Annotated in this window: 54 protein-coding genes and 2 pseudogenes (1 of these 56 running past the window's edge); 14 read left to right on the forward strand and 42 right to left on the reverse strand. The window is 45.8% G+C overall.

Features of this window, described 5'->3' with window-relative positions:
* The first annotated feature begins 165 nt into the window (after positions 1-165).
* Together C400_RS0124830 and C400_RS0124835 are read left to right on the forward strand one after the other, a co-directional pair.
* Positions 166-885 carry a 3-ketoacyl-ACP reductase gene (locus C400_RS0124830; RefSeq protein WP_016822765.1) on the forward strand — a complete coding sequence of 240 codons (720 nt, stop codon included), beginning with the start codon at positions 166-168 and terminating at the stop codon, positions 883-885.
* A 185-nt stretch (positions 886-1070) separates the two neighbouring features.
* Positions 1071-1508 (forward strand): AbrB/MazE/SpoVT family DNA-binding domain-containing protein, encoded by a 438-nt coding sequence (locus tag C400_RS0124835; protein ID WP_013373561.1) that lies wholly within the window; start codon positions 1071-1073, stop codon positions 1506-1508.
* A gap of 70 nt (positions 1509-1578) precedes the next feature.
* Here C400_RS0124835 and C400_RS0124840 read toward each other — a convergent pair whose 3' ends face one another.
* Positions 1579-2037 (reverse strand): hypothetical protein, encoded by a 459-nt coding sequence (locus C400_RS0124840; RefSeq protein WP_017428611.1) that lies wholly within the window; start codon positions 2035-2037, stop codon positions 1579-1581.
* 121 nt (positions 2038-2158) lie between these two features.
* On the opposite strand from C400_RS0124840, the gene C400_RS28320 reads away from it, so the two are divergent.
* Positions 2159-2320, forward strand: a complete 162-nt coding sequence (locus tag C400_RS28320) for a hypothetical protein (protein ID WP_017428612.1) — start codon at positions 2159-2161, stop codon at positions 2318-2320.
* A 24-nt stretch (positions 2321-2344) separates the two neighbouring features.
* Here the strand turns inward: C400_RS28320 and C400_RS0124850 are convergent, their stop codons facing one another.
* From C400_RS0124850 to C400_RS28790, 11 genes and pseudogenes are all read right to left on the reverse strand, one after another.
* Positions 2345-3454 (reverse strand): nitric oxide synthase oxygenase, encoded by a 1110-nt coding sequence (locus C400_RS0124850; RefSeq protein WP_017428613.1) that lies wholly within the window; start codon positions 3452-3454, stop codon positions 2345-2347.
* A gap of 150 nt (positions 3455-3604) precedes the next feature.
* On the reverse strand, positions 3605-4081 hold the full coding sequence (locus C400_RS0124855; protein WP_017428614.1) for a Dps family protein: 477 nt from the start codon (positions 4079-4081) through the stop codon (positions 3605-3607).
* Between the two features lie 354 nt (positions 4082-4435).
* Entirely contained in the window at positions 4436-6157 is a 1722-nt protein-coding gene (locus C400_RS0124860; RefSeq protein ID WP_017428615.1) for an adenine deaminase C-terminal domain-containing protein, read from the reverse strand.
* 28 nt (positions 6158-6185) lie between these two features.
* The gene (locus tag C400_RS0124865) at positions 6186-7244 is read right to left on the reverse strand and encodes an ABC transporter ATP-binding protein (RefSeq protein ID WP_017428616.1); all 1059 of its coding nucleotides are present in this window, start codon (positions 7242-7244) and stop codon (positions 6186-6188) included.
* Positions 7245-7260: 16 nt separating this feature from the next.
* Positions 7261-8049: an ABC transporter permease gene (locus C400_RS0124870; protein WP_017428617.1), complete on the reverse strand. Its 789-nt coding sequence runs from the start codon at positions 8047-8049 to the stop codon at positions 7261-7263.
* A 6-nt stretch (positions 8050-8055) separates the two neighbouring features.
* A complete protein-coding gene (locus C400_RS0124875; RefSeq protein ID WP_013373568.1) occupies positions 8056-8877 on the reverse strand; it encodes an ABC transporter permease in 822 nt (273 codons plus the stop codon).
* A gap of 27 nt (positions 8878-8904) precedes the next feature.
* On the reverse strand, positions 8905-9834 hold the full coding sequence (locus tag C400_RS0124880) for a nucleoside hydrolase (RefSeq protein WP_017428618.1): 930 nt from the start codon (positions 9832-9834) through the stop codon (positions 8905-8907).
* Complete coding sequence (locus tag C400_RS0124885) at positions 9834-10907, reverse strand: ABC transporter substrate-binding protein (protein ID WP_017428619.1); 1074 nt, start codon at positions 10905-10907, stop codon at positions 9834-9836. The genes C400_RS0124880 and C400_RS0124885 overlap by 1 nt, the downstream gene beginning before the upstream one ends.
* Positions 10908-11081: 174 nt before the next feature.
* Positions 11082-11426, reverse strand: a complete 345-nt coding sequence (locus C400_RS0124890; RefSeq protein WP_013373571.1) for a hypothetical protein — start codon at positions 11424-11426, stop codon at positions 11082-11084.
* 492 nt (positions 11427-11918) lie between these two features.
* A complete protein-coding gene (locus C400_RS0124895) occupies positions 11919-12215 on the reverse strand; it encodes a WXG100 family type VII secretion target (RefSeq protein ID WP_017428620.1) in 297 nt (98 codons plus the stop codon).
* A 39-nt stretch (positions 12216-12254) separates the two neighbouring features.
* Positions 12255-13716, reverse strand: a pseudogene (locus C400_RS28790) (lipase family protein).
* Between the two features lie 80 nt (positions 13717-13796).
* Here C400_RS28790 and C400_RS0124905 point away from each other — a divergent pair.
* Positions 13797-14144, forward strand: coding sequence for a hypothetical protein (locus C400_RS0124905; RefSeq protein WP_017428623.1), 348 nt, complete (start codon positions 13797-13799; stop codon positions 14142-14144).
* A gap of 251 nt (positions 14145-14395) precedes the next feature.
* Here C400_RS0124905 and C400_RS28335 read toward each other — a convergent pair whose 3' ends face one another.
* Genes C400_RS28335 through C400_RS0124955 form a run of 11 tightly spaced genes read right to left on the reverse strand, consistent with a single transcriptional unit; the run spans position 14396 to position 26393 of the window.
* The gene (locus tag C400_RS28335) at positions 14396-14542 is read right to left on the reverse strand and encodes a hypothetical protein (RefSeq protein ID WP_016822753.1); all 147 of its coding nucleotides are present in this window, start codon (positions 14540-14542) and stop codon (positions 14396-14398) included.
* Positions 14543-14570: 28 nt separating this feature from the next.
* Positions 14571-15965 (reverse strand): hypothetical protein, encoded by a 1395-nt coding sequence (locus tag C400_RS0124915; protein WP_017428624.1) that lies wholly within the window; start codon positions 15963-15965, stop codon positions 14571-14573.
* 21 nt (positions 15966-15986) lie between these two features.
* Positions 15987-18014: a hypothetical protein gene (locus C400_RS0124920; RefSeq protein ID WP_017428625.1), complete on the reverse strand. Its 2028-nt coding sequence runs from the start codon at positions 18012-18014 to the stop codon at positions 15987-15989.
* 17 nt (positions 18015-18031) lie between these two features.
* Positions 18032-18850, reverse strand: a complete 819-nt coding sequence (locus C400_RS0124925; RefSeq protein WP_017428626.1) for a hypothetical protein — start codon at positions 18848-18850, stop codon at positions 18032-18034.
* 28 nt (positions 18851-18878) lie between these two features.
* Complete coding sequence (locus C400_RS28340) at positions 18879-19115, reverse strand: hypothetical protein (protein ID WP_017428627.1); 237 nt, start codon at positions 19113-19115, stop codon at positions 18879-18881.
* Between the two features lie 41 nt (positions 19116-19156).
* The gene (locus C400_RS0124930) at positions 19157-20530 is read right to left on the reverse strand and encodes an N-acetylglucosaminidase (protein ID WP_017428628.1); all 1374 of its coding nucleotides are present in this window, start codon (positions 20528-20530) and stop codon (positions 19157-19159) included.
* A 25-nt stretch (positions 20531-20555) separates the two neighbouring features.
* Positions 20556-21965 (reverse strand): discoidin domain-containing protein, encoded by a 1410-nt coding sequence (locus C400_RS0124935; RefSeq protein WP_232795433.1) that lies wholly within the window; start codon positions 21963-21965, stop codon positions 20556-20558.
* Positions 21966-22004: 39 nt separating this feature from the next.
* Positions 22005-24851 carry a contractile injection system protein, VgrG/Pvc8 family gene (locus tag C400_RS0124940; RefSeq protein ID WP_017428630.1) on the reverse strand — a complete coding sequence of 949 codons (2847 nt, stop codon included), beginning with the start codon at positions 24849-24851 and terminating at the stop codon, positions 22005-22007.
* A gap of 48 nt (positions 24852-24899) precedes the next feature.
* Positions 24900-25277 carry a DUF4280 domain-containing protein gene (locus tag C400_RS0124945; RefSeq protein WP_017428631.1) on the reverse strand — a complete coding sequence of 126 codons (378 nt, stop codon included), beginning with the start codon at positions 25275-25277 and terminating at the stop codon, positions 24900-24902.
* Positions 25278-25291: 14 nt separating this feature from the next.
* Positions 25292-25804 (reverse strand): hypothetical protein, encoded by a 513-nt coding sequence (locus C400_RS0124950; protein ID WP_017428632.1) that lies wholly within the window; start codon positions 25802-25804, stop codon positions 25292-25294.
* Positions 25788-26393, reverse strand: a complete 606-nt coding sequence (locus C400_RS0124955; protein WP_017428633.1) for a hypothetical protein — start codon at positions 26391-26393, stop codon at positions 25788-25790. The genes C400_RS0124950 and C400_RS0124955 overlap by 17 nt, the downstream gene beginning before the upstream one ends.
* A 368-nt stretch (positions 26394-26761) precedes the next feature.
* On the opposite strand from C400_RS0124955, the gene C400_RS0124960 reads away from it, so the two are divergent.
* Positions 26762-27946: a GAF domain-containing sensor histidine kinase gene (locus tag C400_RS0124960; protein WP_017428634.1), complete on the forward strand. Its 1185-nt coding sequence runs from the start codon at positions 26762-26764 to the stop codon at positions 27944-27946.
* Between the two features lie 135 nt (positions 27947-28081).
* On the opposite strand, the gene C400_RS0124965 is transcribed toward C400_RS0124960, so the two are convergent.
* Positions 28082-29038, reverse strand: coding sequence for a nucleoside hydrolase (locus C400_RS0124965; protein ID WP_013373589.1), 957 nt, complete (start codon positions 29036-29038; stop codon positions 28082-28084).
* Between the two features lie 215 nt (positions 29039-29253).
* On the opposite strand from C400_RS0124965, the gene C400_RS0124970 reads away from it, so the two are divergent.
* Complete coding sequence (locus tag C400_RS0124970) at positions 29254-29847, forward strand: hypothetical protein (RefSeq protein WP_017428635.1); 594 nt, start codon at positions 29254-29256, stop codon at positions 29845-29847.
* A gap of 76 nt (positions 29848-29923) precedes the next feature.
* Here the strand turns inward: C400_RS0124970 and C400_RS0124975 are convergent, their stop codons facing one another.
* Genes C400_RS0124975 through C400_RS0124985 form a run of 3 tightly spaced genes read right to left on the reverse strand, consistent with a single transcriptional unit; the run spans position 29924 to position 33442 of the window.
* Positions 29924-30532: a pentapeptide repeat-containing protein gene (locus tag C400_RS0124975; RefSeq protein WP_017428636.1), complete on the reverse strand. Its 609-nt coding sequence runs from the start codon at positions 30530-30532 to the stop codon at positions 29924-29926.
* Positions 30533-30570: 38 nt separating this feature from the next.
* Complete coding sequence (locus C400_RS0124980; RefSeq protein ID WP_016822737.1) at positions 30571-31080, reverse strand: MarR family winged helix-turn-helix transcriptional regulator; 510 nt, start codon at positions 31078-31080, stop codon at positions 30571-30573.
* Positions 31070-33442 (reverse strand): ATP-dependent DNA helicase, encoded by a 2373-nt coding sequence (locus C400_RS0124985; RefSeq protein WP_017428637.1) that lies wholly within the window; start codon positions 33440-33442, stop codon positions 31070-31072. The genes C400_RS0124980 and C400_RS0124985 overlap by 11 nt, the downstream gene beginning before the upstream one ends.
* 168 nt (positions 33443-33610) lie before the next feature.
* On the opposite strand from C400_RS0124985, the gene C400_RS0124990 reads away from it, so the two are divergent.
* The gene (locus C400_RS0124990; protein WP_017428638.1) at positions 33611-34687 is read left to right on the forward strand and encodes a diguanylate cyclase; all 1077 of its coding nucleotides are present in this window, start codon (positions 33611-33613) and stop codon (positions 34685-34687) included.
* A 134-nt stretch (positions 34688-34821) separates the two neighbouring features.
* Positions 34822-34995: an aspartyl-phosphate phosphatase Spo0E family protein gene (locus C400_RS26480; protein WP_013373596.1), complete on the forward strand. Its 174-nt coding sequence runs from the start codon at positions 34822-34824 to the stop codon at positions 34993-34995.
* 63 nt (positions 34996-35058) lie between these two features.
* Here the strand turns inward: C400_RS26480 and cidR are convergent, their stop codons facing one another.
* Positions 35059-35964, reverse strand: coding sequence for a cidABC operon transcriptional activator CidR (gene cidR / locus C400_RS0125000; RefSeq protein ID WP_025366094.1), 906 nt, complete (start codon positions 35962-35964; stop codon positions 35059-35061).
* 131 nt (positions 35965-36095) lie between these two features.
* Between cidR and C400_RS0125005 the strand changes: the two genes are divergently transcribed.
* Together C400_RS0125005 and C400_RS0125010 are read left to right on the forward strand one after the other, a co-directional pair.
* Complete coding sequence (locus C400_RS0125005; RefSeq protein ID WP_016822733.1) at positions 36096-36467, forward strand: CidA/LrgA family protein; 372 nt, start codon at positions 36096-36098, stop codon at positions 36465-36467.
* A complete protein-coding gene (locus tag C400_RS0125010; RefSeq protein ID WP_016822732.1) occupies positions 36464-37141 on the forward strand; it encodes a CidB/LrgB family autolysis modulator in 678 nt (225 codons plus the stop codon). The genes C400_RS0125005 and C400_RS0125010 overlap by 4 nt, the downstream gene beginning before the upstream one ends.
* Before the next feature lie 152 nt (positions 37142-37293).
* Here the strand turns inward: C400_RS0125010 and C400_RS0125015 are convergent.
* From C400_RS0125015 to C400_RS0125025, 3 genes and pseudogenes are all read right to left on the reverse strand, one after another.
* Positions 37294-38996: pseudogene (locus C400_RS0125015) on the reverse strand (glycerol-3-phosphate dehydrogenase/oxidase).
* 227 nt (positions 38997-39223) lie between these two features.
* The gene (glpK, locus tag C400_RS0125020; protein ID WP_026065518.1) at positions 39224-40714 is read right to left on the reverse strand and encodes a glycerol kinase GlpK; all 1491 of its coding nucleotides are present in this window, start codon (positions 40712-40714) and stop codon (positions 39224-39226) included.
* 53 nt (positions 40715-40767) lie between these two features.
* On the reverse strand, positions 40768-41325 hold the full coding sequence (locus C400_RS0125025) for a glycerol-3-phosphate responsive antiterminator (RefSeq protein ID WP_017428640.1): 558 nt from the start codon (positions 41323-41325) through the stop codon (positions 40768-40770).
* Positions 41326-41572: 247 nt separating this feature from the next.
* Between C400_RS0125025 and C400_RS0125030 the strand changes: the two genes are divergently transcribed.
* Positions 41573-42070 carry a DUF1036 domain-containing protein gene (locus C400_RS0125030; protein WP_016822728.1) on the forward strand — a complete coding sequence of 166 codons (498 nt, stop codon included), beginning with the start codon at positions 41573-41575 and terminating at the stop codon, positions 42068-42070.
* A gap of 96 nt (positions 42071-42166) precedes the next feature.
* On the opposite strand, the gene C400_RS0125035 is transcribed toward C400_RS0125030, so the two are convergent.
* The gene (locus C400_RS0125035) at positions 42167-43120 is read right to left on the reverse strand and encodes an alpha/beta hydrolase (protein WP_017428641.1); all 954 of its coding nucleotides are present in this window, start codon (positions 43118-43120) and stop codon (positions 42167-42169) included.
* Positions 43121-43379: 259 nt separating this feature from the next.
* Between C400_RS0125035 and C400_RS0125040 the strand changes: the two genes are divergently transcribed.
* Positions 43380-44015: an NAD(P)-dependent oxidoreductase gene (locus tag C400_RS0125040; RefSeq protein ID WP_016822726.1), complete on the forward strand. Its 636-nt coding sequence runs from the start codon at positions 43380-43382 to the stop codon at positions 44013-44015.
* Positions 44016-44126: 111 nt separating this feature from the next.
* Here the strand turns inward: C400_RS0125040 and C400_RS0125045 are convergent, their stop codons facing one another.
* From C400_RS0125045 to kduI, 8 genes are all read right to left on the reverse strand, one after another.
* Entirely contained in the window at positions 44127-45287 is a 1161-nt protein-coding gene (locus tag C400_RS0125045; protein ID WP_017428642.1) for a cation:proton antiporter, read from the reverse strand.
* A gap of 317 nt (positions 45288-45604) precedes the next feature.
* Entirely contained in the window at positions 45605-46192 is a 588-nt protein-coding gene (locus tag C400_RS0125050) for a GNAT family N-acetyltransferase (RefSeq protein ID WP_017428643.1), read from the reverse strand.
* Between the two features lie 70 nt (positions 46193-46262).
* Positions 46263-47624 carry an MFS transporter gene (locus C400_RS0125055; protein WP_017428644.1) on the reverse strand — a complete coding sequence of 454 codons (1362 nt, stop codon included), beginning with the start codon at positions 47622-47624 and terminating at the stop codon, positions 46263-46265.
* Positions 47625-47721: 97 nt separating this feature from the next.
* Positions 47722-48867 (reverse strand): winged helix-turn-helix domain-containing protein, encoded by a 1146-nt coding sequence (locus C400_RS0125060; protein WP_017428645.1) that lies wholly within the window; start codon positions 48865-48867, stop codon positions 47722-47724.
* The gene (locus C400_RS0125065) at positions 48848-50086 is read right to left on the reverse strand and encodes a CynX/NimT family MFS transporter (RefSeq protein WP_017428646.1); all 1239 of its coding nucleotides are present in this window, start codon (positions 50084-50086) and stop codon (positions 48848-48850) included. Before C400_RS0125065 ends, C400_RS0125060 begins: the two co-directional genes overlap by 20 nt.
* A gap of 249 nt (positions 50087-50335) precedes the next feature.
* The gene (gene kduD / locus C400_RS0125070) at positions 50336-51112 is read right to left on the reverse strand and encodes a 2-dehydro-3-deoxy-D-gluconate 5-dehydrogenase KduD (protein ID WP_017428647.1); all 777 of its coding nucleotides are present in this window, start codon (positions 51110-51112) and stop codon (positions 50336-50338) included.
* A gap of 49 nt (positions 51113-51161) precedes the next feature.
* Positions 51162-51806: a bifunctional 2-keto-4-hydroxyglutarate aldolase/2-keto-3-deoxy-6-phosphogluconate aldolase gene (locus C400_RS0125075; protein ID WP_013373614.1), complete on the reverse strand. Its 645-nt coding sequence runs from the start codon at positions 51804-51806 to the stop codon at positions 51162-51164.
* 74 nt (positions 51807-51880) lie between these two features.
* Positions 51881-52711: a 5-dehydro-4-deoxy-D-glucuronate isomerase gene (gene kduI / locus C400_RS0125080; protein ID WP_017428648.1), complete on the reverse strand. Its 831-nt coding sequence runs from the start codon at positions 52709-52711 to the stop codon at positions 51881-51883.
* 340 nt (positions 52712-53051) lie between these two features.
* Between kduI and C400_RS0125085 the strand changes: the two genes are divergently transcribed.
* On the forward strand, positions 53052-54008 hold the full coding sequence (locus C400_RS0125085; RefSeq protein WP_013373616.1) for a sugar kinase: 957 nt from the start codon (positions 53052-53054) through the stop codon (positions 54006-54008).
* A 181-nt stretch (positions 54009-54189) separates the two neighbouring features.
* On the opposite strand, the gene C400_RS0125090 is transcribed toward C400_RS0125085, so the two are convergent.
* Together C400_RS0125090 and C400_RS0125095 are read right to left on the reverse strand one after the other, a co-directional pair.
* On the reverse strand, positions 54190-55203 hold the full coding sequence (locus tag C400_RS0125090) for a LacI family DNA-binding transcriptional regulator (protein ID WP_016822717.1): 1014 nt from the start codon (positions 55201-55203) through the stop codon (positions 54190-54192).
* Positions 55204-55487: 284 nt separating this feature from the next.
* Positions 55488-56897 carry an MATE family efflux transporter gene (locus tag C400_RS0125095; protein ID WP_016822716.1) on the reverse strand — a complete coding sequence of 470 codons (1410 nt, stop codon included), beginning with the start codon at positions 56895-56897 and terminating at the stop codon, positions 55488-55490.
* 356 nt (positions 56898-57253) lie between these two features.
* Between C400_RS0125095 and C400_RS0125100 the strand changes: the two genes are divergently transcribed.
* Positions 57254-57671: the 5' end (the start) of an acrylyl-CoA reductase family protein gene (locus tag C400_RS0125100; RefSeq protein ID WP_017428649.1), read on the forward strand. The gene runs 590 nt beyond the window's last position; the window shows 418 of its 1008 coding nt (coding positions 1-418); it begins with the start codon at positions 57254-57256; its stop codon lies off the right edge, out of view.

The following is a 57671-nucleotide window of genomic DNA, read 5'->3' on the forward strand; positions in this document are numbered from 1 at the left end:
GTGATCAAGGTCGAAACCACTTCAGGGGATATTGATATTTCCAAATAGGAGGCTACTACATAATGTCTCATCAGGCGAAGTTTGGTTCAAGGGGTTTAACCTAGTATAATGTAACCATGTGCTCAGATGCACAACCACGTTATATAGTGATAAGGAGGAGACTGGATGGAACTTAAAAACAAAACAGCCATTATTACAGGAGCCAGCAAAGGAATTGGTAAGGCAATTGCCGAGACCTTGGCCAAGGAAGGCGTTAATCTGGGGTTAATCTCACGCACATTGACCGACCTACAAAAGCTGCAGGATTCACTGGGGAGTACATACGGTGTGAAAGTGGTGAGTGCTGTTGCAGATATATCGGATCGTACACAGGCCGCTGCTGCTGTAGCTTCACTGGAGCATGAGCTGGGTGCCGTCGATATTTTGATCAACAATGCAGGCATCGCCACCTTCGGCACAGTCGCAGATATGGACCCCGAAGAGTGGGAACGTATTATTCGCGTAAACCTGATGGGAACCTATTATGTTACACACGCCGCTCTTCCAAGCATGCTGGCGCAACAGAGCGGAAATATTATTAACATTTCCTCCACAGCAGGGGAACGAGGTTTTGCAACAGGCTCGGCATATTGCGCATCCAAATTTGCTTTGATGGGCTTCACGGAAGCACTGATGCAGGAAGTTCGCAAATCCAATATTCGGGTAACCGCGCTGACTCCAAGCACGGTCAATACAGAATTGGCGGTAAATGCGGGATTGAATATTGGTGACGAGGACCGCATGCTTCAGCCGCAGGATTTGGCCGATCTGACATTAGCTGCATTGAAGCTGCCGCCACGGGTTCAATTAAAAGTAGCTGGCATTTGGACAACCAACCCACAGTAATTCGACATGACATCTTAGATTCATTGGCTGCACCAAGCTCCGGCAGACGTAATTGTTCGTCATGCCGGAGCTTTTTTTAGGATAGCTATACCAAAACAAACTGTAATATAAGCGCTTTGTACTTCCAGCATACATAACATACAATTCCAGCAACCATAAGCGCATTCCAAGAAAGGGGAAAAATGATGAAGAATACAGGAATGACACGACCACTAGACCATTTGGGACGCATTGTGCTACCCAAAGAACTGCGCACTTCTATGAATATTAATATTGGAGATGCTCTCGATTTTTTTATTACACCAGAGGGACTGATGATTCGCAAGTATACGGGGGTTTCTTGTTATTTTTGTGGTGCCGTTGATCATTTAAGCTATTTCAGAGATCATCTGATATGCAAGAGTTGTATTGAGAACCTGAAGAGCGATAATCCCTCCAGTCATTTGAGTGAAGCACGTCCTGTCCAGCCGAAGAAAAGAAGGAGCTACAGAAATCAGAATGAGCTCCTGAATAAACTTAAGCAGCTCATGGAGGAATACCCTAATGTCTCTCAAAAAGAATTAGCCGAAATGCTGGAATTGTCTCAAGGTCGCGTCTCACAGCTTAAAAAGCTGCTCCTTTGAATCTATCCGTTCACCTCGTTTGTTAAAAATAATAAAAAAAAGAGCCTGTCGGCTCTGGAATCATTCATTATTACGCAATGTCAGACCGCTCCATAATCGGGACTCGATAGGCAAGCAGGGACTCGTCTATTACGGCAGAAATAAACGATGCTTCTATTTCAGGCACCAGTCTAAGCGCATAGTTCCATGCGTTTTCCTCAATTTGCAGCGCAAGCCGTTGCCGGGTCCCGATCATGTTCTCTTGCTCCATCGCATCGGAGAGACCCTCTAATTCAGTATCGGCGGCGTGCCCGATCTCATGCGCAAGCACAACCGTAAAATACTCCTCAACTCGATCCGCGCTGCCGAACATCTGTAAACATTGTGTTTCAATAACATCCGTATACATGGTAATGGCGTGAGCATGCATAGCATATTTGCCCCCAATCAGCCGTCCACCAGGAAAACGTTTCTCCAGCTTCACTGTTACGCCTATAGCAGCCCGTTCCAAAAGCTCAGCGACAATGCGCTCTGCCTGATTTCTCTCCAACTTAGCTTCGCTCCTCAAACCAAGATATATAAAGTTATATTTACGATATAACTTATGAAATTATAAATGTACTCATACAATACACAGTACGATATTATACCTTTTTACAAAGGAGAATACCATGCCAGAAGATTATTATTTAGGCTGGGGAACACTTGCCCTTATTAATGCCGGCTTGGCACAGTCCAAAAATCGGAGCAGACTTAACTGGTTTGCGCTCTCACTACTTATAGGGCCGATCGCGACCCTATTGATCGTTGTCGGGGATAAACCGGATTCCTGATCCAGCAATTAGTCTCCCGTTAGGTTAACCAGAATGAAAAGGACAACCTTGCGGCTTTTCCTGAACTCCAAAATTCGGCTTCACAAGCCGATTATCGTAAGAACTATGAAAAATATGTGTGGTTGCTGGGGATAATGGTGGGATCAACCACGTCCAATTACCTGTCAGTGCGCGGCCAGCCTTGGCTTCCCGTTCCTCAAACAACTTAAATTGGACCGCTGCGGTATGATGGTCAACAATGCTGACCCCTGCTTTTTTAAAAGAATGCAACACAGCAATGTTCAACTCCACTAGCGCCCGATCACGCCAAAGCGTTGTTTCACTCGTCGTATCCAGCCCCATCAGTTTGGCCACCTGTGGCAACATATTATAACGGAAGGTATCCGCAAAATTACGGGCACCGATTTCTGTCCCCATATACCAGCCGTTAAACGGAGCTGCTGTATAGATGATACCGCCAATCTCCAGTGTCATATCCGAAATCATAGGCACAGCATACCAGCGCAATCCAAGAGTGGCTATACAAGAGAGTTCTGGATGCTCAATAGGCACCTCCATCACCAAATGTTCAGGAATATCAAAGAGCTCGGGAGGCTGACCCCCCGCTTCCACAACCAGCGGCAATACATCAAAAGCAGTCATCGCTCCTTGCCACCCCATATCCCTACAAGCATTGGTGAAATCCACCGAGATTGGATCCCCGATGACCCCTTGAGCCGTTTCATATCCAGCGTAACGAATGAGTTGATGGTTCCAAATACGAATATTCGGCTGTCCCGGCTGGGAGGCGCGAAATACAGTAAGCGTTGGCTTAATTTTACCGCCGTTCGTTCCTATACGGATATGCTCCAGTAGCTCGTGAACTACTTGCGTCGCATCTGACGCTCCACGTGCATCCCTGACCAATAGCTTGTCCCAAAACAATCGACCGATACAACGATTGCTATTCCGCCAAGCCATAAGTGCCCCGTGTTCCAGCTCTTCGTAAGTATGATCGTATGTTCCAGTAGTCTCTATGTCGTGACGAATATGAAGAAGCCGGGCTTCCGCATCATCGCGGCTTCGACCCAGCTCCTCATAACATGTATATATAAACTGCTCCGCTTCATGCAAAAGCTGTTGTTTCACTTCCATAACCTACACCCCATCCCGGCAGCTCACTTCCTTATGAGCCTGTGGTCTTCCATGCTTCTTTGTCATTATACTCCAGTAGCAGGCCGGAACCAACGGGATGTATATCTTGTTCACCTGATCTCCATATCCGTGGAAAACACTCCCAGAAACTTATCCCAGATATGCGCTAAGCATCCAGATATGTTTATCCATTTCTTCTCTCAAGCCATTCAGAAGATCCTCTGTCGCTTTGTCCTGTGCCGCTTCTGCTGCTTCCATACCATTAGCCAGTTCAACAGTAATCGTTTTAAAATCGGCTACAACGGACTTCACCATATCTTCAGCTGTCTGCTCGCCTGCGGACTCCTGAATAGCTGACAGTTGCAAATGCTCCTTCAAGGTCGCAGCAGGACGGCCGCCAATAGCCAACAAACGTTCAGCAATCGTATCTAGATTAGCTGTTGCTTCATTGTAAAGCTCCTCGAATTTAGCATGCAGTGTGAAGAATTTAGGTCCTTTTACATACCAGTGGAAATAATGCAGTTTTGTGTACAATACAGACCAGGTAGCCACGTGACGGTTTAAAGCCTTGTGCAGTTCTTGAATAGCCTCTTGTGTAGGTGCGTTCGTATGATTTAATGTACTCATGTGTAAAATCCCCTCTCGTTATGATTCATAGTATAGTTGAGTGATGCTTGATACTCGCTAGCAGTAGTATCTGATTTTCTTCTAAATCCCATGCTTAAAGCTAAAAAATATTTAGCGATTAATTTAGACTTAATCTAAATCCTGTTTTAATTATAACACTATGTTAGTGTTTTTCAAGCACTTTATTAGAGTTTAATCATGAAGATTATGTGAAGTTGCCAATTGATTAATATTCATCAAGTACTCCCAACGCATCATAAATAGGTTACAACAATTAGCCTCTACAAGATGTTAATTTTGTCTGCTACATAATAAAAAGAGCCGACCCACAATGGATCAGCTCTACTTTTATTCTTATATTTCAGAAGGTTCCACGATTAAGGATACAACTTTGCCTGCATTTACATCAATCAAGCCGTGATCGGTAATTTTCAAAGCCGGGCTAACTGGCAAAGAATGAGTACTGAGCGACATGATTGGATTGTAATGGCGATAGCCCAGCGACAGTAAGGCTGAACGCAGTTCCTTCACATGGGCAGCAACCATTTCTAGTGGTCCTTCTGTTAAAATTCCGCCCACCGTTAACGGTAAATGGGACAGCACCTTGCCATTTTCAACTACGCAAAAGCCCCCTTGGCTGGATAAAACCGTATTCGCGGCCAATATCATATCTTGCTTGTTATGCCCCACGACCAACAAGTTATGGTTATCGTGCGAATAGGTGGTTGCCACTGCCCCGCGTTTAATCGTATCTCCCCCGATCAAACCGTAAGCACGGTTGCCGTTCTTGCCATACCGCTCAAACGTAGCAATGAGTCCATGTTCACCATGTTCCCATACCAGTTCACCCTGCTCTACTTGTGCAGGTGCGATCCGTTCGCTTGTAAAAGTAGATCCATCCTTGACCATCATAATACGGCATGGATGTGCGCCATCAGCTACATCCAACTTTACAGTAAAGTCCTGCTCCGTAAGCGGATTGAGCTTCACACTTTGATAAAAGTGGGCGGGAAAGCAACTTTTTACCGGTGCCTGATGGTATTCCTCGAATTTATCGAATACCTTGAGTCCGTCCTTATAGACTTGCTCTACATCAAATTGCTCCAGATCCGATAGCAGCACGAAGTCGGCTATTTTCCCTGGCGCAATGGTCCCGCGGTCATGCATACGCATCCGGGCAGCAGGAGTATACGTCGCTGCATAAATCGCATCCTCAGGCTTCATTCCCATCCCGATCGCTTTACTTACGATGTGGTTCAGATGCCCTCGCTCTACGAAAGAGTCCGGCATCACATCATCCGTTACGAAGCAAAAATGTTGTGCCACGTCTTCCTGAATGAGATAGTCCATCACCTCAGGGGTCATGGATTTTTCCTGGATCTCAATAAACATCCCGGCGGCCATTCTGGCCTTCATACCCTCAATGCTTTGATGGGTATGGTCTGAGCCTATTCCTGCATAGATCAACTGATGCAGATCCAGATCAAGCAACTGCGGCGTATGGCCTTCAATGATCAGCTCTGGGTAGTGCTCACGAACGTGGCGTAAGATGCGGTTCGTCTTGCTTTCCGGATCACGAATGACATCCACATAATTCATAATTTCACCCAGACAGATCATCTCACCCGTTTGCAACAAAGCATCAATTTCGGGGATGTCAATTTCACCCCCTGAGGTTTCCAAAGGCGTCGCTGGAACAGAGCTAGGAATCCCGTAAAACATATCAGCCACGCAATCTTTGCTGGCCTCCATCATTTCCTGAATGCCTTCCAGTCCGAAAACATTCGCCATTTCGTGCGGTTCTGGTACAATCGTCGTGACCCCATTGCGAATGAGTCCATAGGAAAAGGTTGCTGGTGTCACCATTGTGCTTTCGATATGCAGATGGATGTCGATTAGGCCGGGAATCATATATTTCCCGTGCCCCTCCACAATTTCAGCAGCCTCAAAAGACTCCAGACCGCGCTGACCGATATACATAAACTTGCCGTCAAGTATAGCCACATTGCCTTCCTCGAACGTCTTGTAGTAACTGTTATACACCTTAACTTGTAAAATCATTTTGTCTGCACGCATGATGTATCTCCTTCATCGAACCCGCTGATTATTGGACCAGCACCATTTTGTCTGCCGGAAAATGCAGGGTAACCCGTTGACCACTCAAGTAAGGCGTATCCATTTCCTGATTAGCCGTAAAGTTTCCTTTCGCTGTCTCTACCACATACTGATAGCTGCGTCCTAGGTACGTACTTACCTTAATGACACCGGGAAGCTCATTTTCTCCTGTCTCGTTGCCTTCAGTTCGAATGACCAAATCATCCGGGCGAATAGCGCCTTGGCGAGCACCCGGTTGGACTGTACCCTGATTACGCACTACGCTAAACGAAAGGTCGCCTGTATTCAGTCGAATACGTTCCCCTTCTTCAGTGCGCTCGTCAAAGCTTAGAAAATTATTAAACCCAATAAAGCGGGCGACAAATTCGGTCGTCGGATATTTAAAAATGGTCGATGGAGCATCTAATTGCTCGATGTTCCCCTTATTCATAATCGCAACCTGGTCAGAAATCGAAAAACATTCCTCCTGATCGTGCGATACATATACGGTAGTGATGCCCAGTTCCTGTTGAATACGGCGGATTTCTACGCGCATATTCACACGCAGGTTAGCATCTAAGTTACTCAGAGGTTCATCAAACAACAGCAGATCGGGTTCAATTACAAGCGCTCGTGCAATCGCCACACGTTGACGCTGCCCGCCTGATAATTCGCCGGGGAAACGTTTTTCAAATCCCCCCAGGCTCACCGTATCCAGCATAGTCATAACGCGTCGTTTTACATCATCTTCTTTTACTTTACGCAAGCGTAAACCAAAGGCTACATTATCAAAAACTGACAAATGCGGGAAAAGCGCATAACTTTGAAATACAAAACCGAAGTTCCGTTTATTCACTGGAACCCGGGTATAATCCTTATCACCAAACAAAAATGTTCCTTGTTTAGCTTCGAGAAATCCTGCAATAAGACGAAGTGTAGTCGTTTTGCCACAACCACTCGGTCCGAGCAACGAGAGCAATTGCCCCCGTTCGAGCTGCAAATCGAAATCCTGCAAGATCAGTTGGTTGTCATAAGCGACCGAGACGCGATCCAGAGTAAGCAGTGCCATAAGGTTGAAGCCTCCATTACCTTTTAGTGAAGTAAGACAATCCCATCAGTCGTTCAATCAAGAACATCAGGATACCCGTTAAAATCATCAGCATAACCGAGATCGCTGCAATCGTCGGGTCAAAGTAATTTTCGACGTAAGTCAGCATTTGAATAGGCAGAGTGCTGAAGCCCGGTCCTGTCATAAAGACGGAAATGTCGACATTGTTGAATGATTCCAGAAAGGCAATCAGGATAGCCGCAATAATACCTGAGCGGATGTTGGGTAGAACCACCTTGAAAAAGGTTTCCAGCCGTCCAGCTCCCAAACTAAGCGCTGCTTCCTCAATCGCAAAATCAAAGTTAGACAAACTGGATGCAATGACTCTAATAATGAACGGCAGCATAATCACCGTATGCCCGATCAAAAGTCCAGCGTATACCGGTAAATAGTACACAATGATCAAATAACGCAGCAGTGTAAAACCAAGCACAATACCTGGTATAAGCAGCGGGGAAAGGAACAAGGCATTCAGCGCATCCTTCCCGCGAAAGGAAAACCGACTAAGTGCATAAGCGGCTGGCATACCGATTAACAACGCCAAGATATTGCCCAGCAGAGAGACGACAATCGACGTTTTGAACGTGGACATAAACAAATCCACTTCAAAAATATTTTCATACCAGCGCAAGGAAAAGCCCTGCGGAGGAAATTTTAATACCGTGCCCGGCTCGAAAGAAGTGACCGATATGATCAACAGCGGACCGAGCAGAAAGATGAAGACCAGCAGGCTAAAGAAGCCTAGTCCGTAATGTTTCTCCCGCATATCCACCTACCCCTTCGGATTGAGTTTATGGGCCGCCTTATTTAAGAGACCGACCACGATAAATGTAATAGCAATCATAATTGTCGCGATAACAGAAGCTAAAAACCAGTCGTTAAGCGTCATCGCATTTTGATACAAAAATGTAGCGATAACCCGCTGTTTTCCTCCCAGCAGTGCTGGGGTCGTATAAGCTGTCAGGCTGCCCACGAAAACAAGAATGCTTCCAATGATCAGACCCGGAACAGACAGCGGGAATACAATTTTACGAAATGCGCTGAATCTGGAAGCTCCAAGACTCTGCGCAGCATGGACAAGGTCACCGTCGATATTTTCAAGCACACCAATCAGTGAAATGATCATCAGCGGCAAAAACAAATGAACCAGACCAATAATCATCGCTGCCGGAGTGTACAAAATATTCAGCGGCTCATCGACGAGTCCTAAACTCATTAGCACATTGTTTAATAAGCCCTTGCGGCCCAAAATAACCATCCAGCTGAATGAACGCACCACCGGACTCGTCAACAAGGGAAAGATAGCCAGCGCCAACAAAATCCCTTTACGACGCGGGGCCTTTTGTGAAATATAATAAGCCGTCGGAAAACCGAGCAATACGCATACGAGAGTCGTTACGACACTGACCTCCAGCGTAGTCAGCAATATTTTCAGAAAATAAGGGTCCTTGAAGAAATGGAGATAGCCTTCTAGGGTGAATGAGCTGTTCTGTACGAAGGTCGAACCGATCGTCAACACAATCGGAATGACCATGAACACCGCCAGAAAAAGCAGACCTGGCAGCAGCAGCCAATACAAGTATGTTTTCTTCATGGGTAGCTCCTTGCGGTTATCAAAATGTTATTCCTTGTTCAGCACCTGGATAAACAGCTCCAGAAAAGCTTTGCTGTCTACCTGTTCGCACACATTCATATTGGGACTATGATTGAGGCGGTTCTGTACATCGCCTACCGTCTGTCCGTCACATATGCGACTGGAGGTTTCCACGTCGACATATAACAGCGAGGTATCAACTATCCTCGAATTCAATGCCACACCTACGGCAAGCGGGTCATGAAGCGCACACGCTTTTACGCCGTTGCGTTCTTCATAACGCTTGGTATACACGGCCGTGCTTTCAGCTACATAATTACGAATCTCTGGACGGGTCAGACGAGCAATATGATCGGCAGTCAGCAGCGCCTTCCGTGTTACATCCAGCCCCACTTGTATCAATCGACCAAATCCTGCGTGAAATACGATCCGTGCGGCTTCCGGATCAGCGTACATGTTATACTCCGCTACAGGTGTGATATTGCCGCATCCGTGAATAACGCCGCCCATAAAAATGACCTCATGGACGTGATCCGTCAGATCGGGACACTTCAGCAGCGCCAACGCCAGATTGGTGAGCGGTCCGGTGCAAACCAGCGTTACTTCCCCCGAGTGAGCCATCACCGTATCAATGATGATATCCGGTGCGAAACCTTCGGATGCAGAGATGGCTGGGACTATTCCACTCAATGCGCCTCCGATGCCGTCTTCTCCATGAACACGGTGCTCGTGCAGGCCTTTGCGTATTAATGGAGCCTCTGCCCCCCGATAGACCGGAATATCCGGTCTATCCAGCAGGTTGAGGATTTTGCATGTATTCAGTGTTGCTTGCTTAAGTGAAACATTACCGCATACTGTAGTAATCGCTTGGATATCCAGCTGACCACTTTTGGCCGCAAGTAAAATACCCAACGCATCATCAATGCCTGTATCTACATCTAATATGATCTTTTTCATTATTGTGCAACTTCCCGGTTCCAGCGATCTGTCCATGCCTTGATATGATCGTTAACGAATTTCATATCCAGCTTGGTCAGCTTATTCACTACATCTGCACCGTACGTAATTCCCTCTGTATCCGCACCAGACAGTACCACCTGTGTATTCACCGGAGAATCGACCTTTGCTTTGGCGGATTTTTCTTGAACTTCCTTGCTCAGCTGCCAGTTGATGAACTCCTCAGCCAGTTCCTTCTGATCAGACCCTTTTACTACATTAACTGTGTTCATTACTGCGTAGGCACCCTCGTTAGGAGCCACGAATTTCGCCCCTGGCACAGCTGCCTGCAAATCTTTGAAGTACATTTCCATAATCGGACCGCCCGCAATTTCCTGCTGGCTAAACATGTTTACGAACTCAGACGTTTTACTATAAAACTTAACAATATTCGGACTCAGCTCTTTCAGTTTCCCAAAGGCTTGGTCTTCATTAAATTCCTTGCTACCCGCTACCTTGGAGGCCGCATCCACCATCATCGGCCCAGCCGTTGCCGTAATATTCGGCAGAGTCACGTTTCCTTTGAATTCAGTGCCCCACAGATCAGCCCAGGAGGTCACATCTTTTTTCACCAGCTCCGGATTATAGGCAATACCGAGGCGTCCAACTGTATAAGCAGGTCCATATTCCTCACCCAGCGGTGCTTTGGCAATATCATAAATTTGGTTCAAGTTTGGCACTTTACTGCGATCCAACTTCTCGAACAGCCCTTGCTGAATCCCCTGTTGGGCATAATAATCAGACAGATAAATCAGATCGACATCCGTGCTGCCTTGACTGATTTTGTTCAATCGCTCCGCATTATTTCCGATTTCTACAACAATATCAACGTTATGCTCCTTTTCAAAAGGCGCGTACACTTCTTTATTAAAAAAGTCCTCGGAGAAGCCCCATGTGGAAATAACTAGTTTCTTTTTCCCATCAGCTGAGCCATCTTTTCCATCTGCCTGACCACCAGTAGCATTGCTGCCGCAACCTGCCAGTACCACAGATGCCAAGGTCACAGCCATAAATCCTTTAAACCACTTTTTCATATGAAACTCCCCCTGTTTTTTATTCTGCACACCTTATGACACAAAAAAGAAAAGTACTCTTGTAAAACAAGAATACTTTTCTTCGTAAACAAAGAATAAGTTGATCCCGCTGCGCGTTATAACAGGTTCTCCCCTCAGATAGATCCGAAGCGAAAAGCCGAATATCCAATTTTATTAGGATTCTTTCAGTATGATGTTCGTAATGGCCCACTGCGTTGCTGAATCATAATCGCGCAGTAAAGCTTCTATATCGAGCTCCATATCCTCAATCAGCTTCTCGCGAAGTCTCTTCTTGTACAGCATGGACATTCGGAAATCCACTTCCAGCTTCAAGCCGGGGGCTTCCACTTCCAATGCCGCCGAGCGTGGAGAACGCCGGTGCTTCGCTACAAAGGTAACAATGTTGTTCTCAACGGTGGCCCGCAACAGCGTGGTCCCGAAGCCGAACAGTTCCTTTGAAACTTCATTGTAAATCTGGCACATCCGCTTCTTGCTTTCGTTACTGTCGAGCAGCGTCATGAACCCACCCTCATCAGCATATTACGTACAATCAATCTTTCAACACGATAGATTATACATAAATATGCGATAAATAGCAAACTAAAATCCCTGATTCAATAGTATACATCGCGAAAAAGCGAACAATATGTCGAACTTTGTAGCTTTAGAACATTTTTTACACTTACCGACTTCAAAAATCTCGGTTTAGATCCATCCTACCAAAGGGCTGATAACAACGAAAGGAAATAAGTAGCTATTTCCATTGATCAGATGAAACTTACATTAACTGTAGCCCGTACAACAATGCTCCAAAATAACAGCAACTTCAAGCTACAGACTCCAAAGATGCTATTTTCGCATTTCGGGAGATATTTTTTCTTCTACTATATATGTATTTTTTATGTACACACCATTAAACCGTACCCCGCAGAAGTCCCCTAGCGATAGTACGGTTCTTTTAAGTTATGTAGCTGGCACAACAACATAAAGTTAGCTATGATATACGCCTAATCACCATTGTGCTGCTCGTTTGCGCTTTTCTTCCCGCCGATCAGCTTCTTCCATTTTGCGAATATAACGTTTCAACTGCTCTTTATGCTCATCCAACTCGTGTATCCGTAATGTGGTTCCTTGGAGGAACGCCTCCATTTTGCGTGTTAATTCAGCAGCTGATTCACCCCGCCAGTCTTGCAGACGACTATATATAGTTTTCATCTGTTGCTCCTGATGCTGAAGTCTTTGCTTTAGCTGCTCGCACTGCTGTACAGCCCTCCGCAGATCCCCCAGGCTCAAAGATATTCTGCTCATCTCTTTCGCCTCCCGTTGTGTTCTTCCAGCTGCTCTTTCTTATTGATCCACCATCGTAAATTCCTGACCCTTGCGATCGATGTACTCTGCTATCTCTGTAATCGATTCCTGATACCAGCGATTAATTCGATCCAGTGTCGCCGTAGCACTATGCGCAAGCGGGGTCAAAGACTGACTTTCACTTGTTCCGATATGAGCCTGAAATAACTGAATGGACGCACGGGTATCACTAGAAAATCCATGCAAGCTAGAGCGCATCTGATTAGCCGCATGCTTTAGCTCTTCAGGTGTTAATTGAATTGTACCCCCATTTTTGTTGCCTACAAAATAAGCTCCACCATTAGCGCGGCCATTTTGTTGGCCTGCTCCCATCAAATTCACACCTAGGGCATTAGCAGCAAACTGACCGAAGGCACCCAGTTGTCCACCGTAGCGTTCGACCAAATCGCCCATAACTTGCTTGAGCTCTGCCTGCGCAGCCAGCATTTGCTCGTACGCTTGGACCCGCGGATTTCCTTCTACCAATTGTCCATCCATGGTGTACAGCGGATTGCTAATATTGCCATTTTCATCAAATGTGAAATGATCCATGCTATGCGTTGCTTCACCCAATACCGAATTATAGAACTTGGTAATTGCATCTTGCTGCATCATGGGCAACGTAATTGGGACATAAACAATGGGAGTCCATTTGGGTCCCAAAAAAAAAGTTGGCCCATTTATTTTCTCTTTCGACTGGTAATGAAACAGGAACAGTGATTTTGGCTGCATTAGCTGTCTTATAATCATTGTCTATAAAGTAGGTTGCACCCACATGTGGCTGTGCATCATTAACTCCCGAACCAATAGTATCTTTCGGGTTGACATAAGCGACATTCGTCTTTCGAAAATCGCCATTTTCTACCTTCTTTTGAAGATCATCCGGTAATAGATGTACAATGCTTGGTGGATTATAACTGACGGATGTCAGTCCATTCCGCACCGCCACATATTCTGCCTCCGCTCCTCCTAAAGAATGGCCTGTGGTCGTTATCTCAGCAGAAGGATACTCTTTTTTTACAACATCATATAGATTTTGAGCTTGTGTAAATTGATTATTCTGATACTTTTCCTCATATTGAAGAAATGCAGTTTGCACTTGTGGTGGGAGTTTAGCCACCTCTTCCTTATTATTTTCATAATAATGATGGACTTCTTCCAACGTTTTTGCGCGTCCTCCGACGACATCGCTGATGTCCGTCCCCCAGTCCATCGCCACGCTCCACTTGGGCCGATCTGGAGGTTCTGTCCCCCTATAACCGATGATCACCTGATTGGTTTTTTCGTTATGGAATACCGTCGCATCGAATCCAGAACCGTTTGTGTCATGCAGCATAGCACCTTCAGGTTCAACAATCTTCCAGTCAGGAAGAATTCTGCTCTTAGCATCTTTAGCAGTCAAATCCCGGTCATACACTCTATCTGCAATGGTCCAATATGTTTTGTCGTTAATGTAGGTCAAGTTATTCCCACCTTGTCTATTGTGTAAATATATTATAGAGTTATGAAAAAAGGTGATTACCAGAAAAGGAGAATTGTAACTTGAACAGAAAAATCCAACTGATTCTGGCACTTATTTTAATTATTATGTATTTAGGAGGTTGTTCCAGCTTGTCCGACAAAGAGAAAAAAGAATTAGTAGACGTCGCCACTCCGATCGGCGTGGAATTTATTAAAGAACACTATAATGCTGATTTCATACTAAAAGATTATGTTGTGGACGATCCGGCTATCCACTCAAGAATATATCTGTATGGGTACATTAAAGGTCACGAAGACAGCAAAATTACTATTTATTACAGTTATAAAACCAAAGAAGTACTCGACGTCTCTGGGCCAGATTGGTTTATCGACAGCGAAGTTCCCAAATACAAGACCCCTTCTTCCTGAGAAGGGCTATTATAAATGTTAACGTCTAATTTTTCCCAAATTAAGAAGTAGTATAATTATAGTGCATCCTATTTACGAGTGATATAGTCGAGAGGAAAAATAAGTATAAAGTCATTGAATTCAGTATTTCTGGTCATAGTACATAGCTTGGGCGGAATAGGTCTTTGTAACTGTATGTTAGGTGAAAGTTGCACAGATGAACATAGAAATAAGGCTCCTAAGGAGCCTTGTTTACTCGTTGCCTGACACATTTACCGTTTTTCACTTTGAGCGAGAGGCTGATTTATATAAATAAAAGGATATTCGCCTTTGCTTATTTTACGTTTCCATTCTTGAACCATATCTTCCTGGGTCGGCGTTTTCTCATTCACGATTGCTCCTGTAGTTACTTTAGCCATGCTTTTCCCCCTCCCTTGGTGGTTTTATTTACTGCGTCTTTATCTTTTCTCCAGTCATTTTGATGTTTCCGTCCATTTCGACCAAACTCGTTTTACATTTTAAACCAATGGCATCTTTGGCTGTGACTTGTATGGTGTTACCCGCATTGAGTACTAGGTTTCCATCAGCCTTAACACGGATGTCCTTTTTACTCCGCAATTCGATGCCGTGGTCATCTAGCAGTCGAATCACTACTTCATCGTCGTTCCCCGTGATTAAAATTTCATTTTTCTCAAATATAATGGCTTTGCGGTACTTGGTCATAAAGATCTTCGTGGACGGGTCCTTAATAAAGTCGCCCCCTTTGGATCTCTTGCGGATTGAATGAGTTACGATGGCGTCCTTTTCTTTAGCGGTCGGAAAGTAAATGTCTACAAAGTCAAACAACTCCGGCATACAGTACCATCCTGTATTTCCTTCCGATGTATAAAATGTAGCCGTTGGAAAAGCGTAGGTTTCCTTTACGTTCGGCTTGACCTTGTCCATTTCGTAAAAGAAAACCTTCACATGATCCTGCTCGATTCCAATGACCTTGGACTTCAACGAGATGCCACGAATGCTCTCATTTACAATCAAATCCTGCTTCATTCCATCCGCTGTAGTCAGCACATACTCATGCCACAAAGCACTATGACGTATAAACGCCACAGACTGCAGGACGTATAAAGTTTTCCCTTTAAATTTAACCTCAGCCCCAATTTGCAGTAGGACATCTTTGGCTCCTGTCGTTTGCACTTTATAATACAAAAGGTTGTCGTCCTTGCCGGAACCTGGTTTGGTTTTTCTGGTCATGGAGTAGTTATACTGTTTCAGCTCGCCTTGATTCACACCATCCGGTAATCCAAAATAAAACTGAGGTTTTTCTCCAATCGGATCAGGTATCAGTCCCCAACCGAGTCGAGACGCTATACGCTTCAAAAACGACCAGTCTGTTTCGTCGAATTGCATCGTAAATTCCTGTAAAAGCTGATCTTTTAAGCGGCTCGTACAATTGGCTTTGGGATAGGATTTGAGCACATGTTCGAGCAATACTTGCAGCTTCATCTTTACATTTTGAAAAGTTTGTCTATGAAGCACTTCATCCAGCTGGCTTGTATAGGATAGAGCTTCGACGACCAAATGGGCTACATTGGACACCAACTTGATTCTAAACTGCGCGACTAATCCTCGAAATAATACAATCTGTTTATGATCATCATTCACATAAGATACAACTAACTTCGCCCCTGCTTCCATATGATCTGTATATTCTTCCATTTGGGCACCCGTTAACACACCTGTCAAAAAGACTTTCACATGCTCATTCATTTTCTGTACAACTTTAACTTTCGGGTTTTTAAGAGATAAAACCGTCCCGTTATACTTGATGATTGGATATCCCATGTTACCGCTCCCTTTTGTCGGTTAATTTACGTTTATCCGTTGTTTGCTTACATATTGAACGACATCTTGAATGGTTTGATTATGTCCCTGATCGTTAAGAGTCTCATCTAATGCAGGGAGCGTGGTAAAGGTTTTATTTGTTTTCTGAAAATAAATATCCGCTATAGGGAATTCATCAACTCTACCAGGCCCATGAATCCCGTTGTCAACATCGGCAATGATGATAACATCCTTCAATCCATCCTTATTCACATCCTTGAAGGCCACTGCTTCTACTCCTCCGTAACGTGCAACCCACTCACGGTTCCCGTAGAAATTGGGGAATGGATATAGAATATGTCCTTGGTCATCCAGTAGGAAGAAAAAGAATTTACGAAAACCTTCTGGATACCCATATGTGGATACAAAACGTACTTTTCCAAAGCCTTCGAGAGTAGTTTGAAAAGACTGCGACTCTTCAATTTCATATTGGTCGGTATCCAATTTTTCACCGCCAACTGTGGAAACAGACTGATCCTCAACAGAACTTAGCTCACTCCATAGTTCCTCATTCTGCCTGATATTCTCTGGAATTTGTGCAAAATGAATTTCATACTCCGCATGGTCCCCTACTACATGAGCCATAGGTACACTCATCCCCAACGAATCATTTGTGAGATAACTAAACGATTCCATTTCTACTTCCGCAAGCGAACCTTTGGTTACATCTGCGTTTGCTAACAATTGCACCAAATCATCTTTTGTGAAATCACCGATTAATCCTTGTTGCTCCGGCTGAACAGTTGTAATCTTCCCGCTTTTTATAAGCTCAATAAAAGGTTTTTCGACTTTTATCAGATCTCTCAATCTTATTCTTGAAGCTTGCTTCATATCCAGGTTCGTCGTATAAAACATATGAGTAGGATAGGCTGCGTCCTTCACATAACGAATACCCGTATATTGAACGCTCAAGAATCGTTCACTTTGTCGTTTGATCTCATAATCAATTTCGACATGGACTCCAGAATTGGAATCCGCATAGTCGTGTAATCCTCCTAAAGCTTCGGTCTTAAGAATTTGGTTTAAAGATTTTTGCTTTGCAATATCCTTGAGTTTTGTAATTTGAGGGTATTTAATCACGATCCCATTTTTGGAATGCTTCTCTCGAGTGAGCTCATAGCTTTGCAGTTCACCATGAGTATTCGAGGCGATGCTATATTCGGAATCAATACGGACTTCTCCACTTTTGGAGAACTCAATGATAAGGTTTTGTTCAGAATCATCACTGTTTATTAAGAAACCATCACCGTGGTCTAAAACCTCGATACTCATGCTATCATGTTGTCGATTCTCGATAATAATAGGCCCATTCATATCCTTGTTCAGTTCCCACGCATCCGGGAGCTTTATCTTACCTACATCTATACTTTTCTGCGTCCACTTTTGTCCAGACAACTCCCACAAATCAATAAATACGGGGTCTGGATGATAAATGGAAACATGTCCCCCTAAACACAACTGTATTCCTTGGTCTGAATCTCGAACCACAAAGTCTGTAGTCAATTCTGGCCCGCCATCCTCAATCATCAGGGCGTGTACAAGTTGCTTCGAACTCCACCACTGAATAAATGTGTATTTATCTCCGATCGTACCTGTCAGCGTTTTAGGTGCTCTATAATTCACAATTCTAACGTTTAGCTGCCCACTTTTTAAATGAAACGATTTTGTTAAGATAGTGAAATTGTTATCGAACTTTTCTACTAATTCTCCATCCTTCATCTCTACACTTTCTGGCTCGTTTAACAACAAATTAAGTTCCTGTGTGAACTCCTCAAGCTTGTTTTGTCTGATATCAGAATCCTTATTCTCATCGTTGACTATACGAAGTTTTTGAACTAACGCATCCAACATTTTCGAATAAGAAATCGTTTTAACGTCATTTTGGAGAGAAAGTGTATGATTTGTTTCTGTTGCTGGAGGATCCTGTCCCTTCATGCATCCATTCAGCACTACACAGGAAATGAGTAATAACAGCACGTAACAAATTCGCACATACTTCAAGTAACTCATGCTGGAGATCACGCTTTCTACAATTTATCGTTCATCTCTATACTCATAATCTTCCACTTGCCTGACTGCTTTTCTAACGTAAACGTAATTTCCTTTTTCGCTCTTTCTTCTAATGAATTATCTTTTACCAAAAATTTTTTTCGGTTATCATCGCTACTAACCTCATTAATACTCAGTTCCAACACCGGGTAAGATAAATATGCTAAACCGGATAAATCGACAGCATCCTCAAAATCATACGTTTGCCTTGCTGCCGGATCAGTGAGCTGGTCCATTTCAGGAAAAGGTAAATCAAACCACTTCATAAGATAATCAACTTCCAAGTAGTTCAGTATCACAGCCTTAGGATCGGTTGGATATACAAACTTTTTACTTTTATTTGTATACAAAATCTCATTTTTTTCAGGTCCTGTTCCATCGTATTTTTGATAGACCACGATGGTATGCTTCTGAGTGTCGCTAAACTCGTAATAATCGACACTTTCAAAGACACCGTCATGATCGGTATCTTTTAACGTCCGAATCCCTTGTCCTGTAGCATTAGGAAAATCAGAATTTATATTTTTAATATGGTTATTTTCCAAGGCATATATGGAGAATCCTTCTGAATACGCCCCTCCGTCACCTATAGAATATACAACCATAAATTTTTGATCTGTTTGATCCAGCTTCATGATTTTCACATCTGTATTTAGATGCACAACTATAACCGGGTCCTCTAGTTTATCAATGATGTGATAGCCATCATCATCCTCCCGGACTACAAATATGTTGTAAATCTCCTCTTTTTCTAATCCAAAAGCAAGCACATATTCCAGCTTTCCATCACGGTCCAAATCTTCTTTTAATACTTTTTGAAGCTGCTCATTTGGGGGTTGAATTTTTTTTTATAAACTGATCTAAGGTGTTAGAATCTTGCACATTAGTTTTCCCAGTATCCTCCACAGTAACTTTACTAGTACCTTCCGTTGTCTCAGGACTAACAACAGTTGATGTAGATGGTTTAGGAGCGATACTTTTTACCTCGGTCTCTTTATTCACACCACAACCACTAAGAATTAAAACAACTAAAACGAGTGCAAATAACTTATCACTAATCACACTTTCCCTTCTTTCAAAATGCCTATTTTATACTAGCTTGATTACCTTGATGAAGCCTGTGTAGGTTCAGGACAAGCCGTTGCAGGCATATTCTTATATACGGGTATTCTAAAAGTAAGAGGTGCATCTACGGTTTTAAGACCCTTGGAAAAGCGATCCGATTTTACATAAGCATCCATAATATTCGTGGCATACTGCTTACTAACAGTTCCGTTACTCCTAAAGGAATTTACATTCCACTTTAAGCTATAAAGCGTATCTTGCCCTGTTTGAATATAATTCCTATAAATCCATTTACCTCCGCCAATTATTGCACTATCGACAGAATTCCAATTCTCTGACTTAGCTTTTTTTGCACCATTTTTGAGCGCACTCCCATCGTTTGCGCCAATGCCATACATATTGTACCATCCGATATATCCCGGAACCTGTCCCTTACCTAAAGTTGAAGTTCCGCCTCCTGATTCAACCATAGCTTTTGCTGCTAAAAATACTGCACTCGCTTCATTGCCACCTGCCTTTAAGAATACATCCCCTTTACTAGCCAAGCTCTTGCTTAGCACTTTATTAACAGCTTCTTTATTTTGGGTGTTCTTATCATACTTTCCCGACAAAAATTGAAATACACGAGACTCAGTCAAAAAATTACGCGGGTCTAAAAAATATGAAACTGCCTTAGGAGAAGCAGCGTTATATCCTCTATCATATTTGAACTTAGGGTCTCTCCAAGATGGTGAATATCCATATTTGTCTACTTCCGTACACACCAGTCCATTTTTCATTTCTGCCTTGAGAAAACTATTAAAATCTACATTTGTTTCTTCTGCTATAAAGCGCCAAGAAGGATGCTGCTTGTGTAATTTTAATAGAGCTGGCCTGTATGATTCCGGAAATTTAGCAAGCTCAGCTTCAAAGCTATCATTTCCTGATTTATCAGGAGGTGCTTGTTCAGTTTTAGAACCATCCTTTGATTTATTGGTAACTGGTTCTTTTGGTGGCTCTTTAATACTAGTATCAATCAGCCCCAACTTCTCTCGAATGGCTCGTCCCGCCTTCTCAGCAGCCAGCTTTTCCCTGATATCTCCGCTTGCCTCCGCAGTCATCCAACGAACGGTTTCTTTTTGCATCTGTTCTTGAGCCCACTTGGGGAATGTGGCCATTTCACGTAATTTGCTTCGCAGCCCCTCTGCTAGCTTTTGTGCTTTACGCATGCCAACCTCATCACCGTTGGCTTGAGCAATGTACCAGTCCTCTTTGTATTTACGCAGCCAGGACTGGGCCCAGTCGGGGTAATTCAGTTTCTGTTTCTTCTGTTCTGCCACCAGATCAAAAGCCTGTGCTTTTCTGTGTGCATTAGCGGTTGTTAAAGCTTTCAACATAGGGGTTGCACCAAACGTTGGCTCTTTCCATTTCATAGGCTATCTCCCTTTTGTAAGAATGCTAGAAAAGCCGTATATCAGAAATGCATGTATCCTGATATTTTGTTCCACGTTCAACTGATAAAATCGTAAGTTTGATAAATGAGGTATGAATAGGCTCCTTAAATTTTTTACGTGTGTTAAAATCATTCATTTCTAGAGAGGAACCATCCGAGAATTCCAGTTTTAGTTGTTGAACTCTATTATTCTCCCGATAACTTTTTCTAGATTTAGCATATCCATTAATAATTTGGATGCCATTTACCTTTTGTAAAGAGCCCAGGTCTAATACTATTGTTTCTCCTTCCCCGTTGCCGTTCACGCCTTCACACCATGCAGTAGATGAATCTCTATCTACCAAATTTTTGGCGTCATAAGTTTGCGTGCCTTTACTTGGCAGAGTCGATGAAGCTTTAATTTGATGCACTTTTATCTCACTTTCATACTTAGAAAAGTCATTAGCAGTGTAAAACCACTGCACAGGTGTCGCCATATTTTCATTAATTATAGTGATAGATGCGACTTTACTTTCTAAACCTGTATTTATATTCAGTTTATAGTTGGATGGCGAATCTAACTTTTCGAACCATACCTCCGAACCATCTCCAGACATTAAGGGCTGTTCCATCCCCTTGCCTAAAAGGCGCCGCTCTCCACTATTTAAATTTAACAAGTACGTTTTATTTATAGACATGGAGTCAATAGAGTAGATTAATTGATTCTTCTGAGCCCATTGGTTGACTATCGCCATACCAGAATCTATATGGATTTTCTTAAGGATTCTATAATCTGATACATCAAATATGACAAGATTCTGCTGGCTGTCGGTAAAACAAAACTGGGTACTATCTGGTGAAAATTGTCCTTGATGAATGTCATCTATATCTATAGAACTTCCATTTAAATGAATAGCTGTTGATTGTTTTGTTACCGTATCATATATATACGTTTTATCTTTATCTTCATATAAATACTTGGTTAAATCAGGAGAAATTACCGGACGGTTATATGGTAGCTTAAATTCATTGACTTTGTTACCCGAATCCAAATCATAAATCTGTACTATTAATTTCGTTTCATTAAATAAATCTAATACGAATGCGACTTGACTCCCATCTTCTTGGATTCTTCCTACATCCACATAGGAATCTCGATATTTCTCTCTATCCTCTTTCGACTGTAGGAGACTAATCAGTTTCTCGGCACTTAAGAACCGTTCGACTTTTGCCCCTTCCAGCTGAACTAGATATGTTACAGGATCTTCTTTGCCTTCTTCTACCGTTAAAGCCCACTCTTTCTTGTCATTCTCTTTAGCAAGTTCCGCTTTATCACTTTTATTAGATGATGCCACCATTTCTGAAACTACACCTTCCGTTTTCGAAGAAAAGGAAGTGGGGTGGTCTTTTGGAGAAGCATTACATGCTGACAACATAATTAAAAAAAAGAATGACTAATATGCTTCTGATTATCTTCACTTTGTTCTATCCTTCCGATCAAGAATAGCTAATCCTTCTACAGGATTAGCTTTTTCATTTAATGAGTTCTTCACCACGCCTACTGAACTCAGAAATCTGACATACTCGTCTTTATGAACCGTTATACAAGCTGTCGAAGTTGGTTTAGGCTTTTTATCAGCATTATAGCCCTGGTGTATATTTACACCTTCTGCTGTGCACTCCTTTTTTTGACTTCCTTTGGTTGCTGGAACTGGTGCACCATTCCGAATACGCAAAGCAGGATAAGTACTCAAATGCAACCCGCCTACAAACTCATATACTCCATCTTTAACCGTTTTATACTTGCTCTCATAATCAGGAAGTGTGCTGGCATTTTTGCTTGTATACTTAATCTCGCCGTCTATCACCACAATTGCCATTGCTCCATATCGACCTTCCGGGTGGTCTTCTTGTTTATAACTATAAGAACCATCCCCTTCAAAGAAAAACACAAGCGGTGCTTTACGATTCGAGGACAGCTTCTTTTGAATGATACTGTTATTGGTATAATCGTTTACTCTGTACAGAGCCCGGGCTTGATTACCTTTTATGCCTTTACTACTTATATAGCTTTCAATCTTTTTCACCGCTACCAATCCATCTTTATAATCCTTAGGATCTAATGGCTTCGTTTCCTCTTTCGACGGTTTATCAGGAGTAGTCGGCGTCTTCTTGCCCGGTTCCGTTTTCGTTGTTGGAGCTGCTGGCGTTGCAGCCTTATTAACCTTAGGCCATGGAAGAATGCCATTGGCTACTTGATGCAGGTATACGGCCAGCACATCCCGACCATAGCCCTTATTCTCCAGGCCGTATTTTTTCGCAAAATCATGCAGTGCGGCGTTAAGCTCTTTATCCCAATCGCCTGTAGTTGGTAGCTTGTACGAGAAGCTGTCTGGATACTTCTTGGCAAGCTTGTTCAAATTCTCTCTGGCAAGCTGACTGTTCACCCCGTACTTACTCCGCAGAGCGGCCGCTTCCTTAGCAATAGCCTTTTGGTCGGCAACGGTCAGCTTATGGGCCGCATCTGCGTATTGCCCGGACAGTTCCTCCAGCCGATTCGCATCCAGATAGGATTTGGCTGAATGACCACGAATCAGCTCGTTGATTAGCACGTTGTCACGCAGTTGGTTGGCGAGAAGATGCATCTGCTTTTGCTTGGCCTTGTCGTTTGCGCCATGCGCTTCCCACCATTGGGACGTGTATCCATGCATTTGCGCTCTGGCCCAGGCAGGCATACGATCTATTTCTGCCACCTGCTGACGCAATTGCTTGGCCTTGGCTGCTGCTTCCTTGGCCCCCTTTTTGTCCCCTGCTGCCACGGCCTTGTAGTAGTCGGCTTTGTACTGAAGCAGCAAATCCTGTACCCATTGTGGATATCCCTTCCCCTTCAATTCTTGAATCAGGGATTGATAAGCTTTCAATTCGGCATCAGGCATCTGATTTTTCATGAACTTACTAGCCTTGATATGAAGTGTTCCATCGGTTCGGATATAGCTGGTTTTGCACGTCAGAGATATTTCGCGAGTAGCGGTCATCTGTACCTTTTTGCCATGCAGCACCAGGTCTGTATCGGCGTGAAAGGTAAGATCGTGATGACTGTACACGTGAATACCAGATGCAGGATTTAAGCGTACAAGTATCTTGTCTTTCTGGGTGGAGAGGGCCAATTCCTTATCATCAAATCTCGCCACTTTTTGTGATTTGGTATGAAGCAGCTTTCTGGATGGCTGGCTGATTTCATCCCCTGTGTAGTCTCTCTTACGCAGGGATTGAACTACACGAGCTTCCTTTTCTTTGTTGGATGGAAAATACAAATGGACATGATCCCCAAGCTCGGGCATGCAATGCCAGCCGATCCCATCACCGGTATACATAGTAGGGTAAGTAAACCAGCGCCCTTCAGCCTTGGACTGCGTGGAATCTACGGACAAGTGAAGTTTAACGGATTCGTTTTCGCTATTTAATTCAATAACTTTCCCTTCAATAGAAGCACCTTTGATAAACTGATTATGTATAACCTCCCTCGGAATGCCCGCTTCTGGAACGAGAACGTAGTCATATGTCATAATGCCCTGCTTCATCTCTGCATGAATCTGATCAATAACCCAATGCTTTCGTCGAAACAAGACCACATCTCCAAGTTCAAAACGTTTCGTGTCCTCCACTTCAGCATACGTATACTGAGGGCCTGACTTTGTTTTTTGGAGGGAAAAGTTAATGCTGCTCAGTTCACCTTTCACCTGTTCTTTTGAGGTACCTAACCATAGCCGCGGAAATACGGATGTAATCTCGGCAATCAGTCCAGTGTGCAGATGAGAGGCCATCCTTTTCAGAAACTCCCAATCACTCTCCCCATACTGAATAGTAAAGCCGCCGAGCTTTTGGTTGCTGTCTGTCAGGTCAATAAAATCGCCGTGTGGATAGCTATCTATAAGCTCCCGAAACAATTGATAATACGTCAAGCTGCTGTTTTGAAACGAACGATTTTTCCGTTGTCGATCCAGCATATATGTAAAAGAGGCCGCCTCTATGTACATGTGATATACACCATTTTTGAATCCAATTCTAATATGGGTGACGATTCCTTTAAAGATGCTTACTGTGCCTCGATCTTCATCCATCTCGTATACCTCTAGCACATCCTCATCATGCGCTAAACCATCATATTTCGCATGATCTTCATCCGGTATGAGAGCAGTGATGTACACTTTGCCGTGCTCATTTACCTTCAGTGTCAATTGAACATCCAGTAGACGGACAATTTCATACGGCGCATTCACTCTAATATTTCCATAAGTCAGCACAGTTCCTGCCAGTCCCATCTTACTCCCCCCATTTGTCTTAACATGTGATGTTTCTACAATGAGTAGCTATTCCTGCCCATCTGACGTGAATGAAATTTTTCCGCACCACATGCATAGGTTCGTGGAGCAGCTCATCAGAGCCGGAGATTGATCTACGTATACATCCTTCTTTCCATTCAACCAAGGCATAGACACGCTGGGTATGCAGGGTTGCGGAATGATTCTTCCAGAATTGCCCTTGTTAGCAGAAGAAACTGTAGGATTGTGCATACTACGGCACATGCCGAAAGATGGGATATGCGTCTGCGGGTGAAAATCCTGAATATTCCCCTGCAATTTATCACCAATACTAATCCCCCTGTTAGCTGAAACACTAAACCTGCCCGAATGACTTCCATAGGTACACTGTATCTGTGCCCCGTCCACTACATAGCTCTCACTCATGATTGGACTCTCCTTTATATAGACGGCCTCTCCGTATCGACCTTTTGTAATTTCAAGCCAGCCAGATTAAACTTCAAAATACATTCAGCTACATCTAGGTCCACAATGATATGCTGATTGGCATGCTGAACCCTGAATATCTTATGATTCTCGACTGCATATTCATCTAAAATGATTTTCTTCAGTGTACCGTCCCTATGACATTCGCTAAGTGGTGATAAACACATCAGGCTAGGCGGATGAGCCAGCCAATACCTCGTTTGCTGCATACGCTGCATATCAGCAAAAACAATCAGCTTCCAGCGTAATCCGGCTTGGTATATATCAAAGATTTCCTTTAGTTGCTCAGAAACAATGGCTACTGGTTGCTCTATAAAATCAATATAGTCCGCATCGCCTGATACATAACATTGCAAAATAGACTCTTCATCAGTACACAATGAGCGTTCTGCCCATTCCAACATTTGTCTACGATTTGTCTTTACTGGAAACATATACTCTGTAATACGATTATCCTGTTGAATCATGTAGTACTCCATAAGCTGTTGGATACACCACCTCACTGATTCCTTTATACTCTCCTATTCTTATTTCCAAATCGTTCTCGCATTTCAATGCTTGGAATTCAGGGAGTTGTACAGCCTGCTGTATAGCGTCTTTAGCTAATTTCAAAATGTATTGATGAAATTCCCACGCAACCTGAAGGACATATCGCTCGACATCAGGCTGAATAACCTTATTCATATAAGGTTTTCGAAGCTGATTCAGTTCGTCCTCCAGTTCTGCCAACAAGCTGAACGCCCAGCCTGCATCATAGGTTCCATGCCAAGGTTGAGGGTCAAAGTACCAACCCTTACCATACACCTCGATGACATAGTTATAATTGCGCTCCATCAGATATGTGCGCCGCATAGAATAGGTAATATATCCGATTCTTATTTTGGCCATTTCTGCAGAATTCGCTTGCAGGCAGATCAATTGAAAGGACTGGATAAAAGAGAAGATGAGCTCTTCTTTTCTGTGCTCATACAAAGACGCCACCTGATGTAATTTCTGATTCAACACAGCTTCCCCATAGGTCTTATGGAAGTGATCTAGGGCTTCCAGTCTATTCATAATTCCACCTCTGAACCTATTATATAGAATATTTACATGATTTTACTGGTCCTATCCTCCTATTTAATTACACTTTTTTCATATGATGAGATTGCAAACGAATGTATAAAAACCCAAAAAAATCATTTTATGATTTCATAAATGTGTACTCGCATACCCCATACCTCTTAGAAAAACTGTAGACTAGACCTAGGAGATGAAGGTTTGTGCAAATGAATAGGTAAATCGAAGTAGAAAGCTCGGTTTATAATGAAATAATCATGTATAATTAACGATACGCTCCAACAACACTTTCAGAGAACCAGGAATGGGGTACACAAACTACTAGAGTTTTGATAACCACCACTTTGCATCAGGATTGGAGACACATGACTACTTCACCTACAGGTTTTTATAATAGTATTCAAGAAGCTACCGCACACGTCATTGATGTGCTGAGTGATATTTTACATGTAAATACCATTTTTATTGCCGCTAATGATGGGGTTACCAATGTGATTTTAGATTCATTTAACCGGGAAGAGGTACTGGTTCGCAATGGTGAGGAGCTTCCTTTTGAGCTTAGCTATTGCAGTCTGGTGCTGAACCATTCCGCCGATTATCTCACCATTTCGGAAACGTCTACTCACCCGCATACATGTGGTTTAGATGTGACTAAAACCATTGGGAACCACTCATTTACAGGAATTCCTATTCGCATGAAAGATGGTCAGGCTTACGGAACCATTTGTGTTTTGGATGCGCCATCTGCCCATTTGACAGAAACGGAAATAAAGGCTCTTCAGGCTATGGCTGTATTTCTGGGTTATGTGGTAGAACTGGAAAAAGACAAGTTCGATGCTGAAGTCTCTTCTATGAACAAGCTGGATTTGATTGCTTCCCTGAGTAATAAAATTCGGTTTTCGCTCACTGAAATTTGGGGAGCCACGGATCTCATGCTGACCACGGAGTTAACAGAAGAACAACAGCAATATATGAGTATCATGGAGTCGAGCAGTCGCTCACTTTTGATGCTGCTGAATAATATTTTGGATTATAGCAATATTGAATCCAGACAGATTGATGATCTTGAGGACCCGTTTGACCTGAGAACGATGATGGAAAATGTGTTGAGCTTGTACACAGAAGTAGCTGTGCAACGGAATTTAGAATTGAAGCTGGATTGGAATCTTGCCAGTTCGCCTATTTTTATCGGGGATGAGGCTAAAATTCGGCGTATGCTGATTAATTTGGTGGATAATGCAGTGAAGTTTACAAGCACAGGATCAGTCATCTTATCTGCAACCACTCAATCTGTGGCCGATGCACCTGAGGTTGAATTGGAAGTACGGGTGAAGGATACCGGAATTGGTATATCTCCGAATAAGCTGAAATTGTGGCTTGAGCATGACCATGGGTACTCTCCCTCATATGACAATCCCGGCTTGGGTTGGCAGATTACCAAACAGCTGTTGAAACGAATGAATGGTAAAATGACAGGGATTAGCGAACCTGGCAGAGGGACGGAGATCACGCTCCAGTTTACCCTGAAAATATACCAGGAGTCAGCCTGAACAATCGGTAGGCCTGCGATCATATTGGGCCAATTAATAAAACCCGTGACGGATAACGTCACGGGTTTTATCTATGCATACGCACTAGGCAGTATGATCACTGTATGCCACACGTTTGTGGACAGTTAGTTGGGCTTAGTAACGCTTGGGAGCAGCCTGCTTGGCCAAATCCGCCATATACGTAAAGAAGGCTTCCGGGTCTGTATCATATACCAGGTTCACAGGGCGTCCATCCGCCTGTTCCACCGTTCTGCCCTGACTTGGGCCTTCTGCGATAACGCTGCAATGCACGGTCTTTTTCTTGACAATATCCGGGCGTCCTACAGATGCAGTGGTCAGTACATCCCACAGGTAATATGTTGAGTTGGTCTCGCTATACACGAGCGGAGGACATCCTGCGTAGCAATTGCCCAGGAAATCAACGCCTTCATATCGGCGCTCGGCAGCCCAACGATTGCGTACGGCTGGAGTTAAAGGCACTTTGCTTGTGCTTTCCAGCGCTACCAGATCAATTGTGATGCCGCTTTGCCATACTCGATAGGCCGCTTCCGGGTCCCAGAACACATTCCACTCTGCGGTACCGTCATGCTCCGGCTCCTCCACATTCCCTTTTTCAAAGGTGCCGCCCATCCATACCAGCTTTTCAATCTTGGCTTCAATATCCGGTGCTTCATCCAGCGCCCGTGCCAGATCGGTTAGCGGTCCAGTGAATAGCAACAGCGTTTTACCTTCAGCTCCGCGTACCTTTTCAATTAGATGCTGATGAGCTGGCAGGGATGAAAGCGGTGCTTCCATTCGCCCCGATTCATTCAGCACAGGTAATGCATCTACATAGAAGGAATGTAAACGCCAAGCGGCAGGAAACGGATTTTTACCGCGTGAATTAGACTTGGCGACTTCAACAGGCCCTTTATTTTGTCCAAAACGATCAATAATTTTACGGCTGGCATCCGTCGCCGGCTCCAGGTAACCATCTGCTGGAATAACCGATACTCCGGTCAAATGAACCTGTTCCATCTGAAGCAGCATAAACAGGGATACTAGATCATCCACTCCACCATCATGATTAAAATAAACGTTTGTCTGACTCATCTGTCTCTTCCTTCCTTTATCCCCGTAAAACAGGCTTGTTCTTTTATCGGCAACCATCCTTCATTATGCCTGATCGCTACACAGGAGTAAATGTGTGATAGTACGTGCATCAGGGATTTTTTTTATCTGCTCCATGCTTAAAAAAGGTAGAATTGTGTGTAATAACAGGGTAGAGGCATGGGTCCTAATCGGAAGCGTAGGAAGGAGAGATGCATATGACAGTCCGAACAATAGAAGAGTTGGAGCAGATCCGCAAAGAGTGTAAATCCATGGTGACGAAAAGGGCCGCAGCTTCAGGGGGAGCTGTATTGGTCCCCATTCCAGGGGCTGACGTTCTTGCTGATGTCGGCATTTTGATGCAGCTACTGCCTGCCATTAATGAAAAATTCGGATTATCTGAGCAGCAGTTGGAGGGTTTGGATGCAGAAACAAAGTCGATGGTGTATGGCTTTATCACTTCAATTGGCAGCAAGCTAATCGGACGACTCATCACCCGAGAAGCCATCGTGAAGATTTTGCAGAAAATGGGCATTCGCATCGCCACCAAGCAGGTTAGCAAGTTTGTCCCTCTACTGGGGCAAGGACTAGCCGCAGCGATTGGCTTTACTGCAATGCGGACCATTGGCAACCGGCATATTGATGAGTGCTACGAAGTGGCCAAACGCCTGCTGGAGCAGCAAACTGCCGCAGATACGGCACGCAACTGGACAGTACCACAGCAGCCTCTAGATCCCGTGGGAGTTGATCAGTTGCCAAATCAAAATCCGGCAGCAGCGATTCCGCTACTGCCGGCATCCCATAAAGAATAATTTTTCAGACTTAGTATTCTCCAATTCTCCAGCACGGGGTAACACAGGTCGAGACAGCCCCTGTATCTCCGTGCTTTTAACCATCTACCTTGGCTCCATAGGAGCGGGCCACTGCTACGGCCTGCTCGATATCTAGCTTAGCTCCGGTGATGTCCAAATCTTTAAAATTCACGCCATCCATCTTCGCACCGCGCAGGTCTGTTCCTTGAAGGTGGGCTTTGTGCAGCCTTACCCGAGTAAGATCCGCCTCCCGCAAATCTGCCTTTTCCAGATGGCATTCGGATAAATCAGCTTCCTTGAAGCGTATTTTTCGCAAATCCTGTTTTCTTAAATCTGCATGACGTAAGTTCGTATAGGACCAGTCTCCGCCCGTAATCGTGATCCCATCCATATTTGCCCCTGCAAAGTCTGAACCTACCAGCTTACAGTTATCAAACCGGACTACAAACAGATTCGTGCTGGTGAATAGACAATTGGTAAAAGCGGACTCCTTGTAGTGAGATGCATTCAGGATGGCTCCGGTAAAATCACAGTCCACAAAGGTACAACCTTCTACAAGAGACTCATTCATCTCTACACCCCGAAAGCGACAACGGGTAAACTCGCAATTTCTCCACTCGCCTTCTCTGGCATCCATTGAGCCAAAATCACGGCCTTCATAGACCTCATCTGTATAAAAGAACATATTTCCCTCTCCTATTCCTTATCCCCGACATCAGGGATTCAGCTTTTCGGCAACGACCGCTCAAAACCGTTTTTCATTTTTCCAAGCAAACCCTTCATCATCTTATGATCCTGTGGCGTAAACTCAGACATGCATGACCGAATCAGCTTCGTATAATAAGGGACTATCTTACTTAATAGCTCTCGTCCTGCCTCTTTTAAGCCGACAGTCACCATCCGTCCGTCACTCTCATGAGCCACACGTTCAATCATGCCATCTCGCTCTAATCCGTCGATCAACCCCGTCATGGTTCCACGCGTGACATCCGCTTTTTCCGCTAACTCCGATGGTGTCATGCGATGCGGCGCATGGCAATGCAACAGACTAAGAACAATAATCCGGCCCTGAGAAGCCCCCAACTTGGTCAAATCTGTATCCATTTCCCTGAAAATACCGTTAGCCAAGCGCGCAAATGTCACAAAAGTCTCTATATTATCTACTTCGGCATCCTCATGTCCAAAGCTACGCAGCACCCCGCGTATGGAATCATTATGAAAATTAAAATTCATAGTCCATCCATTCCTTCCTTAATCCCGCTTGTTCCGTCAAACGGTAGCTTTTCCATTCGTCTGGCAGCAAAGAAGCATATGGCTCCTTGGCAAAACGATCATCTACCAGGATCAGCAGCCCTTCGTCATGCTCTGTGCGAATAAGTCTGCCACCTGCCTGAAGAACCTTGTTCATCCCCGGATATACATACGCATAGTTGAAACCATTTCGTCCCTGTTCCGAAAAATAATCCCGCAGCACGTCCCGCTCCGCTCCAATTTGCGGCAAGCCGACGCCGACGACCACTACCCCGTTTAAGCGATCACCCGGTAAATCGACGCCTTCAGCAAACACACCCCCCAGTACGGCAAACCCAAGCAGGGTACGCTCTTGCCCAGGCTGGAAGGTGTCCAGGAACCGATCACGCTCCGGTTCGGTCATACCTGGACTTTGTACCAACGTATCTGCAGACACGTCCCGAAGCATGAACTCCTCGTATACCTCACGCAGATACGGATAAGACGGGAAAAACACAAGGACGTTCCCTTTCCGCTCCGCAACCAATCCAGCCAGCATATCGGCAATCGCCCCTTTGGAACGCTCACGATCCCGATAACGGATGGAGAGCGGCAGCAGGCGTACATCCCATTGCTCCTGATGGAAAGGGGAAGGGACCTGTAACGTATAGTCTTCCTCGCTTGCTCCGAGCATGTCCCGGTAATAAGCAAGCGGTGTCAATGTCGCCGAAAAATATATAGTTGAGCGGTAGTTCTTTACAGCCTGTCCCAGCAAATGCGAAGGATCGAGGCAGAACAGCTTGATCCTCACCTCACTGCGCCCCGCTTCAATATAAGTAACGTAACGTTCATCGTATAGAGCAGCGATTCGCAGCATATTTTGAGCGGTAAAATACGTATCCAGAAGCAATGCGTAGGCCGTCCCCTCACTGCTTGCGCGGCTTGTACTGCTCCCCGCCACCAGTTCACGTTCAGCTGCCTCCACAAAAGGCACTAACAGCTCTAGCACCCCTTGCGGTGCTGATGTTTCCACTGCTTTTCCTGTATCTGCATGCAGCTTGCGCAGCGTAATCATATGTGCGTTCACTGCACTCGCAGCCGCAGCAATCTCAGGGCTAAGCAACTTAAATTCTCTCTTCAGTTCCAGAAAAGAAGATTTCAGGATTTCCGCCGAAAACATGTCCCGACCGCGTTCCACCAGATTATGCGCCTCATCCACCAGCACAACACCTTTTCGCTTGTGCTCCTCCAGCAATCTTTTCAGAGAAATCCGTGGATCAAAAACATAATTATAATCACTGATTATACCATCCGAGGCATACGCCACATCTAGCGAAAATTCAAAGGGACATACCTTATGCTTGCGCGCATAATGCTCAATCACCGCCCGCGTCATTAACGTCTCATTCGCCAAAATATCGGACACCGCACCGTTAATCCGGTCGTAATAGCCCTCGCACATGCTGCATGCTCCTGCATCGCAATCATTTTCATGCTTGAAGCAAATTTTATCCTTCGCCGTCAACGTTACCACATGCATGTGCAGCCCTCGGGCCTGCATTCGGGCATATGCCTCTTCAGCTGCTGCCCGAGTGGTGGTACGCGCCGTTACATAATATACTCGCCTAGCCAGTCCTTCGCCGATCGCCTTAATCGCAGGATACAAAGTGGATACCGTTTTACCGATACCTGTGGGTGCTTTGGCAAACAGGTTAACCCCTTCGGCAATCGTCTTATACACCGAACCCGCTAGAGTTCGTTGACCTGAGCGATATGTGTCAAAAGGAAACTCCAACATAACAATACTGGTATCCCTCTTCTCCGCATGTGCTCTCAGCAGGAATGCATACGGTGCATAACCAGCAATCATTTCCTGAGCGAAAGCCTCCAGCTCTGCAAAAGCTAGCATCCGTCTAAAGCGGCGAATATTTTCACTGTGTGCTTGTACATAAGTAAGTTGAACTTGCATGGAATGATGCTGTTCCTCACGAGCAATCATATAGGCATACAGAAATGCTTGTGCCCAGTGCACCGGCTGGCCGTCCCCCTGAATATCTTCGAGGGGCTGAGAGATTGATTTAATTTCATCAACCGTCCATACGCCATCCAGCTCAATCAGTCCGTCACAGCGGCCTTCAATGATAAACAATTCACCCTCATACAAAATTTCTGTACGTAAATGCACCTCTTTGCGGTCATGCTCCTTGTAACCTTTCTGGATAACCTGATGCACGCGAGTTCCTTCCTGCATACTGCTATTCGAACGAAAGCCGCTCTGAATGCTGCCACTTCGATGCACATATTCCACAAGTGGACGCACCGAAATGTGAATTGGTTCCTTCATACGATCACCCGTTCCGGTCATAGTCCTTACACTGTACCACGTAGATCAACGAAACGTAAGGGACATAAGCATCGTTTGTGGTCGATTGGTATTCATTCATATCTAATTTTTACCGAAATATAGAAACGAGGCCTTTTTCTTTATTCCCAACGATACTACAACTCACATTACAGCATAAAGGACAGGGATATGTTAAAAGAATTAATTAACAATTTTGCGTTATTAACGAGCTTCTTATTCTTTGGAAATTTATTTTCCCGGAAATATGAACGTTACCTGAAAAACCACGCACTCATTCATCGGGTAATGAACGGTTTAATGCTGGGTCTGTTTGGCATTCTGTTAATGATGACCGGTTTATGGATCCGTGGGTACATTGTGGTTGATCTGCGCCAATTGGCGATTATCATATCTGTTTATATGGGAGGATCGGTATCTGGACTACTGACCACTCTGATCATAAGCCTGTACCGTATTTACATCACTGGAGGTTGGACGGATATTTCTTTGACTGCTACTGTCAATTGCTTCATGACATTAGTCGTTTCACTTATCTTTATTCGAGAAAAAAGGCTAACACTCAGCAAATGGATGTCAGCCGTGCTTGGAGCTGTTGTTGTGTCGCTGTTATCTACTTTCTTTGTGGCTAATCCTCCGAATTCGGAAACTATTATAATAATCACAACCGTTAAGATGCTTGGCGGCTTGTTCACTTATTTTATGATGTCCCATATCAAAAAAACAGAACGGGCTATTCATCTGCTGGAAGAAGCTGCAAACCGGGATCATTTAACCGGGTTATACAGTCCGCGTGCTTTTGATGCGCTGTTCGAAGAGGTACTTCATGCTTCCAAGACTACAAAAAAACCCTTTGGACTCGTGATGCTAGATATTGACCACTTTAAAAAAATTAATGATACGTATGGCCATTTGAACGGAGACACCGTCTTAAGCCAACTGGGAATTCTGTTAAACCGGGAATCTACAACAAGAGCATATCCCTCCCGTAAGGGCGGAGAGGAATTTGCAATTTTACTCGGAGATTGTGATACCGAAAAGGCGACAAGCTTTGCCGAGAAGATTCGGAAAGCTGTGGAAAATGAATGTTTTCTCTTGAATGACGGAACCATAATCTCTTTAACCGTATCCATCGGAGCAGGCAGTTCTCCTGTCATTGCATCAAGGCACTTACTCGAAAAAGCAGACGAAGCATTATATGAAGCTAAACGGTCAGGACGCAATCAGGTAAAGTTGGCAAAACCATAATTATTAGTCGCTAAATGTCAGGAAAGCTGGATTAATGTTAATAAAAAGTGGTAAAATGGAAATAACATCGTTATCAAAAAAACTTCTGCCGCTAGTGGAGACATGCCTTACAATCGACATGGGGGGTGGGCTTTGTGAACCTCGAACAATTGGAAAAACTCATGGAAAAAGAACGCCGTGAACTGAATCGCATGGCTGACTTACACGGATTAAGAGATGAACGTGTATTGGACAAATCCTCCAGGCTTGACCGTATTATGGACAAGTACCTTCACACCAAGCGCGCAATCAACCAAACACACTCATAAAAGCAAGCTACTTCGCTGCCCCTCAGGGCAGCTTTTTTATGATGTAAGCCACTTCCGTCCTTCTCACCGACGACTTCCGCCATATTCTGTCCGCAACAATCGCTGTGTGAAGGATATCCACTCTCTGGCAGCAAAGGACAGATACCGATCGTTCCGCCAAATCATCCCCAAATGCCAAGGAATGACAGGGTCCACCAGCGGAAGAACACGCAAACGTTCGGAATCCAAATCCCGGCATATCGCCTCCGGCAATAACGCTACTCCCAGGTTGGCAGCAACCATTTCGCTAATCAAATCCCATTGAGAGCTTTCGTAGACTACACGCGGCTGAAAGCCGGCACGAACACATTCGGCAATGATACGGTCATGCAGCGTAAAATCCTCACGGAACAGCACAAACGCCTCCTCTGCTAACGCAGATAGCGGCACCTCCTTGCACTCAGCCAATGCATGTGTAGGATGAACGAGCAGATTCAACTTTTCCTCCACAAATAGGAATGTCTCGAACATATCTCCAACCGGTGGCAGCACAATCACCCCGATATCCAGCGCGCCAGCTTCTACGTCCTGCTCCACTTTCTTCGCTCCATCCTCGAACAATTGAATCGTCACATCGGGAAAGGCCTTGTGAAATTCACCAATGACACGCGGAAAAAAGCTCGATCCGACCATAGGAGGCAGACCAATGCGGATATGTCCTTTTTTCAGGTTCATCAAATCACTCAGTTCCGAGGACAGGCTCTGAAAGGACTTCACAATCGCTTGGGCCTGAAGCTCAATGACCTTGCCCGCATCCGTCAGTTCGATTTTTTTGCCAATCCGATCGAACAGAGTAACTCCCAATTCTTCTTCCAGGCTTTTAATCGTCTTACTGATCGTCGGCTGGGTAATAAACATGCTCTGGGCTGCCTTCGTAAAGCTGCGCAACCGCGCGACTTCCAGAAAATATTGCAAATGTCGGATATCCAAAGCTACACCTTCTTCCATAGACAAACGGAATAGACTTCATTCTTTATATGCATTTTACTCATGAAAGCTTGTGATGTAAAATTTCATTACAGTTTGAAAATAACGGATCTCGAAGATAGGAGACTTTATATATGAAAAGCTTCATACGCGGTGTCCTTCAGATCGCCGTCCTGATGGCCTTTTCGCTCATCCTGAACGCGGTGGTCTCCTGGCTCCACCTGCCTGTACCCGGTAGTATCATCGGTATGCTGATTCTCTTTATTCTGCTGCAAACGGGCGTGGTTCGACTAAGCTGGATCGAGGTTGGCGCTAACTGGTTGCTGGCCGAGCTGCTATTATTCTTTATTCCCTCCGCTGTTGGTGTTATGAATTATTGGCCGATGCTGGAACACGACGGCATGAGCATTATGCTGGTCGTGCTGCTCGGCACCTTCCTGGTGATGGCCTGCACAGGTATGATCGCCAGTCTGCTTGGCAAACGAAAGGAGCATAAATCATCATGACCGGTCTTCTATGTATTATATTAACACTTGCTATTTACTGGATGGCCAAACGCATGTACCGCACATTGCCCAAGGTGTATTTGTCCCCATTGCTCATTACACCTGTGGTTATCATTTTGATTTTGACGCTGACGGGTGTGAACTACCGTTCTTATAATTCAGGCGCTCATTTTCTATCCATGCTGCTACAGCCAGCTACGATTGCATTTGCTGTCCCTTTGTACCGATATTTCCCTGTGTTAAAGAAACACGCGGCTCAAATCGTGCTTAGCGTGTTATCTGGATCTGTCGTAGCCGTGCTGTCCTCCATGGCGCTCGCCAAGTGGATGCACCTGGACTCCTCGCTGCTGAGCAGCCTGATTCCTCGCTCCATTACGACACCTATTGCGATGAATGTATCGCAAACGATTGGCGGTAATCCGACGGTCACGGCTGTATTCGTTATTCTGACCGGATTGAGCGGTCTTATTATCGGCCCGATGATTGTCAAACTGTTTCGGATTGAAAATGAGGTTTCACGCGGGGTATTGCTTGGTACCGGTGCTCATGGTACGGGTACTTCCAAAGCGTTCGAGTTCAGTTCGTTGACAGGTACGATTTCCAGCATCTCGATGGTGCTCGCCGCTCTCTTTACCTTGGCGGCTGCCCCATTCCTGTTCCACCTGATGCTGTAAGCCATCTGTATACAATGAAGCAGCGATTCTCTTATGAATAGAGAATCGCTGCTTTTGTTTTGTTAGGACCCTTTTTCGCTTAAAGCAGTGGTGAGAAACGAAACGATTGTAGAGAAGCGGAGCGGTAAAGGATACGCATCCCTCACGTTGTATCAGATGGCTTTAACAGCGCTGGGTTCCGCCTCTACCTCTACAGGTGTCACAGCTTCATACAGATAAGCATCCAGCTCAGTCGTATATTGGCGTTCTTGCTCGGCGCTCCAGCCTGCGTACTCGGACATCCATGCAATGACAGCCTGCTTCCAGCGCTTCACCTCGTCAATCTGAAAGAACAGTGCTCCAGTGCGACGTATGAAAAAGTCAGACGGTGTCACCGTCATTTCCTGTTCCATCGCGTACAATAGCGGAACACGCACTTCTATAGGCAACGCCGCTTCCGTCTCGGTGGCGTTCTTCATGCTCCGTGTCGCTATGGCGAACAGTCGCTCCACATTTGAGCCATAGCGAGCAGCCCATGCTCTGGCGGTTTCTGGTGACAGACCGAGCGCGGCACCCGCTGCGGCTTGCTTGCTCACGAAAGCGTCCCAACCCGCCGAACCGCCTACATTGCCGCCCGAAATCAGGATATGCCTCGTGCGGCATGCCCGAAAGCTTTGCCCATGCAAGCGGCCCAGCCCCCGCACCGCGCGATCCACGACGAGTTCGGACATTTTCCGGTAGCCTGTCAGCTTGCCGCCTGCAATCGTGATCAGACCTGAACGGGATTCCCAAATTTCGTCCTTACGTGAAATTTCCGAAGGGCTTTTACCATCTTCATAAATGAGCGGGCGTACCCCTGCCCAACTGGATTCCACATCTGCAACTGTCAGCTTCACATCCGGGAACATCCCGTTGATCGCTTGAAGCACATACGCCCGGTCTTCGGCGGTCATCCGGGGATGCGACGTATCCCCCTCATATACCGTATCGGTCGTACCTGCATAGGTTTTGCCATCACGCGGGATCGCGAATACCATGCGTCCATCCGGTGTATCGAAGTACACTGCCTGTTGAAGCGGGAAGCGCCCAGCATCGAATACCAGGTGGATACCCTTCGTCAGGCGAAGCACCTTGCCCTCTTTGGAGCGATCCATTTCCCGCAATGTATCTACCCATGGCCCGGCAGCGTTAATGACCAGCGAAGCCCTGATCTCGTAGGGCTTTCCCGTGATCCGATCGGTTACACTGGCGCCGCTTATTCGTCCGCTGTCATACAGCAGCTTATCAGCTTGGCATAGTTCACGGCCAGCGCCCCTCGTGTAACGGCTTCCTTCATCACCTCAATCGTTAGGCGAGCATCATCTGTGCGGTACTCCACATAACTACCGCTTCCCTTCAGTCCTTCTCTCTTCAGCAAAGGCTCGCGCTCCAGCGTAGCCTGGATGTCCAGCATGCGGCGACGCTCACTACGCTTCACGCCAGCGAGGAAGTCATACACCAGCAGACCAATCGAGGTGGTGAATGCATTAAATGTGCCACCCTGGTGAAAAGGAAGCAACATACGCTCCGGAATGGTCACATGAGGGCCATTTTCAAATACGATAGCTCGTTCCTTCCCGACCTCGGCTACCATCTTAACCTCAAATTGCTTCAAATAACGAAGACCGCCATGCACCAGCTTGGTAGAACGACTGGATGTCCCTGCTGCAAAATCCTGCATTTCCACCAGAGCCGTCTTCAAACCACGATCCGCAGCGTCCAGCGCAATTCCCGCCCCTGTAATGCCGCCACCAATTATTAAAATATCAAAATGCTCACGCCCCATACGTTCCAAAACAGCCGTTCTCTCCTGTGCAGCAAATCCCTGTTCTCCCATCATCTATCCCTCCAATTTCGTACATGTCTGCTTTGCCATCTGACACCGAATCACCAAAAGATACAAAAAAAGACCACGAACATCGCTGCGGCGGATGCCGAGCGGTTCATGGTCTCTCCAAGTCTCCTGACGAGTATTAACTTATCTATATCGTAGCATACACAGTACACGATGAAAAGGGGAATCTGCCTGTTGTCAGCTGACTGCCTACTGTCGTAAAACCACCTTTACTTGAACGCCATCGCGGCATGGACTGCCTTTTTCCAGCCGCCATATCGTTCAGCCCGCACTTCTTCACTCATGGTCGGAGTGAAGGTTCGGTCACTCTGAGCATATCCCCGGACTTCATCCAAACTGTCCCAGAAGCCGACTGCCAGCCCTGCCAAATACGCCGCCCCCAGTGCCGTTGTCTCGTTCACAGCAGGTCGTTCCACGGGCAGATCGAGAATATCGCTCTGGAACTGCATCAGGAACTCGTTCATCACTGCGCCCCCATCTACACGCAATGAGCGCACAGGTACACCCGATTCGCTCGCCATGGCGGTTAGAACATCTTTGGTCTGGTAGGCCAGCGATTCCAGTACCGCTCGTATAAAATGCTCCTTGGATGTTCCCCGTGTTAAGCCAAAGGTCGCGCCGCGCACATCACTGTCCCAATACGGGCTGCCAAGACCCACAAAGGCTGGGACAAAATATACACCCTCCGTTGAGGTCACCCGCGCCGCATACGCTTCACTGTCTTTGGCCTCGCGGAACATACGCAGCCCGTCACGCAGCCACTGAATAGCAGACCCGGCTACAAAAATGCTGCCCTCCAACGCATACTTCACCTGACCGTTCAACCCCCATGCAATGGTCGTAATCAGTCCATGCTTCGATTCACAGGGTTCATCTCCGGTATTCATCAGCATAAAGCAGCCCGTACCGTATGTATTTTTAATCATGCCTTTGTCAAAGCAGCCCTGACCGAACAAAGCTGCTTGCTGATCGCCCGCCGCTCCGGCAATGGGAATTTCCTGTCCAAAAAAATGATAATCCACCGTATTCGCATATATTTCGGAGGATGACCTCACCTCCGGCAGCATAGACGCAGGAACGCCGAGAATATCCAGCAGCTCCTCATCCCATTTCAGCTCATAAATGTTGTACATTAGCGTACGAGCAGCGTTGGAATAGTCCGTTACATGCGCTTTACCGCCAGACAGTCTCCAGATCAGCCAGGTATCGATTGTACCGAACAACAGCTCTCCGCGTTCCGCCTGGGCTCTCGCTCCTTCAACGTTGTCGAGTATCCATTTGACTTTGGTACCCGAAAAGTAGGGATCAATGAGCAGCCCTGTTTTGCTATGAAAAGTTTGATCAAGTCCACGGCCTTTCAAGTCCTCGCAAATCCCGGCCGTTTGCCGTGACTGCCATACCAGCGCATGATATACCGGCAGGCCTGTATGTTTATCCCACACCACCACAGTTTCCCGTTGATTGGTAATGCCAATTCCAGCAATTTGACCGGCTTTCACACCTGATTCCGACAGACAAGAGGCGATGACAGCCAAAATAGAGCTCCATATTTCATTCGCGTTGTGCTCTACCCATCCCGGCTGGGGAAAATACTGCGGAAACTCCCGTTGTGCCTTGTACACCACTTTCCCCTGCCGATCAAACAAGATGGCCCGCGAACTAGTTGTGCCCTGATCCAAGGCAAGAATGTACTGTTCCATCATTTTTCAGTCTCCTTGCTTTATGTATGTTGCCTACTTGATTCAAATAGAAGCTATCGCTTATAGTGCTCAAACAGTTGTTTATTGGAGGTGGTAACTGCTGTAGCTCCCGCTGCCAACGCCGCCTCCACATCCTCAGGGGTACGTATAAGTCCGCCAGCCAAAATGGGAATCCCTGTACGTTCACTGACCTCCGCAATCATCGGTGGCACAACACCAGGCAGCACCTCAATATAATCGGGGCGCGTTTTTTCCACCAGTGCGTAGCTTTTTTCCAGCGCAATCGTATCCAGCAGGAACACTCGCTGTACAGCAAGGATTCCCTTTTTTTTGACGGTTGCAATCACCCCGGAACGGGTCGAGATAATCCCAAATGGCTTAATCTCCTGACACAAATACTCAGCGGCATACTCGTCATTCTTCAAACCTTGCACCAGGTCGGCATGCAGAAGCATCTGCTTGTTGCGGCTCCTTGCCATCTGGTACAAGTTGCGCAACTGCGCTACATGCGTATCCAGAAAAACAGCATACTCATAAGAGCTGTCCAAAATATCCTCCAACTGCTTCATGTGCTTAGCTGCAGGTAAAATGCGTTGTCCCTGAAATGGCATGGATATCCTCCTTAGGCCGAATGGCGGTCAAATTCGTTCAAATTTTATATTATCACTCTGGTCGACGAACGTGAAGCGGTTCCATAAGAATATCCCTTTACACTCCATATATTCCTTTATTTATAAACCACATCCATGGATCATCTCATGTTCTTTTTTTGTACTTTTTGGTTGTCCGTATGTCTATTACTTTTTCAGAGAATTCGCATAGATTGATATTAATCTTTCATAGAATGGAGTGAATAGAATGGGTTTTTATGTTCGTAACAGTACGTCTAACCCTATTTCAGTTGCCGTTGGATACTATGATTCTGGTTGTAGTCCTATCACCTATGCTAAGAGAGGGTGGTACCGTATAGAACCCGGTAGACGCGCATTTCTTGTAGCTGGATCAGCCGCAAACCAAACGTTTTATGTCTACGGACATGACAGTTTTGGTAATTCGTGGGGTGGTGATTTCTACACAGATGTTCCTAGAGAGGCTTTCACAAGATGCTGGATAGCAAGTTGCCAGGGCCAGGGCTGTAGAAGTGTGGGGTTCGAGGAGATCAATGTTGGCAATTTTGAAAACTACACTCTAAACCTTGTAGATAGTACCCAAAGTGCATCTAAGTCAAGACGTACTCTAGTGGCGAAAAAAAGAAAAACCAATTTTAAATTAGGGAAGTTCAGCTTTATAAAATCACCTGGAAAATTAGGGAAGTTAGGCAAGAATAGAAAACCGCTATATGGTAAACGCAAATAGAATTATATAAACAGAACCAAAAGAAGCACCTCCCGCCATGAGCTGGGAGGCGCTTCCTTACATACTAACTGTGTATTCCTTCACTCGTCTATACAATTAGCCCCCAAACCCTTGGCGCAGCCACGAGGTAGCAAGCGTGATCGCACCGCGCTTGGCCGCGGTTTCCGACAATGGGTTCAGCATCACAAAATCGTGTATGATGCCCTGAAAGCGTACAGCGGTTACATCTACCCCAGCTTCACGCAGCTTGTTCGCATAAGCCTCCCCTTCATCACGCAACACATCGGCCTCGCCTGTAATAACCAGCGCACGCGGTAGCCCTTTGAGCTGGTCCGTGGTGGCACGTAACGGGGACGCCGTGATCTGCGCTCGTTCGTTAGGATCTGTCGTATATTGATCCCAGAACCATTGCATCCCTTCACGGCTCAGGAAATACCCTGTGGCGAACTCATGGTACGATTCCGTATCAAAAGAAGCGTCCGTCACCGGATAGAACAGCAACTGTTGCCGAATGGCAGGGCCACTGCGTTCTTTGGCCAGCAGAGTTACAGCTGCAGTCATGTTACCACCGACACTATCTCCGGCGATCGTCAGCGTATCGGACTTCAGCCCATGCTCGCGCCCATGCTGTGCCACCCATTGAACGACCGCGTAAATTTCCTCAATCGCCGTCGGATATTTAGCTTCAGGTGACAAGCTGTATTCAGGGAATACAACAGCTGCCTGTGAGCCTACTGCCAATTCACGAATCAGACGGTCATGCGTATGAGCATTACCGAATACCCAGCCTGCTCCGTGGATATATACAATGACCGGGAGATCACCTGTCACCTGTTGTGGACGGACAATTCTGACCTTCACCTCACCGCCAGGGCCACCTGGAATCGACAGATCCTCCAGATCTGCGGCAGGTTTATCTGCTGGACCGGATTGAACCTCATTGACCGTTTCACGTCCTTTTTCAGGACCCAAATCATACAGAAACGGAGGCTTGGCATTATCGTCTGCGAATTTTTGCGCTGTGGGCTCCAGCTGTACTTTTTTACTCATATCGTTTCACTCTTCCTTTCTTATTTGCGGTCTACATGTATTCAATATAGTTTACATTTATTCATTCAGTATCACCTTATATTTAAACGAGTTCCTCTCTTTCCAATCGGAGGACTCTATTTTGCCCAAAGAAGAGCTTGACTTTTATTTTATGTTGTAACTATAATAGTTACATATTAAAGTTCAAGTATGAACATCATACAACGCATGAATTAAGCCAATAAATCATCCAAATTATTTTTTAGGAGGCTATTCTATTATGAAAATTGCAGTTATTGGTGCAGGCGGTAAAGCAGGAAGTAATATCGTAAAAGAAGCATTAGACAGAGGGCATGAAGTAACCGCCATCGTCCGTGACCCAGCTAAAGTAACGGATAATCGTGCAGCTGTAGTACAAAAAGACGTTTTTGACCTGAAAACAGATGATCTGAAAGGTTTTGACGCCGTTGTTAATGCTTTTGCCGCTCCGTTCGGACAAGAGCATCTGCATGTAGATGCAGGTAACGTGCTAATTGAGGCTCTCCGCAATGTATCCGGTACTCGCCTGATTGTCGTAGGTGGTGCAGGCAGCTTGTTTACGGATGAATCTCAGACACTCTTGGTCAAGGATACTCCCGACTTCCCTGATTTTGTATATCCAACAGCTCATAACCAAGGAAAGAACCTGGACATTCTACGCGGTACCAGCGACCTGAACTGGACGTTTATTAGTCCTTCCGCGGAATTTGCTCTCGGCCAACGTACAGGCTCTTACCAAGTGGGCAAAGACACACTACTGGTTAATTCCAAAGGTGCAAGCTATGTCAGCTATGAAGATTATGCAGTTGCCGTAGTAGACGAAATTGAAAAACCACAACATTTGAATCAACGTTTCACCGTCGTATCCGAGTCCTAATTCTACGACCGAACCGAACATTCCAACATAAAAAGACCCTTCGATCACTTTCCATCCTGCTTGGAAAATGAATCAGAAGGGTCTTACTGTATGTCTGGTTCGTCCAATCTTCTACTGTTTAACTCGGCTTACAGTCTTCCTGTCACTAAAACTTAGCTTAAGAATTGGAGGTGCAGCCAAAGTCGTCAAAATAACGGCAATGATGACTGATGTAAAATACTGTTGTGCCAGCAGACCTGTTTGCAGCCCGGTGGCTGCGATAATAAGCGCAACTTCTCCGCGAGATATCATGCCAGAACCAATCGCAAGCGAGGAACGGGTATTAAAACCTGTCAGCCGCGCGCCGATGCCTCCTCCGACCAACTTCGTCACCAGTGCTATCAGGGTCAAAACAACAACAAACCCAAGCTGCTGCCCCACTCCCTCAAAAGATACATTTAAGCCAATGCTGACAAAAAATACTGGCACAAAGATGGAATAAGCGATGGGCTCTACCTTTTCTTCTACGACATGCTTAAAACTTGTTTGCGAAATGGCAATCCCGGCAGCAAAAGCTCCGATAATACCCGCCATACCCATCAAATCTGCAAAATATGCAAAACCGAAGCAAATGACCAACGCAGAAGTAATCACAGCTTCGGTCACTTTGAGGGGGGCAAGTATTTTCATAATCCATGGAACAACAAACCAGCCACCCAGAATAGCCCCTACGAAGAAGATCAGCTTCTTGCCAACAAGAAGTCCCAGCGAGGTTTGCCCACCCATGCCGAATATACTCATCACTACCGCAAGCAGCACTACGACAAGCACATCATCCAGTACGGCTGCACCTAAAATGGTCGAGCCTTCTCGAGTATTCAGCTTGTTCATATCCTTGAGCACCTGCACTGTAATGCTTACGGAAGTAGCGCTCAAGACAATCCCCAAAAACCATCCTTCATGTACTGAAAATCCAAAGGCTTCACCGACTGCAAAACCACAGAGCAACGGCAAAATAATCCCCCCGACCGCCACTGCTACCGCAGGCTTCCAGTTGCGCCGAAGCTGATCCAGATCCGTCTCCAGCCCGGCAATGAACATCAACAGCAACACGCCGATTTCAGACATATTATGAATCAGCGAATCATTTTGTACCCATCCCAAAACTGCCGGGCCCAGCACGATACCAGCGATCAGCTTCCCCAATACCGCAGGTTGACCGAGCTTAACCGATAAATGACCGGCTACTTTTGTAAACAACAGAATCAACAGAAGATACAATATAAATTGCATAGGTTAATAACCTCCTTTTATTTAATCCTTGACCTCATTTGCGCATCATCTACAACATTAAAGAAAACGGATAATCATAAAATGCAGAACAATCGTCCAAAATATGTGTCTGACCTTAAACAGACCACAACTCGCAAAATAAAAAGGGAAACCCGACATACAGCACAGGTTCCCCTAAAAAGACATAAAGGAGCCTTGGTGACAGGCTCCTCCGATAATTCATATATTCATTTGATGTTGTCGGTCATCCTTGCGCAAACAAGCAACTTTATCTTTTAATTATACCTCTTCTGCAAACCCATGTAAACGTCATTGAGTCAACTCTCGGCTTTTTCCACGTACCGTGCACAGTATTCATGCTGCAGCATACTCATCAGAATCGAATCATGGTATTCATAATTGTAAAATAAAGCATCCCGCTGCACACCTTCACGTTGAAAGCCTACTTTTTCATAGCAACGGATGGCCTGTTCATTAAAATCAAATACATTCAGCTCAATCCGATGCAGGTTACAAATACCGAATCCATAGCCTAGCATGAGCACAAGCGCTTCGGTGCCGTAGCCTTTGCCTTGATCCCCATGCTCATTGATCGCAATACGGATATTGGCGCTGCGATTCAGGCTATCCATATCCTGTAGCGCAATATCCCCGATGACACGATCATCTTCCTGAAGTGCAATGAGCAGCAGCAGGCTTGAGGAATCCTGTCCTTTAGCTTCTATATAACGAGCAATTTGCTCTTTGGTAAAGCTTCGCTGTGTGCCCGTCAGCCTCCGCACTTCCTGATGAAACAACGTATTATAATACAGCTCGGTGTCCTCCACGTTAATGGGACGCAAGTACACTCGTGATCCTTCAAGCAGTCGTGCCACTGGCGTTGCGGGCGAATAATTTTGAGTCAACGTGATCTCTCCTATGCTAAAAATATTAATTGCTACAAAAATATAAATTGTCTTAAATGGAAGCAAACGATTACGCTAGATCGACATTTTGTTCAGTCGAAGGGGTAGGATCAGCAAGAGACTCGCGCCAAATTACAGATTGAAGCAGAAGTCCTGCCAAACCCAGGATTCCAACAGACATCCCGATCCAGACAAAAGCCGTTCCTGCCCCTGCTATTCGGATCAATACTCCCCCGGTAAGCGGCGAAATGACCATGATCGCTCCAATCACGGTACTTTGAATACCGAAGACACGCCCCACCATATCAGCAGGGGTTTTGGCTTGTAATATGTAATTCTGGGTGATAATGTACAGACCATTCCCCACACCTAGCATGGCCCCGATCGTAAGCAGTACGGGTAGTCCTGTCCCGGGCTGCGCCCAGCCTAAAGCGGCAATCGCTCCGCCAATCAGCACATAGCCTCCACCGAGTCCCCAGCCTGCGCTTATACGATTCAAGCGATTAAGCACAAGCATACAACCAACAGCGCCAGCACCTATGGCGGAAACCAGCCAGCCAAGCAGCGATTCGTTGCCCGGAGCGAGCACTCTCAGCAACGTAGGGAACTGGTAGTCGATCATAAGAATGGCGATCAAGCCGAACAGCCCGAATATGAGCGTATGCAAAAGCATTCGACTGCGCCAGAGGAACGCCCAACCTTCCCGCCACTGGCTGAAAAAACGGGATACGTGAGCAGGCTCTCCCTGCACCTTGGCATCATCAGCCCCATGCGCTGTAACCGATGTCGATTTTTCTAGCTGCTCGTCAGCAATCGCTTGCTGGTCTGTGCTGGCCAGCGCAGGACCGATTCCGCGCAGCGGCCATAGCAAGAGGCCGGAGCAGAGGCGCAGCAGTGCATTTAGGATAATGCATGCTTGCGGGGACAGCACAGTCAAGGTCATGGCGCCCAGCAAGGGTCCCGCCACTTTTGAAGCCTGATTGACCAGGCCATTCAGTGAGGTTGCACGGAATAGGTCGCCACTGGCGACTACTGTACGAGTCAAACCTTGCTGTGACGGCATTTGGAATACGCCAGCCGCCGCGCGCAAGCCGAGCAAAGGCAACAGCCACACCGGACCAGGGACGGCGAGAATCGTCAGCGTCAATAAGGCGACAGCTACATCGCAGCCGATCATCAGTCGGGCCTTATGTACCCGGTCGGCTAACGTGCCTGCAATGGAACCGAGCAGCAGACCCGGTAGCGCCATAACTACCGGAATCAGCGCAATCAGCATGGGATCGGCTTCCCAGCGGTAAGCTACAAGCACCTGAATGGCGATAGCATCAAACCAATCACCAAAGGAAGCAGCGGTATGTGCCGCAAACATCCGCCGAAAACGACCATTACGCCAAATGCTAGGCGTGGATTGCAATTCTTTATTTTCCTTCATTTCTACTCACCCTGCTCTCATTTTCTGCTTCTTTAGCAATAAGAACATTCTAGCGGGCCTATATCAGAGGAAAATCAGACAGCTAAGGAAGTCAGGCCTAAGAAAGGATCTGCTCCAGCCAGTGCCTTAGCACTGAACGATGCAGTGTTAAACTGTTGTCCCGGTCAAGCTGATCATACTGAGTCGCATACTTCTCTTCCAGCCTTGGATACGGGCTGCAAAGCTTTAAAAAACTACGAATTTGACTTATTGCTTTGATTTTTAATAGCTCCTGTTTCGCCATATCAAGGGTGACCAGCCCCTCATCCATGAGCCGCTCGGCCTGGTCTACATCTCCAGTACGCAACAGCATAAGTCCGCGCAGCAAGCGATAACGGCCCAGTTCGCGCAAATACGGAGCCTCTGACAGCATGCCTTCCAGACGATCAGACAGTTCGGCAGCCTTTTCCATATGATTGGCGACCAGATGCATGTACATCTCCATGAGCGCAACTGGCATCACAAATTTATCAAGATCATCCCGCTCCATAACCATGAAGGTCAGTGGTAGACCTTCCTGTGCGCGTTCAGGTTGTCCATTCTCCACATAAGCCTCCAGAATATTGAGGATACGTAATTCCCGCTCCTGATCACTGGACAGCAATCCGCTGGCAAGCGCTCGCTCACATAGGGCAAGCCCTTGATCCGTTACCCCTGCGGTGCACGTATAAAGCAGCAACATCCAATACAAACGGTCTGCGGGTGCAAAATCCTCTTGTTTCAAAAACCAAGCTACATCCGCCTGTACAAAACGGGTATACATTTGATAATAGGCAGACATTTGGAAACCCATCTGCTCCTGCTGTTCAGCCAGCGCTACGATGGAATCGCCTTGCCCCAGCAGGTGATACTTTCGGAAAAGTCCATGAACGGCGTCCTGTACTTCCTGATCGTGCAAAGAAGGATGATTTCGTGGTTGTATGGCAGTCAGGGTCAAGCTGTAGCCATATCCTCTGACCGTATGAATACGGAGTCCATTCCATGACTTAAGTTTTTTGCGCAATCTATAGATATGATCATCCACTGTACGCTCCACTGGATATTCCAGTGGCCACACACGATCCAGCAGTTGTTCCCGGGTGAACACCTGATTCCGGTTATCGTATAAAAAGCGCAACAATGCAAACTCTTTAGCCAACAACATAACACGATCTGCATTATAGACCACACTGTAGCCATCTGCATCAAATTGCAGCCTGATCATCCACCTCGCCTCCGACATATCGTTTCTTGGCTGCACCCAGCCCTGTAAACATAAGCAGAACACTCAGGCACAAGAGTAAAAGCAGCGGAATTGTCCAGCCTTGTGTCGCATCATGCAAATAGCCGAACAGCGTCGGCCCAGTCGCTGCTAGCAAATAACCAAAGGATTGCGCCATACCTGACAGCTCTGCTGCCTGCTGCGGTGTTCGCGTCCGCAAATTAAAGAACATCATAACTAGCGGAAAAGCAAAACCACCCGCTATACCCATACAAATGACCCAAATCACACTCCACTGTGTAGCCCCGAGCAGAAATCCACCCAGACCTATAAAATAGAGCGCAGCCATAATCAGAACCAATATCCGTTGATCCTTCACTCGCGCCGCCCAAATAGGCACAATAAAAGTAAATGGCATTTGCGAGAATTGCATCACAGACAGCATCCATCCCGCAGTCTCTGAATCCATTCCCTGTCCGCTCATCATTTCGGGAAACCAGGCAGCAGGAACATAGAACAGGGCAGATTGCAGCCCCATAAACAGCGTTACCTTCCAAGCCAAAGACGATTTATACACATTCACCGTTCGGGCAGATACTGCCGCTTGACTAGCCGTTCGACGCGCCTTAAGGAGCTGCGGCACCCAGAGTAAAATACCTAGGACTCCGACAATCGCCCAAATCCCCAAAGCACCGCGCCAGCCCATTCCTCCGTTCAGAGCCAGCGGTATACTCAGACCGGATGCTGTTGCAGCGACCACATTCATGGATACGGAATATACGCCGGTCATTAGTCCGCTGTTACGGGGAAATTCCTCTTTGATCAAACTGGGCAGCAAAACATTGCACACAGCAATAGCCAGTCCCAGCATCGCAGTCCCGACAAATAATGCAGTCACCCCCAGCGTCGAGCGCACTACAATACCTGCGGTCAACAGCAGCAAGGCCGCAAAAATAATAAGGGAAGACCCGAAGCGCCGCGACAGTTTGGCTACAAAAGGCGACAACAGTGCAAAAGCAAGCAGCGGGAACGTCGTTAACAGACCACTTAGTGTATTCGAAATATGCAAAGAATCCTTAATCAAACCGATAAGGGGTCCTACCGAAGTAATCGAGGCGCGCAGATTGGCACCTACCAGGATGATCCCTGCGGCAAGCACCCAAGGACCTGCATGCCACAACGATTTGTATACCAAAGCTCGTTGGTGTTGCTGTGAACTCATCTCTCCATTCTCCAATCCATTCTGTATTATGCTCAAAGGCTCCAACCAAGTGTAACGGCTGGAGCCTAGGCAATTTTTATCTCATTAAATTATAAAGGCATTCGTGCCATATGCATAGGACGGATCGACACAACGCCCCAAATCTTCATATTCAGCTTACAGGTTCATCAAACAAATAAAAGCTGCCTGAAAGGACAAGTTCCTTTTGAGGCAGCTTTCAGTTCATAGCTTCGATGTGATTGGCGCTGATTAACGTACCAGCCAGCCGCCATCCACCGCCAAGATATGACCATTCATGTAGTCCGAACCCTGACTGGCGAGGAAAACAACAACCCCCATCAGGTCAGACGGATCACCCCAACGACCCGCAGGAATACGTGACAAAATCTCTTGATTGCGATTCTCATCCGCACGAATTGGAGCCGTGTTCGCCGTAGCAATATAACCAGGGGCAATCGCATTAATCTGAACGTTATGAACCGCCAGTTCGTTCGCAAATGCCTTGGTTATGCCAGCTACTGCGTGCTTGCTTGCTGTATATGGCGGAACGAACTTGCCGCCCTGGAAAGCAAGCATAGAAGCAACATTGATAATCTTCCCGCTTTTTTGCTCTACCATTATCTTCGCCACTTCCTGGCTCAAATGGTATACAGCATTCAGGTTGATTTCCATAACAGCGTCCCAATCTTCATCTTTATACTCCAGCAAAGGAGCGCGGCGGATCGTACCCGCGTTATTGACAAGGATATCAATTTTGCCAAATTCCTTGACACACTCTTCTACAAGTTTTTTAATGGATGCTTTTTCAGTCAGGTCAGCCTGGTGAAAAGCAATCTTCACACCCGTTGGCTCCAGCAGACGTCTTGTTTCTTCATAATCATCATTGTTAGCTACAATGAACAGGTTTGCGCCTGCTTTGGCCAAAGCTACGGAATATCCTTGACCTAATCCACTGTTGCCCCCTGTTACAATCGCCGTTTTACCTTTTAGACTAAAAAAATCCAATGAAAAATCGTCCAGACCCATGCCTACGCCTCCATCACAAATTAGTATAAAAACCTATATTTTCTGAAGCCTACAACGCTGCACGTACTTCTTTGTATTTAGCCACATAACGCGCTGCATTTTCTGTGATCAAGTCGTAGCGACCTTCCTTGGCTGGAGCCGTCAAATTGCCTCCAATTCCCACGGCCACACAGCCGTTACGCAGCCAGGTTTCCATATTATCCAGATCAACGCCACCGGTTGGCATAATCTGCACGTGAGGCATTGGCCCTCTCACGGCCTTAACAAAGTCCGCCCCCATCGTATTGCCCGGGAACAACTTCACAACATCACTACCCAATTTCATGGCTTCCTTGATCTCATTCAGCGTCATGCAGCCAGGCATATAAGGAATCGCATACAAATTGCATAGCTTCGCTGTTTCTTCTTCAAAAGAAGGACTTACGACAAATTCTGCTCCGGCCAGAATAGCAATTCTTGCCGTCAGTGACTCCAGTACAGTTCCTGCACCAATAACGGCCCGATCCTTAAATTCGTCTCTCAATCTTCGAATGACCTGATCCGCATCTGGCGTGGTAAACGTAAGCTCAATATTATCCAAGCCGCCTTCAATACAGGCTTTGGACATTTGATACGCTTCCTCTGCTGTGTTTCCCCGAATGACTGCGACAACACCAACCGAAGTAATATGTTCCAAAACTTTCTTTTTCGTCATGTTCCTGATCCTTTCCACGAATGGGATGACCATGGTTCCTCAGCCGCTTGCAGGTCTACGTTCCAATGCAATGATTAACGCAACTCGCTCATGGCTACCTGATCCATGTCCTTGTATGTTTTATTTTCACCGGCCATGCCCCAAATGAAGGTATAGCTGCCTGTAGCTGCACCGCAATGGATAGACCAAGGCGGAGAAATAACGGCTTCATCATTTTTCATGACCAGATGGCGTGTTTCGTTCGGCTCACCCATCAGGTGGAACATTCTGGCGTTTTCGTCCAGTTCAAAATAGAAATACACTTCCATGCGACGGTCATGAACATGTGTTGGCATGGAGTTCCACACACTGCCGTTCTCCAACGTGGTCATCCCCATAACCAGCTGGCAGCTTTGAATGCCTTCGTCATGGATAAAGCGACGTAACGTACGGTTATTGGCTGTTTCTTGCGAACCCAGACTTTCAGACGGCACATCGGCAAAAGACTGCTTCGTCGTTGGATACGTGGTATGAGCCAAGGCTGAAACGATATAAAATTTCGCAGGCTTTTCGCTGGAATCGCTTTCAAAGATCAACTTCTTAGCACCTTTACCTACGTAGAGACAGTCTTTTGTGGCCAGCTCGTAAGTTTCACCATCCACCTTGACCGTACCGCTGCCGCCGACATTAAAAACACCCAGTTCACGGCGTTCCAGGAAAGTTTCCGCTTTGATTTGATCGCTACCTTCCAGTGCAACAGATTTATTCACGGGATGAATGCCCCCGATAATGACACGATCTTCATGCGTATAGACCAGCTTTACTTCCTCAGGTACAAAAAGCTCCTGGATCAGATAGTGCTGACGCAACTCTTCAGTCGTAAAATGCTTGGCATGTTCGGGATGAGTTGAATAACGCATTTCCATAAAAACATTCCTCCTGTTTAGATAAACTTTTTTATCAACGGAATTGTTATAAAAGCGGTTTCTAACTCTACTTCTTAGCTAGAATTGTAATAATTATCTAAGAGTGTGTCAACCCAAAACTTCATCATTCCTAGAAAAAGCCTTAATATTCGCGGATTTTTACACGATTTTTACCTTTTGATAAACAAAATCATATTTTTTTATCTACATTGCCCAAAAAGTTTTTAGCAAATATATCAACTTACTCATTGTGAAAAACCGATTTATGTGATAATTTCATTTTATTCAAGCGGTGCATACGCTTATAGATTTAGTTTACTAAACATAAGGAGGAATTCAAATGACCGCAACATTGGATGCTGTTACCTTTGGAGAACCCATGGCTATGTTTTACGCCAATGAAGCAGGCTCTCTGGATGAGGTGCGTTCATTTACCAAAGCGCTGGCCGGGGCGGAGACGAATGTTTCGGCCGGTTTGTCGCGTTTGGGGCTACGAGCTGGACTCGTGACCAAGCTTGGCGAGGATACGTTCGGCAAGTTCATTGCCGATGCACTGCGTCAGGAGAAGATTGACACCCAAAATGTCATGTTTACCAAAGACCACTCTACCGGGATGCTGATTAAATCCAAAGTTACCAGCGGCGACCCTGAGGTCGAATATTTTCGCAGGCATTCCGCCGCTTCCACACTAAGCATTGCTGATTTTAACGAAGCTTATTTTGCCGGGGCTCGCCACCTACACTTTACAGGTATTTCTGTCGCACTTTCCCCTGAATGCCGCGACTTCGCTCGACATGCGAAGCAGTTTATGAAAAAGGCAGGCAAAACCGTATCCTTCGATCCTAACCTCAGACCCAAGTTATGGCCTGACACACAAACGATGGTGGAGGCGATTAACGAAGCATCCGAGGGTTGCGATTGGCTGTTGCCAGGCATCCATGAGGGTAAAATACTAACAGGCTATACTTCGCCTGAAGACATCGCTTCGTTCTACCTCGATCGCGGCACCTCGCTGGTGATCATCAAGCTGGGAACCGAAGGCGCCTATTACAAATCCGCAGATGCAGAGGGATATGTCAAGCGTTTCCGCGTAGATCATGTCGTGGATACTGTCGGCGCAGGTGACGGCTTTGCCGCAGGTGTGATCAGCGCGCTGCTGGAAGGATTACCCCTGGCTGAAGCGGTCAAGCGTGGTAATGCACTTGGTGCGCTGGCTGTCATGTCGGCTGGAGACATGGACGGCTATCCGACACGAGCCGAATTGGAATCTTTTTTGCTCAGCGCCAGCACGAATTAGTCTGGGCTCATTCCCCGCATAACCTTCACCGCTACGAGCGCAAGCTCAACAAGGACGCATCCAAGTCAGCCTTAACTTCCAATAGCCCGTATTCACATTTGTGTGACCTGAGCAGCATGCGCATACTCAGGTCACACAAAGGAATACGGGCTATTTTTATAATATGTGGCATGGTGCTCATCTACAGCGTTTTGACAGATTCTCCTCGATTGATATCCGGCACAAATCGGTAAATAATCGGAACCGACTCGCCGCCTTCCTCAATGCTGGACAACAACGTTTTTGCCGCCTGTTTCCCCATATCCGCAATCGGTTGTGTAATGGTCGTAATTGGCGGATTGTAAATATGAGCAAACTCCGCATCGTCAATCCCGATAATGGACAGCTCTGCCGGAATGCGTATACGGCGAGCATTCACATACTTCAACACCTCAGCCAACACGATATCATTCCCGGCCAACAGTGCAGTCGGCGGCTCCGGCAGTTGGAACAGCTCCTTCAGCGTCTGCTGGATTTCTTCTCTCGGCACGCTGTGCATATATTCTTCACGAAATGGCAAGCCATGCTCCTCCAGCGCCTTCTTATATCCGCTGAGCCGCTCCACTCGTGGAGTAATCCGATTCAAGCCAAGAGGCAAGGTAATCAACGCAATTCGTTCATGCTTGTGAGCCACAAGTTCCTGAATCGCCAGCTTAATCGCCATTTCGTTATCCAACAGCAGGCTACGTGTATTGACACCGTCCACCAAGCGGTCCAAAAACACCAATGGATATTTTTCACGAATGAGCTGGTTGTAAATGTCTGCATGCTTTCCTGTTGGGAAGATGATTAGGCCGTCCACTTGACGGGCCTTGAGCATCTCAATATACTGACTTTCCTTGTCAGGGTTTTCATCGGCGTTGCAAATGATCACCTGAATGCCAAAGCGCTGCAATTCCTCCTCAATCGCACGGATAGACTGAATCGACAGCGTATAATCAATGTTGGCTACAATGACTCCCACCATAAACGTCCGGTTTTGCTTCAGGCTGCGGGCTAGTCCGTTAGGCTGATAGTTCAGCTCTTGAATAACCTCGGCGATCCGGTCTTTGGTTTGGTCGCTCATATATTTATATCGTTTGTTCAGAAATTGCGAGACAGTGCTTTTAGACACTCCCGCCTTCTGGGCAACATCTTCAATCGTCGGCTTCTTCATCGGTACACTCCTTGTCTTTCATGTACTGCGTTAGTGCAACAAAAGTATATCTTTCTTTTAGTAAATTTACCATACTTCTATTTATGAATGCCATTATGATATATTCTGAGCTTAAAACTTACCTGTGGCGCCACTGCGCGTTTTTTTCATAACAGTTCCTGGTTCTCTGCTATTTCCTCTCTATGCAGCAAAAAGAGGCAGCTCAAGATGTTCTCTTGAACTACCTCCACGTATACAACTCTATCGAAAAGCTAGATTCTAGCTAACCCGAATTATTACTTGGATTAGTGCGCCGGAACAGGCGTTGCAGGCTGATCTGGTGTATCGTGCTCGACCAGCGAATGCTTCTCCCATAACCGGCTTCTCCAGCGGGCATACATGATGACAGCACGAGTCCATTCATCAGCAGCAATCGCCAGCCACACACCAGCCAGTCCCATATCCAGCTTGAATACCAGCAGATAACCCAGCGGCAAGCTCATGCAGACCATGGAGATCAGACCCATAAAGACCGGGAACTTGGCATCTCCAGCAGCACGCAACGAGTTAATAATGACGATATTCGTCGTCCGGCCAGTTTCCAGCAGAATGCTAAGTAAAATAACCTGTGCACCCAAACGAATAATCTCAGGGTTTTCCGTAAACAAACCGAGCAGGGGTACACGGAAAAAGATAACTATCGCATCAATGATCACAGTCACGAGCAGCGCCCATTTCACACTGCTCAATACACGTTTATAAGCCGTATCCTTCTCTCTGGCTCCCACGAGTCTTCCCACTACGATAGCTGTTCCCATACCAACTGCCATACTGAACAAATAAATATAGCTCGAAATATTATTGGCATATTGACGTGTCGCCATTGCTTCTGCGCCCAGATAGGTCACGTACAGTGTGAATATGAGCTGACACGACTGATACATGATGGACTCCAGCGCGGATGGTACACCAATACGCAATATTTTTGAGATAAATTTTTTGGATAAATGGACGTAATATTTCCACTCGACACGGACCTCAGTTACCCGGTACATCAGCCAGAAGAAGATCAAGAGACAAATAAAGCGGCTACCTACTGTAGAAATAGCAGCACCCTCTACACCGAGTGCAGGCATTCCCCAATGTCCCAAAATCAAAACATAGTTGCCGACCACGTGGATCACGTTCATAAAAACCGATACATACATCGTTTCTTTGGTAAAACCGTGCGTACGAATGGTCGCCGCCAGCGAGTTAATCAATGCCTGAAGGAAAATGGCCCCCCCGACGATACTCATATAGGATTCCGCGTAAGTCAGAATATCACCCTGGACATTCAGCCATTGCAACATATGAGTACCAAACACAAGAAAAATGACGCTTAGCAAAAGACCTACCATTAAATTCAGAGTAATGGCCGTACCCGTCACCTGGGCCGCTTCGACTAGTTTCTTAGAACCGATATATTGAGCTACGACGATAGCAGCGCCGTTGCCGATAACCTCCAGTACAAGGATAGCGATTGAAATAATTTGATTGGATGCGCCCACACCCGACACTGCATTATCAGATACAGAGCTGAGCATGAATGTATCGACGCTTCCCATTAGCATAAACAGGAACAATTCAAGGAAAATAGGCCATGTCAAACGGAACAAATTCAGTTCCTTGGCTTCGGACAATACCGAACCATTTTTTAGTGCTCTGGTTGTCATTCATTCACCTTTCTTCATAGAATATTTAACGATCAAAGGGTATGTTAGCACAGTCATTCTGAAAATACATCCCGTTTACGTAAAATGATTTGAAAAATGCGTAAGAATTCATTTATCACTCTCTTTATAATTGATTATCGAACTTTATTGAAATAGATTGTTGCAAGAATATATCCATAATCCGGTATTTTCGACGTAATTCTAAGCTAAAGGGTATAATAGATTAAGAGCTTGTGAGCATTGCCGCTGACAGGCTGTGCAGATTGTTGTATGCTGCATAAGCATAATTTGTATATTAGAGATGGAATATATAGACCATTCATAAGCTTAAACGGTAATAAAGGAGGCTTTTACAGATGACTCAGTCATTTCATGCCCTTGTCGTCGATCAGACGCAGGACGGTGAAGTTCAAGCAGAGGTTCGTTCTTTGGAAACTGGCAGTTTACCTGCTGGAGAGGTATTGATTCGTGTCGCTTATTCCAGTATCAACTATAAAGACGGGCTTGCCGCCCGCAAGGATGGCAATATTGTCAAAGCCTATCCATTCGTACCCGGCATAGATTGCTCGGGAACTGTCGTCTCCTCGGAGGATAGCCGCTTTAGCGAGGGACAAGCGGTACTCGTTACAGGCTACGGGCTGGGTGTGTCTCAATTCGGAGGATTCAGCCAATACGCGCGTGTGCCTGCGGACTGGGTAGTTCCGCTTCCAGACGGACTCACGCTGAGAGAGGCGATGATTTTCGGGACAGCCGGATTTACCGCAGCCCTGTCGT

The sequence above is a fragment of the Paenibacillus sp. ICGEB2008 genome (assembly GCF_000307675.1).
GTDB lineage: Bacteria > Bacillota > Bacilli > Paenibacillales > Paenibacillaceae > Paenibacillus > Paenibacillus polymyxa.

Bases quoted from the DNA above. Each gene is read 5' to 3' on its own strand.
- C400_RS0124830 (WP_016822765.1), top strand. From the start codon at position 166: ATGGAACTTAAAAACAAAACAGCCATTATTACAGGAGCCAGCAAAGGA.
- C400_RS0124835 (WP_013373561.1), top strand. From the start codon at position 1,071: ATGAAGAATACAGGAATGACACGACCACTAGACCATTTGGGACGCATT.
- C400_RS28320 (WP_017428612.1), top strand. From the start codon at position 2,159: ATGCCAGAAGATTATTATTTAGGCTGGGGAACACTTGCCCTTATTAAT.
- C400_RS0124850 (WP_017428613.1), bottom strand. From the start codon at position 3,454: ATGGAAGTGAAACAACAGCTTTTGCATGAAGCGGAGCAGTTTATATAT.
- C400_RS0124855 (WP_017428614.1), bottom strand. From the start codon at position 4,081: ATGAGTACATTAAATCATACGAACGCACCTACACAAGAGGCTATTCAA.
- C400_RS0124860 (WP_017428615.1), bottom strand. From the start codon at position 6,157: ATGCGTGCAGACAAAATGATTTTACAAGTTAAGGTGTATAACAGTTAC.
- C400_RS0124865 (WP_017428616.1), bottom strand. From the start codon at position 7,244: ATGGCACTGCTTACTCTGGATCGCGTCTCGGTCGCTTATGACAACCAA.
- C400_RS0124870 (WP_017428617.1), bottom strand. From the start codon at position 8,049: ATGCGGGAGAAACATTACGGACTAGGCTTCTTTAGCCTGCTGGTCTTC.
- C400_RS0124875 (WP_013373568.1), bottom strand. From the start codon at position 8,877: ATGAAGAAAACATACTTGTATTGGCTGCTGCTGCCAGGTCTGCTTTTT.
- C400_RS0124880 (WP_017428618.1), bottom strand. From the start codon at position 9,834: ATGAAAAAGATCATATTAGATGTAGATACAGGCATTGATGATGCGTTG.
- C400_RS0124885 (WP_017428619.1), bottom strand. From the start codon at position 10,907: ATGAAAAAGTGGTTTAAAGGATTTATGGCTGTGACCTTGGCATCTGTG.
- C400_RS0124890 (WP_013373571.1), bottom strand. From the start codon at position 11,426: ATGACGCTGCTCGACAGTAACGAAAGCAAGAAGCGGATGTGCCAGATT.
- C400_RS0124895 (WP_017428620.1), bottom strand. From the start codon at position 12,215: ATGAGCAGAATATCTTTGAGCCTGGGGGATCTGCGGAGGGCTGTACAG.
- C400_RS28335 (WP_016822753.1), bottom strand. From the start codon at position 14,542: ATGGCTAAAGTAACTACAGGAGCAATCGTGAATGAGAAAACGCCGACC.
- C400_RS0124915 (WP_017428624.1), bottom strand. From the start codon at position 15,965: ATGGGATATCCAATCATCAAGTATAACGGGACGGTTTTATCTCTTAAA.
- C400_RS0124920 (WP_017428625.1), bottom strand. From the start codon at position 18,014: ATGAGTTACTTGAAGTATGTGCGAATTTGTTACGTGCTGTTATTACTC.
- C400_RS0124930 (WP_017428628.1), bottom strand. From the start codon at position 20,530: ATGAAATGGAAAGAGCCAACGTTTGGTGCAACCCCTATGTTGAAAGCT.
- C400_RS0124935 (WP_232795433.1), bottom strand. From the start codon at position 21,965: ATGTTGTCAGCATGTAATGCTTCTCCAAAAGACCACCCCACTTCCTTT.
- C400_RS0124940 (WP_017428630.1), bottom strand. From the start codon at position 24,851: ATGGGACTGGCAGGAACTGTGCTGACTTATGGAAATATTAGAGTGAAT.
- C400_RS0124945 (WP_017428631.1), bottom strand. From the start codon at position 25,277: ATGAGTGAGAGCTATGTAGTGGACGGGGCACAGATACAGTGTACCTAT.
- C400_RS0124950 (WP_017428632.1), bottom strand. From the start codon at position 25,804: ATGATTCAACAGGATAATCGTATTACAGAGTATATGTTTCCAGTAAAG.
- C400_RS0124955 (WP_017428633.1), bottom strand. From the start codon at position 26,393: ATGAATAGACTGGAAGCCCTAGATCACTTCCATAAGACCTATGGGGAA.
- C400_RS0124960 (WP_017428634.1), top strand. From the start codon at position 26,762: ATGACTACTTCACCTACAGGTTTTTATAATAGTATTCAAGAAGCTACC.
- C400_RS0124965 (WP_013373589.1), bottom strand. From the start codon at position 29,038: ATGAGTCAGACAAACGTTTATTTTAATCATGATGGTGGAGTGGATGAT.
- C400_RS0124970 (WP_017428635.1), top strand. From the start codon at position 29,254: ATGACAGTCCGAACAATAGAAGAGTTGGAGCAGATCCGCAAAGAGTGT.
- C400_RS0124975 (WP_017428636.1), bottom strand. From the start codon at position 30,532: ATGTTCTTTTATACAGATGAGGTCTATGAAGGCCGTGATTTTGGCTCA.
- C400_RS0124980 (WP_016822737.1), bottom strand. From the start codon at position 31,080: ATGAATTTTAATTTTCATAATGATTCCATACGCGGGGTGCTGCGTAGC.
- C400_RS0124985 (WP_017428637.1), bottom strand. From the start codon at position 33,442: ATGACCGGAACGGGTGATCGTATGAAGGAACCAATTCACATTTCGGTG.
- C400_RS0124990 (WP_017428638.1), top strand. From the start codon at position 33,611: ATGTTAAAAGAATTAATTAACAATTTTGCGTTATTAACGAGCTTCTTA.
- C400_RS0125005 (WP_016822733.1), top strand. From the start codon at position 36,096: ATGAAAAGCTTCATACGCGGTGTCCTTCAGATCGCCGTCCTGATGGCC.
- C400_RS0125010 (WP_016822732.1), top strand. From the start codon at position 36,464: ATGACCGGTCTTCTATGTATTATATTAACACTTGCTATTTACTGGATG.
- glpK (WP_026065518.1), bottom strand. From the start codon at position 40,714: ATGGAACAGTACATTCTTGCCTTGGATCAGGGCACAACTAGTTCGCGG.
- C400_RS0125025 (WP_017428640.1), bottom strand. From the start codon at position 41,325: ATGCCATTTCAGGGACAACGCATTTTACCTGCAGCTAAGCACATGAAG.
- C400_RS0125030 (WP_016822728.1), top strand. From the start codon at position 41,573: ATGGGTTTTTATGTTCGTAACAGTACGTCTAACCCTATTTCAGTTGCC.
- C400_RS0125035 (WP_017428641.1), bottom strand. From the start codon at position 43,120: ATGAGTAAAAAAGTACAGCTGGAGCCCACAGCGCAAAAATTCGCAGAC.
- C400_RS0125040 (WP_016822726.1), top strand. From the start codon at position 43,380: ATGAAAATTGCAGTTATTGGTGCAGGCGGTAAAGCAGGAAGTAATATC.
- C400_RS0125045 (WP_017428642.1), bottom strand. From the start codon at position 45,287: ATGCAATTTATATTGTATCTTCTGTTGATTCTGTTGTTTACAAAAGTA.
- C400_RS0125055 (WP_017428644.1), bottom strand. From the start codon at position 47,624: ATGAAGGAAAATAAAGAATTGCAATCCACGCCTAGCATTTGGCGTAAT.
- C400_RS0125060 (WP_017428645.1), bottom strand. From the start codon at position 48,867: ATGATCAGGCTGCAATTTGATGCAGATGGCTACAGTGTGGTCTATAAT.
- C400_RS0125065 (WP_017428646.1), bottom strand. From the start codon at position 50,086: ATGAGTTCACAGCAACACCAACGAGCTTTGGTATACAAATCGTTGTGG.
- kduD (WP_017428647.1), bottom strand. From the start codon at position 51,112: ATGGGTCTGGACGATTTTTCATTGGATTTTTTTAGTCTAAAAGGTAAA.
- C400_RS0125075 (WP_013373614.1), bottom strand. From the start codon at position 51,806: ATGACGAAAAAGAAAGTTTTGGAACATATTACTTCGGTTGGTGTTGTC.
- kduI (WP_017428648.1), bottom strand. From the start codon at position 52,711: ATGGAAATGCGTTATTCAACTCATCCCGAACATGCCAAGCATTTTACG.
- C400_RS0125085 (WP_013373616.1), top strand. From the start codon at position 53,052: ATGACCGCAACATTGGATGCTGTTACCTTTGGAGAACCCATGGCTATG.
- C400_RS0125090 (WP_016822717.1), bottom strand. From the start codon at position 55,203: ATGAAGAAGCCGACGATTGAAGATGTTGCCCAGAAGGCGGGAGTGTCT.
- C400_RS0125095 (WP_016822716.1), bottom strand. From the start codon at position 56,897: ATGACAACCAGAGCACTAAAAAATGGTTCGGTATTGTCCGAAGCCAAG.